General features: G+C 58.9%; 55 protein-coding genes, 1 tRNA gene and 1 pseudogene (1 of these 57 running past the window's edge). 30 read left to right on the forward strand and 27 right to left on the reverse strand.

All coding sequences use genetic code 11. From position 1 onward, the window contains the following. Together AC07UB_RS18935 and AC07UB_RS18940 are read left to right on the forward strand one after the other, a co-directional pair. Positions 1–33: the end of a heavy metal translocating P-type ATPase gene (locus tag AC07UB_RS18935; RefSeq protein ID WP_029659692.1), read on the forward strand. Its footprint begins 2,433 nt before the window's first position; the window shows 33 of its 2,466 coding nt (coding positions 2,434–2,466); the start codon falls outside the window, past its left edge; the stop codon is at positions 31–33. Positions 34–186: 153 nt separating this feature from the next. Further along, complete coding sequence (locus AC07UB_RS18940) at positions 187–432, forward strand: hypothetical protein (protein WP_152528602.1); 246 nt, start codon at positions 187–189, stop codon at positions 430–432. Positions 433–500: 68 nt separating this feature from the next. On the opposite strand, the gene AC07UB_RS18945 is transcribed toward AC07UB_RS18940, so the two are convergent. The 11 genes from AC07UB_RS18945 to AC07UB_RS18995 form a co-directional block, all read right to left on the reverse strand. Beyond that, the gene (locus AC07UB_RS18945) at positions 501–974 is read right to left on the reverse strand and encodes a hypothetical protein (protein WP_157170044.1); all 474 of its coding nucleotides are present in this window, start codon (positions 972–974) and stop codon (positions 501–503) included. Positions 975–1,012: 38 nt separating this feature from the next. Continuing rightward, positions 1,013–1,258 carry a PilZ domain-containing protein gene (locus AC07UB_RS18950; RefSeq protein ID WP_081602424.1) on the reverse strand — a complete coding sequence of 82 codons (246 nt, stop codon included), beginning with the start codon at positions 1,256–1,258 and terminating at the stop codon, positions 1,013–1,015. Between the two features lie 9 nt (positions 1,259–1,267). Continuing rightward, on the reverse strand, positions 1,268–1,582 hold the full coding sequence (locus AC07UB_RS18955) for a ferritin family protein (protein WP_002714842.1): 315 nt from the start codon (positions 1,580–1,582) through the stop codon (positions 1,268–1,270). A gap of 29 nt (positions 1,583–1,611) precedes the next feature. After that, positions 1,612–3,846 carry a heavy metal translocating P-type ATPase gene (locus tag AC07UB_RS18960; protein WP_494654079.1) on the reverse strand — a complete coding sequence of 745 codons (2,235 nt, stop codon included), beginning with the start codon at positions 3,844–3,846 and terminating at the stop codon, positions 1,612–1,614. After that, positions 3,843–4,190 carry a hypothetical protein gene (locus AC07UB_RS18965; RefSeq protein WP_494654077.1) on the reverse strand — a complete coding sequence of 116 codons (348 nt, stop codon included), beginning with the start codon at positions 4,188–4,190 and terminating at the stop codon, positions 3,843–3,845. Before AC07UB_RS18965 ends, AC07UB_RS18960 begins: the two co-directional genes overlap by 4 nt. A gap of 136 nt (positions 4,191–4,326) precedes the next feature. Further along, positions 4,327–4,704 (reverse strand): hypothetical protein, encoded by a 378-nt coding sequence (locus tag AC07UB_RS18970; protein WP_494654075.1) that lies wholly within the window; start codon positions 4,702–4,704, stop codon positions 4,327–4,329. Continuing rightward, positions 4,701–7,916 (reverse strand): efflux RND transporter permease subunit, encoded by a 3,216-nt coding sequence (locus AC07UB_RS18975; RefSeq protein WP_494654074.1) that lies wholly within the window; start codon positions 7,914–7,916, stop codon positions 4,701–4,703. The genes AC07UB_RS18970 and AC07UB_RS18975 overlap by 4 nt, the downstream gene beginning before the upstream one ends. Then, positions 7,909–8,274, reverse strand: a complete 366-nt coding sequence (locus AC07UB_RS18980; RefSeq protein WP_494654073.1) for a P-II family nitrogen regulator — start codon at positions 8,272–8,274, stop codon at positions 7,909–7,911. Before AC07UB_RS18980 ends, AC07UB_RS18975 begins: the two co-directional genes overlap by 8 nt. Further along, positions 8,264–9,214 (reverse strand): divalent metal ion exporter adaptor subunit IhpB, encoded by a 951-nt coding sequence (ihpB, locus tag AC07UB_RS18985; protein ID WP_494654071.1) that lies wholly within the window; start codon positions 9,212–9,214, stop codon positions 8,264–8,266. The genes AC07UB_RS18980 and ihpB overlap by 11 nt, the downstream gene beginning before the upstream one ends. Further along, positions 9,211–10,488, reverse strand: a complete 1,278-nt coding sequence (gene ihpA / locus AC07UB_RS18990; RefSeq protein ID WP_494654069.1) for a divalent metal ion exporter subunit IhpA — start codon at positions 10,486–10,488, stop codon at positions 9,211–9,213. Before ihpA ends, ihpB begins: the two co-directional genes overlap by 4 nt. A gap of 60 nt (positions 10,489–10,548) precedes the next feature. After that, positions 10,549–10,938: a hypothetical protein gene (locus AC07UB_RS18995; RefSeq protein WP_494654068.1), complete on the reverse strand. Its 390-nt coding sequence runs from the start codon at positions 10,936–10,938 to the stop codon at positions 10,549–10,551. Positions 10,939–11,074: 136 nt separating this feature from the next. Here AC07UB_RS18995 and AC07UB_RS19000 point away from each other — a divergent pair, with 136 nt between their 5' ends. After that, positions 11,075–11,986, forward strand: a complete 912-nt coding sequence (locus tag AC07UB_RS19000) for a cation diffusion facilitator family transporter (protein WP_494654066.1) — start codon at positions 11,075–11,077, stop codon at positions 11,984–11,986. A 130-nt stretch (positions 11,987–12,116) separates the two neighbouring features. Here the strand turns inward: AC07UB_RS19000 and AC07UB_RS19005 are convergent, their stop codons facing one another. Next, entirely contained in the window at positions 12,117–12,572 is a 456-nt protein-coding gene (locus AC07UB_RS19005; RefSeq protein WP_494655288.1) for a class I SAM-dependent methyltransferase, read from the reverse strand. A 401-nt stretch (positions 12,573–12,973) separates the two neighbouring features. Next, complete coding sequence (locus AC07UB_RS19010; protein ID WP_494654063.1) at positions 12,974–13,798, reverse strand: hypothetical protein; 825 nt, start codon at positions 13,796–13,798, stop codon at positions 12,974–12,976. Between the two features lie 213 nt (positions 13,799–14,011). On the opposite strand from AC07UB_RS19010, the gene AC07UB_RS19015 reads away from it, so the two are divergent. Then, complete coding sequence (locus AC07UB_RS19015; protein ID WP_494654061.1) at positions 14,012–14,353, forward strand: hypothetical protein; 342 nt, start codon at positions 14,012–14,014, stop codon at positions 14,351–14,353. 111 nt (positions 14,354–14,464) lie between these two features. On the opposite strand, the gene AC07UB_RS19020 is transcribed toward AC07UB_RS19015, so the two are convergent. Continuing rightward, positions 14,465–16,510 (reverse strand): carbohydrate porin, encoded by a 2,046-nt coding sequence (locus AC07UB_RS19020; RefSeq protein ID WP_494654059.1) that lies wholly within the window; start codon positions 16,508–16,510, stop codon positions 14,465–14,467. Positions 16,511–16,937: 427 nt separating this feature from the next. Here AC07UB_RS19020 and AC07UB_RS19025 point away from each other — a divergent pair, with 427 nt between their 5' ends. The 5 genes from AC07UB_RS19025 (at position 16,938) to terL (ending at position 21,678) form a co-directional block, all read left to right on the forward strand. Next, the gene (locus AC07UB_RS19025; RefSeq protein WP_494654057.1) at positions 16,938–17,276 is read left to right on the forward strand and encodes a hypothetical protein; all 339 of its coding nucleotides are present in this window, start codon (positions 16,938–16,940) and stop codon (positions 17,274–17,276) included. Between the two features lie 197 nt (positions 17,277–17,473). Then, a complete protein-coding gene (locus AC07UB_RS19030; protein ID WP_494654055.1) occupies positions 17,474–18,151 on the forward strand; it encodes a hypothetical protein in 678 nt (225 codons plus the stop codon). Between the two features lie 365 nt (positions 18,152–18,516). Further along, the gene (locus AC07UB_RS19035; protein ID WP_494654053.1) at positions 18,517–19,845 is read left to right on the forward strand and encodes a site-specific DNA-methyltransferase; all 1,329 of its coding nucleotides are present in this window, start codon (positions 18,517–18,519) and stop codon (positions 19,843–19,845) included. Between the two features lie 4 nt (positions 19,846–19,849). Beyond that, on the forward strand, positions 19,850–20,284 hold the full coding sequence (locus tag AC07UB_RS19040) for a DUF5681 domain-containing protein (protein ID WP_494654051.1): 435 nt from the start codon (positions 19,850–19,852) through the stop codon (positions 20,282–20,284). After that, entirely contained in the window at positions 20,281–21,678 is a 1,398-nt protein-coding gene (terL, locus tag AC07UB_RS19045) for a phage terminase large subunit (protein ID WP_494654049.1), read from the forward strand. The genes AC07UB_RS19040 and terL overlap by 4 nt, the downstream gene beginning before the upstream one ends. Positions 21,679–21,692: 14 nt before the next feature. Here the strand turns inward: terL and AC07UB_RS19050 are convergent, their stop codons facing one another. Continuing rightward, entirely contained in the window at positions 21,693–22,259 is a 567-nt protein-coding gene (locus AC07UB_RS19050; protein WP_494654047.1) for a hypothetical protein, read from the reverse strand. Between the two features lie 202 nt (positions 22,260–22,461). On the opposite strand from AC07UB_RS19050, the gene AC07UB_RS19055 reads away from it, so the two are divergent. From AC07UB_RS19055 to AC07UB_RS19080, 6 genes are all read left to right on the forward strand, one after another. Next, positions 22,462–22,737, forward strand: a complete 276-nt coding sequence (locus tag AC07UB_RS19055; RefSeq protein WP_494654045.1) for a helix-turn-helix domain-containing protein — start codon at positions 22,462–22,464, stop codon at positions 22,735–22,737. A gap of 131 nt (positions 22,738–22,868) precedes the next feature. Continuing rightward, positions 22,869–23,090 carry a hypothetical protein gene (locus AC07UB_RS19060; protein ID WP_425992939.1) on the forward strand — a complete coding sequence of 74 codons (222 nt, stop codon included), beginning with the start codon at positions 22,869–22,871 and terminating at the stop codon, positions 23,088–23,090. 218 nt (positions 23,091–23,308) lie between these two features. Next, positions 23,309–23,542, forward strand: coding sequence for a DUF3489 domain-containing protein (locus AC07UB_RS19065; RefSeq protein WP_494654043.1), 234 nt, complete (start codon positions 23,309–23,311; stop codon positions 23,540–23,542). After that, on the forward strand, positions 23,539–24,024 hold the full coding sequence (locus tag AC07UB_RS19070; protein ID WP_494654041.1) for a DUF2924 domain-containing protein: 486 nt from the start codon (positions 23,539–23,541) through the stop codon (positions 24,022–24,024). Before AC07UB_RS19065 ends, AC07UB_RS19070 begins: the two co-directional genes overlap by 4 nt. Next, complete coding sequence (locus AC07UB_RS19075) at positions 24,014–25,615, forward strand: recombinase family protein (RefSeq protein WP_494654039.1); 1,602 nt, start codon at positions 24,014–24,016, stop codon at positions 25,613–25,615. The genes AC07UB_RS19070 and AC07UB_RS19075 overlap by 11 nt, the downstream gene beginning before the upstream one ends. 155 nt (positions 25,616–25,770) lie before the next feature. Then, entirely contained in the window at positions 25,771–26,838 is a 1,068-nt protein-coding gene (locus AC07UB_RS19080; protein WP_494654038.1) for a nucleotide kinase domain-containing protein, read from the forward strand. On the opposite strand, the gene AC07UB_RS19085 is transcribed toward AC07UB_RS19080, so the two are convergent. Next, positions 26,830–27,378, reverse strand: a complete 549-nt coding sequence (locus AC07UB_RS19085) for a hypothetical protein (protein WP_494654036.1) — start codon at positions 27,376–27,378, stop codon at positions 26,830–26,832. The two genes, AC07UB_RS19080 and AC07UB_RS19085, sit on opposite strands and share 9 nt — an antisense overlap. Positions 27,379–29,204: 1,826 nt before the next feature. Then, positions 29,205–30,579, reverse strand: a pseudogene (locus AC07UB_RS19090) (transposase). A gap of 280 nt (positions 30,580–30,859) precedes the next feature. On the opposite strand from AC07UB_RS19090, the gene AC07UB_RS19095 reads away from it, so the two are divergent. Continuing rightward, positions 30,860–32,101, forward strand: a complete 1,242-nt coding sequence (locus AC07UB_RS19095; protein ID WP_494654034.1) for a sensor histidine kinase — start codon at positions 30,860–30,862, stop codon at positions 32,099–32,101. 285 nt (positions 32,102–32,386) lie between these two features. Here the strand turns inward: AC07UB_RS19095 and AC07UB_RS19100 are convergent, their stop codons facing one another. Continuing rightward, positions 32,387–32,638: a hypothetical protein gene (locus tag AC07UB_RS19100; RefSeq protein WP_494654033.1), complete on the reverse strand. Its 252-nt coding sequence runs from the start codon at positions 32,636–32,638 to the stop codon at positions 32,387–32,389. 112 nt (positions 32,639–32,750) lie between these two features. On the opposite strand from AC07UB_RS19100, the gene AC07UB_RS19105 reads away from it, so the two are divergent. From AC07UB_RS19105 to arsH, 5 genes are read left to right on the forward strand one after another with little or no spacing between them, the layout of a single operon-like run. Continuing rightward, positions 32,751–33,107 carry an ArsR/SmtB family transcription factor gene (locus tag AC07UB_RS19105; protein ID WP_494654032.1) on the forward strand — a complete coding sequence of 119 codons (357 nt, stop codon included), beginning with the start codon at positions 32,751–32,753 and terminating at the stop codon, positions 33,105–33,107. Next, a complete protein-coding gene (locus tag AC07UB_RS19110) occupies positions 33,097–33,624 on the forward strand; it encodes an arsenate reductase ArsC (RefSeq protein ID WP_494654030.1) in 528 nt (175 codons plus the stop codon). The genes AC07UB_RS19105 and AC07UB_RS19110 overlap by 11 nt, the downstream gene beginning before the upstream one ends. Continuing rightward, positions 33,624–34,322: an aquaporin gene (locus AC07UB_RS19115; RefSeq protein WP_494654028.1), complete on the forward strand. Its 699-nt coding sequence runs from the start codon at positions 33,624–33,626 to the stop codon at positions 34,320–34,322. Before AC07UB_RS19110 ends, AC07UB_RS19115 begins: the two co-directional genes overlap by 1 nt. After that, on the forward strand, positions 34,319–34,723 hold the full coding sequence (gene arsC / locus AC07UB_RS19120; protein WP_494654026.1) for an arsenate reductase (glutaredoxin): 405 nt from the start codon (positions 34,319–34,321) through the stop codon (positions 34,721–34,723). Before AC07UB_RS19115 ends, arsC begins: the two co-directional genes overlap by 4 nt. Beyond that, positions 34,713–35,435, forward strand: coding sequence for an arsenical resistance protein ArsH (gene arsH / locus AC07UB_RS19125; protein ID WP_494654024.1), 723 nt, complete (start codon positions 34,713–34,715; stop codon positions 35,433–35,435). Before arsC ends, arsH begins: the two co-directional genes overlap by 11 nt. A gap of 297 nt (positions 35,436–35,732) precedes the next feature. Here arsH and AC07UB_RS19130 read toward each other — a convergent pair. After that, positions 35,733–35,807: transfer RNA gene (locus AC07UB_RS19130), tRNA-Gln, on the reverse strand. Positions 35,808–36,335: 528 nt separating this feature from the next. Here AC07UB_RS19130 and AC07UB_RS19135 point away from each other — a divergent pair. Then, positions 36,336–38,120 (forward strand): acyl-CoA dehydrogenase family protein, encoded by a 1,785-nt coding sequence (locus AC07UB_RS19135; protein ID WP_494654022.1) that lies wholly within the window; start codon positions 36,336–36,338, stop codon positions 38,118–38,120. A 31-nt stretch (positions 38,121–38,151) separates the two neighbouring features. On the opposite strand, the gene AC07UB_RS19140 is transcribed toward AC07UB_RS19135, so the two are convergent. Further along, positions 38,152–39,114 carry an NAD(P)H-dependent flavin oxidoreductase gene (locus tag AC07UB_RS19140; protein ID WP_492792208.1) on the reverse strand — a complete coding sequence of 321 codons (963 nt, stop codon included), beginning with the start codon at positions 39,112–39,114 and terminating at the stop codon, positions 38,152–38,154. A 77-nt stretch (positions 39,115–39,191) separates the two neighbouring features. Then, positions 39,192–40,139, reverse strand: coding sequence for a ring-cleaving dioxygenase (locus AC07UB_RS19145; protein WP_492792207.1), 948 nt, complete (start codon positions 40,137–40,139; stop codon positions 39,192–39,194). Between the two features lie 146 nt (positions 40,140–40,285). Between AC07UB_RS19145 and AC07UB_RS19150 the strand changes: the two genes are divergently transcribed. The 6 genes from AC07UB_RS19150 (at position 40,286) to AC07UB_RS19175 (ending at position 46,668) form a co-directional block, all read left to right on the forward strand. After that, positions 40,286–41,050 carry a crotonase/enoyl-CoA hydratase family protein gene (locus AC07UB_RS19150; RefSeq protein ID WP_492792206.1) on the forward strand — a complete coding sequence of 255 codons (765 nt, stop codon included), beginning with the start codon at positions 40,286–40,288 and terminating at the stop codon, positions 41,048–41,050. A 41-nt stretch (positions 41,051–41,091) separates the two neighbouring features. Further along, complete coding sequence (locus AC07UB_RS19155) at positions 41,092–42,021, forward strand: histone deacetylase family protein (protein ID WP_492792205.1); 930 nt, start codon at positions 41,092–41,094, stop codon at positions 42,019–42,021. 213 nt (positions 42,022–42,234) lie between these two features. Next, positions 42,235–42,486, forward strand: coding sequence for an exodeoxyribonuclease VII small subunit (locus AC07UB_RS19160; protein WP_492792204.1), 252 nt, complete (start codon positions 42,235–42,237; stop codon positions 42,484–42,486). Positions 42,487–42,751: 265 nt separating this feature from the next. Further along, complete coding sequence (dxs, locus tag AC07UB_RS19165) at positions 42,752–44,686, forward strand: 1-deoxy-D-xylulose-5-phosphate synthase (protein WP_492792203.1); 1,935 nt, start codon at positions 42,752–42,754, stop codon at positions 44,684–44,686. A gap of 12 nt (positions 44,687–44,698) precedes the next feature. Next, a complete protein-coding gene (locus AC07UB_RS19170; RefSeq protein ID WP_494654019.1) occupies positions 44,699–45,430 on the forward strand; it encodes a TlyA family RNA methyltransferase in 732 nt (243 codons plus the stop codon). After that, positions 45,430–46,668 (forward strand): class I SAM-dependent RNA methyltransferase, encoded by a 1,239-nt coding sequence (locus AC07UB_RS19175; protein WP_494654017.1) that lies wholly within the window; start codon positions 45,430–45,432, stop codon positions 46,666–46,668. Before AC07UB_RS19170 ends, AC07UB_RS19175 begins: the two co-directional genes overlap by 1 nt. Here AC07UB_RS19175 and AC07UB_RS19180 read toward each other — a convergent pair whose 3' ends face one another. After that, a complete protein-coding gene (locus tag AC07UB_RS19180; protein WP_492792200.1) occupies positions 46,669–47,508 on the reverse strand; it encodes a DUF1194 domain-containing protein in 840 nt (279 codons plus the stop codon). Positions 47,509–47,851: 343 nt separating this feature from the next. Between AC07UB_RS19180 and AC07UB_RS19185 the strand changes: the two genes are divergently transcribed. Both AC07UB_RS19185 and AC07UB_RS19190 read left to right on the forward strand, forming a co-directional pair. Continuing rightward, on the forward strand, positions 47,852–49,534 hold the full coding sequence (locus AC07UB_RS19185; protein ID WP_494654015.1) for a methyl-accepting chemotaxis protein: 1,683 nt from the start codon (positions 47,852–47,854) through the stop codon (positions 49,532–49,534). Between the two features lie 303 nt (positions 49,535–49,837). Further along, complete coding sequence (locus AC07UB_RS19190) at positions 49,838–51,529, forward strand: methyl-accepting chemotaxis protein (protein ID WP_494654013.1); 1,692 nt, start codon at positions 49,838–49,840, stop codon at positions 51,527–51,529. Between the two features lie 51 nt (positions 51,530–51,580). Here the strand turns inward: AC07UB_RS19190 and AC07UB_RS19195 are convergent, their stop codons facing one another. The 5 genes from AC07UB_RS19195 to AC07UB_RS19215 all read right to left on the reverse strand — a co-directional run bounded on the left by AC07UB_RS19195 (position 51,581) and on the right by AC07UB_RS19215 (position 56,426). Continuing rightward, complete coding sequence (locus AC07UB_RS19195; RefSeq protein ID WP_494654011.1) at positions 51,581–52,786, reverse strand: adenylate/guanylate cyclase domain-containing protein; 1,206 nt, start codon at positions 52,784–52,786, stop codon at positions 51,581–51,583. Positions 52,787–52,841: 55 nt separating this feature from the next. Beyond that, a complete protein-coding gene (locus AC07UB_RS19200) occupies positions 52,842–54,074 on the reverse strand; it encodes a GNAT family N-acetyltransferase (protein ID WP_494654009.1) in 1,233 nt (410 codons plus the stop codon). Further along, positions 54,041–54,502, reverse strand: coding sequence for a hypothetical protein (locus AC07UB_RS19205; RefSeq protein WP_494654007.1), 462 nt, complete (start codon positions 54,500–54,502; stop codon positions 54,041–54,043). The genes AC07UB_RS19200 and AC07UB_RS19205 overlap by 34 nt, the downstream gene beginning before the upstream one ends. Before the next feature lie 153 nt (positions 54,503–54,655). After that, positions 54,656–55,738 carry a chorismate synthase gene (aroC, locus tag AC07UB_RS19210; RefSeq protein WP_492792194.1) on the reverse strand — a complete coding sequence of 361 codons (1,083 nt, stop codon included), beginning with the start codon at positions 55,736–55,738 and terminating at the stop codon, positions 54,656–54,658. An 88-nt stretch (positions 55,739–55,826) separates the two neighbouring features. Then, positions 55,827–56,426: a histidine phosphatase family protein gene (locus AC07UB_RS19215; protein WP_494654005.1), complete on the reverse strand. Its 600-nt coding sequence runs from the start codon at positions 56,424–56,426 to the stop codon at positions 55,827–55,829. Positions 56,427–56,499: the final 73 nt, after the last annotated feature.

Consider the following 56,499-nt stretch of genomic DNA (forward strand, 5'->3'; position numbering starts at 1 on the left):
AACGCGCTGCGGTTGCGGGCCATGCATCTTTGATCTTACTTGATCAAGGAGGCTTTCGCTCCCGGATCGCTTGGTCTGGGAGCTTGATGGTCATGGGGCGCACTTTTTCTGCGCCCACCGCTTCTACCTGAAGACCTAAGATATTCGAGTCCTTCAGTCGGACAAATACAAATCGCTTTACCTGGCTTGCTGCCGTGGCTTGCCCGGGTCTTCGGAGTGCTGGCGGCTTTATATTCGCTACCGGCCCGCTTCTCGTTTCAACATCCCATGTCACGTGACTACCGTCATAACCATCTGGAATTCTTCGAACTGATCCGGATCATTGCGCAAAAGAAAACCATCGATCCGCATTGGTCGATGGGGACGTTACTCGCTTCACATGCGCGCCTGCCCCGAAAAAATTGCGCCAAGTCCGCCTACTCTGCCGGCTAAGCGGTTTGAGAGGCGCGATGCGCAGTAGATGTTCCGCCATTGCTGGCGCCTGTTTGCATCTGGAAACCTCAGCGAAACCGCTTACCATTCCAACGCATCTGATAGCGACAAAACGACCCGTCTCGGCTGCAATCGACATCGATCGACGGCACACCTGAGTCGATCGACATATCGATTTCGAGTACATCTCCTCGCCAAACTTCGCGAAACGTGCCTCCTCTGGAAAGGAAGACACGATGAGGACAACCCTTCGGCGAACAAAGAGCATCTCGATTGGAACAACCAAACTGATCGAAGTGGATTGCGACGAACTCTTCGCCCCTCGAGCCTTTAATGTATCGCAGATATCCCGTTCGAACATTTATCGAGTCGTCCATGCAGCGACGCTGCGCCGCTTTGAATGCCTTGTGAATCGCTGGCGGCAGCTGTTGCAGGCGTTCATCTGAGAGCGGGGAGAATTTGCCCTGTGCCATTCCTGCCGCGCGCGCATTTGCTCCGGTTACGGTCAGACACACCATGAGTACGATGAATAAATGCAGCATTGCATCCTCCTACAGTCTAGCAGAATCGGCCCCCTAAGTCAGATCAGTTCGAACACCACGCCGAGCCTCTTTTCCGTCATCCAAATAACTCGACAAGCTCGCCGAAACTCGTCTGCGGCAATTACAAGAGTAAATTTCTTCGGAACTCCTGCTGGGCCCCTAATTTCCAGCAAGGCTCCAGTGGAACTGAGACTCCGGACTGTGCAGGAGATCGCCGCATCTCCGAAAGAGATTATGCCGGCTCTAAAAACTTTCCTTCGTTCATGATACCCCAAGACCGACACCGCGTTTGTCTAATCGACTTTCTTCTCCGCCTTCTCGCCTAGTTTAACGATGTCGCCCTTCGTGAACAGAATCCCTTGTAGCTCCGCACGCCAGTCCGGCTTTTTTCGGAGAAGAAATTCGAGGTTCATTCCGAAATGTTTGAACTCCTCCTTCTGCGCGTTTGCCATAATCGCCTTGGCGTTCTTGTCTTTTTCGACAGAGATTCTCTGTTCGTACCAACTAATAGCTTCCGCCTCCTCGATTAGAGACGTGATCATCCGCGCGAAAGTACGCGTTTCCTGTGAAAGCTCTTCCGGCGGCTCGTGATACTGATCGAAACCCATCTGCTTTCCTTCCGTTGAAACAAAACTGCTTACAGTTCTTTCACACCATTAAGTTTGGGAGGCGCCAAAAGGCGCAAGGCGTTTATGGTCACCAGGACCGTAGCGCCAGTATCTGCGAGAATGGCCGGCCACAGACCCGTCAAACCGACCACCGTGGTCACGAGGAATACGACCTTCAAACCAAGTGCGACAGCAATGTTCTGCTTGATGTTGATCATAGTGCGCTTTGACAGATCGACCATCGCCGCGACGTCTGCGACGCGACCGTGAAGCACGGCGGCGTCGGCGGTCTCGAGCGCGACGTCGGTGCCTCCGCCCATGGCGATGCCAACATCTGCGGCGGCCAGCGCGGGGGCATCGTTGATGCCGTCTCCAATTTTCGCAACTGACCAGCCCGCTTTCTGAAACTGAGCAACGATCCTCTGCTTGTCCTCAGGCAGCAATTCCGCCTGAACCTCGATTCCAAGACGCTCGCCGATTGCATTTGCCGTTCTGCGATTATCTCCAGTCAGCATGACCGTCTTGATGCCCATCTCGGTCAGTGCCTTCAGGCCTGCTCTTGCGTCCGGTCGGACCTCGTCGCGCATCGCGATTGCGCCAGCCACTTCATGCCCGACCAGAACGATGGAAACCGTCTTTCCTTCATGATTAAGCGCTGAGATCTGCTCCCTTTGCGCTGGCGTCATCGGGGCACGTTCGTCAGCGGCCTTGGGCGATCCGACGAACACCTCAACCCCCTCCGCCATAGCACGAACGCCTACGCCGCCCATCGCGTTGGCGTCGGACGTCGGCGGCAACGATAGCTCCCGCTCGGTTGCTTTCGCTAGAATTGCTGTGGCGAGGGGGTGGCTCGAACCCAACTCGAGCGCGGCGGCAAACCGCAGTACGTCCGTTTCGGTGCGTCCATAGCCGATGATGTCCGTGACCTGGGGCTTACCGGCGGTCAATGTCCCGGTCTTGTCAAAGCACGCGACGGTGATCTTGCCGATCTGCTCGAGGACGGCGCCGCCCTTCATCAGGAGCCCCCGCCGTGCCCCTGCGGATAAGCTTGCGGCAATGGCGGCCGGCGTCGAAATCACTAGCGCGCATGGGCAGCCAATCAGGAGGATGGCAAGCCCCTTATATATCCAGTTGCTCCAGACACCGCCAAACAGGAGTGGCGGAACGACGGCGATCAAGGCCGCAACAACCACCACACCGGGGGTGTAGTACCGGGAAAAGCGATCAATGAAGCGCTCTGTCGGAGCCTTCGATTCTTGAGCTTCCTCGACTAATCGGACCACGCGCGCGATCGTATTGTCGGAAGCTGCGGCCGTGACGCGCACGCGCAGCAAGCCATCACCGTTGACGGTGCCGGCAAACACGATTCCCTCAGGTCCCTTTCGGACCGGCGTGCTTTCGCCGGTCACCGGCGCTTCGTCGATCCCGCTTTCTCCAGAAAGGATGACGCCGTCGGCCGGGATGCGATCGCCGGGTCGGATCTGGATGATCGCTCCGACCGAAAGACTGTCCGCCTGCATCTCACGAACCAACCCATTTTCTTCCAGCCGGGCCGTCTTCGGAACAAGCTTGGTCAAGTCCTGGATGCTGGCACGGGCGCGACTTGCGGCCACGCCTTCCAAGAGCTCGCCAATCAGGAACAGGAAGACAACAGTCGCGGCCTCTTCGGTTGCTCCAATGATCACCGCACCCACGGCGGCGACTGACATCAACATTTCGATCGAGAATGGCGTGCCAGCCCGCGCTGCAGATAGCGCGCGCTTCGCGATTGGAACGAGCCCGACCATCATGGCGAAAAGGAATGCCCAACGCTCTGTAGCAGGAAATAATTTGCCCAGTAGAAAAGCCGAGGCCAAGGCCAAGCCGCACGCAATGGTGAGCATCCCTTTGCGGGTTCGCCACCAAGCCTGGTTGCTCGAACCGGCCCCATCAACGTGCGAATGGAGTTGGTCGTAAGAAGCCGGGAGCGTTTGATCATCCGTCTCATGACCAGCTCCCTTGGCTGCAAGCTCTTCCACGCGCGTGATTCGATAGCCCAAATCCGAGATCTGGTTTTGAATCTTTTCGTTTTCCGCTTTACCGTCATGACTAACTGTCACCGTGCCCCGATGTACTGAGACCGTTACGTCGCCAACACCGGGCATCCGTTGCAGGGCGTTTTCGATCTTCGTGGCGCAAGAGGCACAGTCCATCCCCTCGACTCCGAGGCGCAAACTGCGTGGGGCGCCGGCCATGGGCGGGCTTTTGGTTGTGTGGCTGATCATGTTTTGCCTTCTTTGCGCAGCCTTTTATATAACGCCGCGACGGCGTCGGAAAAATTGATCGCCGAGTTCTGAGCGCAGTGATCTTCGAGGAAATGCAACTGGTTTACGAGATCGAACGTGACCGGATTGAGGTCGAGCTGTTCATCGACAGCGCTGGGTCTGCTCGACAGAATTCCACTCATGAAGCCTTGTGCCCAAGCCAGATAGTCGCGACGAAGGATAGGATTGGATCTAATATCAATGCTGAAACGCTGACACGTCGTTGCGCCCAGCCCGACAATCCTGGCTTGGGAAGATTGCGCCTGAACTGCAGACCATGAACCAGCGGCTGCCAGGAAAAACATTCCCACGGTCCATGGGAAGCACAAACGACAGACGCTTGGGAGAGCGGAGCATCTGGTGCGATGCGCCGGATTCTCTGGGCCGATGGGACGAAAGCCTGACCTTATCGCCATGAACCGCTATCCTCGTTTAATCATCCTATTTCTTGAATTTCGCCTGGCCTGATTTTCCGTCGGCTGTCTTGATGGTCAGCGTGATCGTCGCGCCCGTGGCAATCGGAGCCTTGGCCTCGCCCTTCAACGCGTTCTCTCCCGATGGCGCAAGCGTGACCGTCTCGCGCCCCGCTCCCATGGCAATAAGTGCGGCGCCCGTGAAGCCTTTTGTGGAAACCGGCTTTTTGCTTTCGTCAAAGACGTTGATCATGATTGTGCTTCCGGATGTAACCAGTTCTGCTTCAACTCCTGCGACATCCTCCATCTGCCCGCCATTCGGTCCCTTTTGGCTTCCATGGGAATGTTGCGCGAAAGACGGCACCGACCAGATGAGGGACAGCACAATGATTGCAATGTATTTCATGTTGTAACTCCATTGGTTGTGGGTTGAGGTCCTTCGCCCCTCTCGCCGTTCTCACGCCTGAAAAGAACGTAGAGCGCCGGCAGGACAAGAAGCGTGAGAAGTGTCGATGAAATAATTCCGCCGATTACGACGGTCGCCAGCGGCCTTTGAACTTCTGCTCCGGCGCCGGTGGCAACCGCCATCGGCACGAAGCCGAGCGACGCAACAAGCGCCGTCATGAGGACGGGCCGCAGCCTCGTCAATGCGCCCTCTCTAACAGCATCTATGATCGCGTGACCTTCGGAGCGCAGCTTTTCGATGAAGGTGATAATCACCAGCCCGTTAAGCACGGCGACACCGGACAGCGCGATAAATCCAATGCCTGCGCTGATCGAAAGAGGAATGCCCCTAAGCAAGAGCGCAAGTATGCCGCCGGTCAATGCGAGCGGAACGCCGCTGAACACCAAAAGCGCGTCAGGCATCGAACCCAAGCTCATGAATAGCAGCAGAAAGATCAGAAGTAGCGCGATTGGCACAACGATGGTCAATCGCTGCGTTGCGGAGACCAGTTGCTCAAACTGACCGCCCCACCCGATCCAATAGCCTGCCGGAATCTTCACTTTCTCGGCGATCTGGCTTTGCGCATCGGCAACGAACGATCCCAGGTCCCGTCCCCGCACGTTCGCGGAAACAACGATTCGGCGCTTGCCGTCCTCGCGACTGATCTGATTGGGGCCCGGCGCGACATCGATCTGGGCAAGTTCGGACAACGGGGCGTATCTGATCTGGGCGAGCGGAGAATTTCCCCAAACTGCGCGCGTCGTCATCGCCTTCGCCTGCCCGTCGAGCGGAGGCAGCGGTATCGGAAGCGACCTGATAGCTTCCAAATTTGTGCGCAAGCGCTCCGGAAGCCGCACAACCAGTTCGAAGCGCCGATCGCCCTCGAAAACCAGACCAGCACTCTTACCGCCGACTGCTATCTCGACGAGATTTTGAACGTCCGCGACGCTGATGCCGTAGCGCGACAACGCCGCACGATTGAGCTTGACAGTCAGTACCGGCAGCCCCGAAATCTGCTCGGTCTTGACATCGGCCGCGCCCGGGACATTCTGTATGACAGCTTGAACCTGTGCAGCAACTTGAGCCAGAACCTCCAGATCGTCGCCGAAGATCTTGACGCCGACGTCACTGCGAACGCCCGAAATCAATTCGTTGAAGCGCAACTGAATCGGCTGCGAGAGTTCGTAACTGCTGCCCGCGATTTCTTCGGCAGCTTCCTCGATGGCTGTGACGACCTCACTCTTTGGCTTCTTCGGATCCGGCCACTGGTCACGCGGCTTGAGCATCACGTAGCCATCGGAGATCGAAGGCGGCATCGGATCGGTTGCAACTTCTGCAACGCCAGTACGGGCGAAAGTTTCCTTCACCTCAGGTATCTTGAGAAGGCGCTTCTCGAGCATTTGTTGCATCTCGAGCGATTGCGTTAGGCTTGTGCCTGGAATACGAATCGCCTGCAGGGCGACATCTCCCTCGTCCAGGCTCGGGATGAACTCGCCGCCCATTTTGGACGCTGCGAAGCCGCTTATAATGATCAGGAACGCGGCCAGGAACGCAATCATGCCGCGATGCTGGATTGACTTCGATAACAGGGGAACATAGATGCGGCGCGAGCCGCGCATGAACCAGTTCTCTTTCTCCGACACTCGGCCAGTTACCAGCAGCGCGACCGCGGCAGGTACGAACGTCATCGACAGGATGCTGGCGCCAAGCAACGCCATCAGCACCGTGAGAGCCATCGGCGTGAACATCTTGCCCTCGACGCCGGTCAGCGTGAGGACGGGCAGGTAGACGACCGCGATGATGAGAGTGCCGAACAGGCTTGGACGGATAACTTCGCGTGATCCCTCCAGAATCGTCGCGAAACGCTCTTCACGCTTGAGAACGCGGCCCAATTTTTGCTGCTCATGCGCCAGCAAGCGCAGACAGTTTTCGACGATGATGACGGCGCCATCGATGATGATACCGAAATCGATTGCACCCAAGCTCATCAGGTTGGCACTGACCTTGTTTTCGAACATTCCCGTGACGGTGAACAGCATGGACAACGGGATCACGAACGCCGTTGCGATCGCCGCCTTGAAGTTCCCGAGGATCAAAAACAGAATGACGATGACGAGAAGCGCACCTTCCACGAGATTCTTTTCCACGGTTGCGATCGTGGCTTCAACGAGATGGGTACGGTCGTAGATCGCGCGGGCCGTCACGCCTTCCGGAAGCGATCGGCCGATCTGTTCGAGCTTCGCGGCAACGCGCTGCGCAACCGTACGACTGTTCTCGCCGATCAGAAGCATCGCGGTGCCCAGCACCATTTCTTTGCCGTTCAGCGTGGCCGCACCGGTTCGAAGATCCTTGCCCTCTTTCACGTCGGCAACGTCGGAAATACGAACGGGCACGCCATTGCGCGACCCGATGACCACCTCCTTGATCTCTTCGATGTTGGCGACTTGTCCGGGCGTGCGCACCAGATATTGCTCGCCGTTGCGCTCGATATATCCGGCGCCGACATTGGCATTATTGGCAGCAAGCGCAGACATGATGTCGCGAAAGCTGAGCTTGTAGGCCATCAATTGCGTCGGATCGGGGAGCACATGAAACTGCTTCTCGAAGCCGCCGATGGTGTTAACTTCGATCACGCCCGAAGTGTTTCGCAGTTGCGGTTTGATGATCCAGTCCTGAATCGTCCGCAGATCCGTCGGGGTGAATTCCTCGCCGCTGGGTTTGAGCGCTCCTGGCTTGGCCTCAACCGTATACAGATAGATTTCTCCGAGACCGGTCGAAATCGGGCCCATCGCGGTTTCGACACCCGTGGGCAGGCTGTCCTTGACCTGCTGAATGCGCTCATTGACGAGTTGTCGCGCGAAATAAATGTCGGTGCCGTCTTTAAAGACGACGGTTACCTGGCTCAACCCGTATCGTGACAGCGACCGAGTGTTAAGCAGGTTAGGAAGACCGCCCATACCGGTTTCGATCGGAAACGTGATCCGCTGTTCCACCTCAAGCGGTGAGTAGCCCGGGGCGCTGGTATTGATCTGAACCTGAACGTTGGTGATGTCTGGCACCGCATCGATCGGCAGGCGCGTGAAATTCCACGCTCCGAACGCTGCCATGAGCAGAGCACCGATCATCACCAGCCACCTCTGGCGGATGGAAAACGAAAGGATACCGTCAATCATTGGACTTCTCCGGACGTTTGCCGATTTCCCGGATGCGAGCGAAAGAATGGATGGGCGTTATGAACACGACGCCATCTCCCTTTCTGCCGGTCCAGGCTGCAGACGCGATGCGGTCACGAATCTCATCGGCCAGTTCGGATCGGCACACCAGTCTGAGTTCGAGAAAATTATGATATGTGAGATCGAATTCAGACGAGACATAGGCACCGCCTTGCCCTCGTCCTCGCCCCTGACCGCGGGTTTCGGTGAATGTGAAACCCGGAAAATCAGGCAGGTCGTGAAGCATGCGCACCACGTGCCCTTCCATGTGCGGCCTAATCAGCGCTGTTACCAGCATCATGTCGCGATCAGTGTTCATGCGAAGCCGATCCTTTCGCCATCTCTGCCTTGACGATAAAACTGTTCTGGGCGGCATAGACGTCGCCCTCCACAAGGCCGAATGCTATTTCGACGATTTCCGGGTCGCGCCCGCCGAGTTCGACATCGCGGACTTCAAACTTGTCGCCGTTGCGGACGAACACAACGGTTCGATTTTCCACTGTCTGCAGCGCGGACGATTTCACCGCGACATTCACCTTCTTCGCCGACAACGACAGCCGACCAGTAATGAATAGGCCCGGACGCAGCCGTTGATCTAAATTTGGCACGATGGCTCTCGCGATTGCGCTCTGGGTGTCGCTGCTTCCGATTGGAGCCAGATAGGCAATCTTCGTTTCGATCGGCGGACCACCATCGGCAGGATCGACAAAAACCTGGTCGCCGACGCTGACGCGGTTCAGATCGCGGCGGTAGACAGAAAGATCCACCCAGACGGTCGACAGATCCGCGATAACAAACGCCGGCTTTTGCTCGGAAACGTATTCGCCCAGTGTGGTCTGGCGATCGATCACCGTACCCGCGAGAGACGCCTTCAGTTCATAAGGCGTAAGGCTCTGGTTGCTCTCGACGATCGCAAGAACATCGCCCTTTTGGACGCGATCGCCGACCCGCTTGCGGGTTTCGCGCACGATTCCGGGAAATCTTGGCGTGACCTGCACCAGCGATTCCTGGTTTGGCTGGACAACGCCGTTCAACAGCAGGCTATCGCGCAAGACGCCGGGTGATGCCTTGGCAAGTTCGATACCGGCTGCGGCCACTTTGGCGTCGCTCATTTCGACCCCTTCGGAATGTTCTTCCTTTTCCACCTTTTCCGTCGAGCCTGGTTTGGGAGTTGCCGGCGCCAGCAACCGATAGCCGCCATAAGCAAGCGTCCCGACAACTAGCAAAAACACCGAGTACCGAATTAGTCCTTTGATCATCTTGAACTCTCGCGGGTTAGCGAAAACGGGTTACCGACGAGACCTTCGATCGTCGCGATGGCGATATGGAAATTCTGCAAGGCCTCCTGCTCGCGAAGGAGCGCCTGCAAAACCGAGCCCCGGACGTCGAGCAGCTCGAGCAAGGTGAACCTGCCTTGCGTGTAGCCGCTCAGGATAGTCTCAGAAGCGCTGCGCGCCTTCGGGATGACCGAAGACCGCAGCAGCTTGAGTTCCGCAAGCGCTCCAGTCAGCGTGTCGTAGGCACGGCCCGCGATGCTGATGAGGACGAGCTTGTTGATGGCGCGCTCGGCATTGGTCTTTGCCAACGACTCCTGGGCCGCGATGATATTGCCGGTGTTCTGGTCGAATATTGGCAACGGAATCGAGACGCCCAAGCGCACGGCGTTGTCGTTGGTGTCCTGATAATGCCGCCAACCGGCCGAAATGCGCGGGTCAGGGATCGCTTTCAGGCGCGCGATGAGCAGTTCGGCATTGCGCTGGGCAGTGACGGCAGTCCACCGCATGAGCTGGGGATTGGCTTCGATGGCGTTGACGACCGCCTGAAACGAAGGCGGCTGGCCAATATTCGCAAGCCGCCCGACCGCGGTTCCGAAACGCGGACTGCTGTCGCCCATCAGGATGGCCAAATCACGCCGCGCGGTCGCCAGGAGCGTTTTCGACCGCTCGCGTTCGACTCGAAACAGATCGGCCGCGACCTGGGCACGCAGGGTCTCGGCGGGCGACGATGCGCCCTCCTGGACGCGTTTTTGAAGCAGAGGAATGAGCGTATCGAAGCTTGCAATCTGCTCGTCGAAGATCTCGATCCGGCGTTGGGCGCTGATAATCGTGATGAACGCGATCGCGGTTTCCGAGAGGACTTCGAGACGCGTCGCGCGCCTTTGCCAGACCGCGCTTCCTACGCCGGCTTCGCCGGCGGCAAGACGAGCTTCGCGCTTCCCTCCAAGCTCGACGAGTTGGCTGAGCTGTAAAGTTGTCTCGGCAGATCGCGTTCCCTTGTAGGGACCCGAGCCAAGGGCACTATCCAGTTCAAAGGAAACGTCAGGATTAGGCAACGCTCCAGCCTGAATGCGAAGCCCCCCTGCTATCCCGATATCGCGTTCAGCGGCTGTTAAGCGCGGATTAGCCGACAGCGCCCGCTGCAGGGCCTGCGGCAGCGAAATGGAGCGCGTGGGACGCGGTTCGATGGCTGCAGCGGGAATTGTTATCATAAGCAATGCGCAAATCACGCGCAAAGCCGTTCGGACGAAAGACATAATACTGACCTGAAAACGGAGAAACGGCGACGCGAGAGAGCCGCGTCGCTACGACAACGTTCAGATCAGATTTTTGGGGGGTGGCGTGTCGAGCCGGGGGGGGTCTTCGACCAGGAGCGTCGGTTCCCTGAATCGTGGCCCAATAAGCTGAGCCGAAGGAGTCGCAACCCGGGCCAGGACCGGCACTAAAATCGGTGCATAGACTTGACAATACTCACCGCCGGCGGACAATTTTTCGGAGTTTCCGTCGTCGCGACCGTCCGTTGCCAAACTCGCTTCAAGCGCAATCGTTGTTGGAATGACCTTGAAACCTGTGATCGTTTCGTTCACATGCGCGGTCGCATGGGCCAGTCCAACAAAAAGATAAACGAACGCCAGGAACATCACCAGCGCCGGGCGAATGCGCAGCGCTCGTTGATCAAATAGATTCCGGCTGGCCCGATGTTCCATATGGTCCGAATAGCAAATTCCGTTACTGAACACTATCACAAATTGCCTGAAATCAGCTTGCCCGGAGTTTGATTTTCACCCGAAATTACCCTAGCGGTGGATCAGTCGGTCGATTGCGACACTTTGAGGCACATACATGGGTGAAGGTCATTCGCACGGAGGAACTATCCCATCGGCGGCTGGCCGACACCGGAAACCTCTCTATATCGCGCTCGCGCTGACCTTGACTTACATGACCGCCGAAATCGTCGGCGGGATTTGGACCGGAAGCCTTGCGCTGATCGCCGACGCCGCGCACATGGGAACCGACGCCGGCGGCTTAGCTCTGGCGTTGTTTGCAATTTACTTCGCCCAGAAGGCAGCAACTTCACAAAAGACGTATGGCTATCTGCGCACTGAAATCCTCGCCGCATTGACCAATGCCGTGGTGCTGTTGCTGCTGACGGTTTACATTCTTTATGAGGCTTACAAACGATTTCTGTCGCCGCCCGAAATTCTCAGCGGACCGATGCTGGCCGTCGCGGCGGTCGGCCTTGTCGTCAATCTCATCAGCATGAAGCTGCTTTCGGCGGGGTCGTCGGAAAGCCTCAACGTCCAGGGTGCCTATTTCGAGGTGCTCAGCGATATGCTCGGTTCGCTGGGGGTGATCGCCGCCGCCCTGATCATCATGTATACCGGCTGGACCTTGGCTGATCCTCTCATCGGCGCCGGCATCGGCCTGTTTATCGTGCCCCGAACCTGGACGCTGTTGAAGCAGGCCGTCCATATCCTAATGGAGGGGGTTCCGGTCGAAGTTGATGTGCCTTCACTTGAAAAGGCATTGCTGGAAATTCCCGGTGTGACCGCCGTTCATGATTTGCACGTCTGGACCATTACATCCGGAACGGATTCATTGACCGGCCACGTGGTTGTCACCGACATGAAAGACGCACGGGCAATCCTGATGAACGCAAAGGCCGTTCTCGAGGAGAAATTCAAGATCGATCATGTGACGATTCAGATTGAGGACGAGGAAATGCGAACGGCCGAGCCTGTGCTGCGCATCTGAAGCTGTCCTGTCGGTCCCCGACCTACACGAAGTTGCCTGCCGCCGGGTCAGCCATTGCATCAGTCTGATTCCGGAATGCTGGCGAAAATTTGAACCAAATAGAGAGTTAAAAATATTCGCCAGCACCGGCTCAGCTGCGGCGTGCGCGGATTATGGCGATGCGGCCGACCATCTCGGAAACGGTGTTCACGCGACGCACACCATCAAACCCTGTCTTCTTGATTAAGTTCAACCAGCTGCCGTCGAGATGGGGCTTCGCGGTCTCAGCGCCGAACAAGTAGCCGGTGCCGCGAAGTGCGTGGATCTCTCGCGGGTGCAGCGGTTGGTCGAAGTCGGCAATGTGCAGTGTACCGCCGTGCCGCAATACTCGCCTCATTTCCTTGAGGAGGGCAACCTTATCACTCAGCCGTAAAGGATGCAGCGCGAGCGATAAGATCACCTTGTCGAATGATGCAGCATGGCAATCGATGCAGTACTGATCCCCGTGCAAAAGCTCGAGATTGCTTAAGGGGTCGCGGACGCTCGTGTTTGATCCCGCAGGCTGTACGGCAGAAAAATGTACGGCGGGATACTGACGTGCAAGCACCTCGCACAAGCTGCACCCCTCCGCGCTCACCTCCAAAACTCGCTCGCCTGAACGTAGCGCGGCGTCCTGTATCAGTGGCTCCCGCCAGTTTTGCGCCCGAATCGTTAACCGGTAGCCCCATTTACGTACGAACATGAGCAAGCGAACGCGCACCGAACTCATTGTGATGAACGGCAAGTTATAGGCAAATGGATCCGCAATCCTTTGTTCAAAATCGCGGTGCGACAATTGAGCGTAATGCAGGCGCGCGGCTCACCATAAAATGGTCCTACCATTCTGACTATGGTTGAAGCGCCGACTTGGCGCCAGGTTACGGCGGGGTCGGTTCTGCGCATCTGAAACTAGCCAGCCGGCCCCCGACCTGCACGAAGTCGCCTGCCGCCGGATCGGCCATTGCGATATCACGGGCCGGCGACGGGCCGGTTGGCAATATTCTCATCTTTACATCCGTCCAATTTATCTCCGAACTCGCGTAGCAGGAACAGACTGACATCGTCGAGCGAGTCATGATCTTTGCGGAACGGCTGCTCAAGCGTCTCGATGAGATAAAGCGCATATACAAACATATAGGATATAAAGCCAAAAATCAGCGCCGTACCGGGCGAGCCTTCAGTCTCCAAGAACAGCAAAAGCAGCACGATAGCTGCAACCAACGTCTTCACCAAAATGTACACGGAAGGCACGAATTGCATGCTTTGAATGTGATAGATCCGGAAGACGCATCTGCGCAGTTGATCCTGCTGGCCGCGCAGCCGCACGATGAAATTCGCCGGCATGCCCAACACATCCATTTGCGTAACCATCGGAGTGAGCTTGTCGATTTCGAGGATGACTGGTCGTAGATCCTTGTGGGCCCCCTCGTGTCCAAGTCCCCTCTGCAAAACGGTCAGGATGTTCCCCAGTATCGTTCGCAGCGGACCGACTTTGAAATCCGGGCACTTCTCGGCGAAACAGACAGCGTCGTCATGGATTGCCTCCAATGCCACGCGAATGTCGGCCGGCAACCGCTCAGATTCTTTGTAGTCAGAAAGAACGCCCGACAGCAGAAAGCCGATGATGAAAATCGCTCCACCGATTGCGCTGGTCAACAGCGTGCTCAGCGTCACGAATTCGAACTGCATCCAGTGAACAAACACCTTGATGGCGCTGATCGCGACGACCAATCCCGCCACAAGGAAGAATAACTTAAGCTTCTTCAACTCGTGATGCTCGTTGATCCATTTCATAAAGCGGACTTTTGCGATCGAATGAGACTTTATAACGGCTAATCTCTTCGAGCAAAGAGGGGGACCTTGTGTGGCATACGTTCGGCCATACATAGGCATTGATGGAGTGATCACCATACTACCGTACGGGAATTGATTTGGCACGCAGGAAGTGACAGAGTTTATGTCTCTTGCGGGATGCATGATTGCTTTCGACCGAAAGGGAACGTTGCCATGAAAACCATCATCACGATCGCGGCCGGCGTTATTCTTTTGAGTGGCGTCGCAGCCGTAACTCCCGCAGCAGCCTTACCGGCCTCCGGGACCGCCATAGATGCGCGAAGTATTGCTGCGAGCGAGCAAGTGCAGCCGGTTCACATGCGCCGGCATCGCCATCATAGGCACTACGCGCATCGACGTTATCGTGTTAGTCCCTATTACGGCTATGGATACGGATACGCACCACCAGTATTCCTACCGTTTGGCTTTGGTCATCACGGCGGACACCACTTCGGGGGGCACCATTTCGGTGGCCATCATTTCGGTGGCCATGGCGGACACCACGGCCATCACTGAGTTCGCAGAGCGGTTCCCGATTAAATGGCCTGAATTAGCTTGGGCCGGCTACTTTGACGACGCACACAACGGTGCTGAACTTGTGTGCTTCTTCGTCGGGGCACGACGACGTCAAAATTCTCCGCGCAGGCGGCCTGAGAACACCGATACCGGGCCGCGGTCCGCATTGTACGCCGGATTAGTGATGGACTGATAGTCGGCGGTCAGCGTGATCTGCTTGTTGAGGGCCAACGCATAATAAACCTCAAGGATTTTCTCTTGCCGGTAATTGATCTGCCCGTCGCCGATCAGCACGCCAAGGCCGCCGGCCGCGACAAAGTCGCGATGGTCCTTCGATAGGGCATTGAACGCGCCGCCGATCCCGATGACGTCGTCCGGCCTTCCCCATGAGGTTCCCTTGATCGACGCGCCGAACGACAGGCTGGCGTCGATGTCGGTGAAGACCATAATCTCGGTCTTGCCGTCGTTCCAGCTCCACCGGCCGAATACGCCGATATCGCTAGTGATCGCCTGCTCGACGTTGAACACGTAGCCATATTTAATCCGCCCGCGGCGCGTCTGGCTGATGTCGAGATTGAGTACCGGATCGTTCAAGGTGTCCCGGTAACCGCCGGAATAAGCACTGTTGAGCCAGGCGATGGTGCGGAATTTCCCCGGCTGCGAAAACAGCGAATAGCGCGTTTCGAGCTCGAGGATGTAGTTGCCACGCTGAAACACCTTCATGTCGAAATTGCCTGAGTTCGATTCCGAAACCATCAGGAAGTAACCCGCGCGCAGCGCCCAGTATCTCTGGTTCAGTTCGGCCGTCACGCCATATGTCAGGCCGACCTTGTCGGCGGAATAGTCGAACGCGCCCGGCGCCCATATCGACCAGTTCATGAAGTCCTTGCGGGGATCCTTGGCGTAGGCATTGCCGTCGAACACATCGGGGACAGCGAACTTTCCGGCCTGTACTGTCAGCCGTGAGACGTCCGCTTTCCCCGCGAGTTGACCGGGGCCGCTGGGCAACTCTTCCTGCTTGCCGCCGAAGCCGAATGTCTGGCGCAGGTAAAATCGCGACGGGTTGAAGCGCGGATAAGGGAAGTTCGATTTTTGCGCCTCGCCGCTGGTAAAGCCGGCGACGCCGACGGTATTGCTGAGGCCGAAGCCCTGAAGCAATTCAGGGTTGAAGTAGACTTCGCCGCCGTCCCACAGCCGGGCATTCAGATAGAGGCTGTTGCTCCATGTCGCCTGCGACTGGCGGCTGGGCGTCAGGCTGTTCGTGCCCGTGTAGGGCGCATGAAATCCGGGATAGCCCTGCGACAGGTAGGTGGTCTGTCCGTGGATTTCCCAAATGTCCGATGACGGCGCGGTCCTTGCCGCTACAGGCTGCGATCCCGTGCTCCCCGGCCAATCGATCTTGCGGTTCAGGCCGATGCGAAGCGTCTGGAAATCCAGTGCCGAGGCATAGCGCGCTCCCGACGGCAACCGGACGTCGGCCGGTCCGAAATCGTAATAGAGATACTCCAGCCGCGCCGACCAGAGCGGATCGATGGCATATTCGAATCCGGCCCCGGCAGCCCAGCCGGTGCGACGCTGGATACTTTTCTCTTCCAGTCCGCCCGATAGGTCACTGGCAAACCGTGTGCCCTGCCAAGCGAATCCACCAGTCGCATAGACCATCCATGAAGGTCGGGCATAACCGAGGCGCGCGCGCACGGAGCCGACGTAATCCATTTTCTCGGTCAGGCCAGCCTCCGCAGATCTTGGGGACGACACCACCGCGTTAGAGTTGATGTAGTTTGGAAACGTGATGTCGGCCTCGACGCCGAGCAAAATCCGCGAGGGCAAGACGACATTATACCCGGCCTGCACGCCGCCGTTGATGCCGTTATAGGAGTGGGAGAGTGCCGACGGCAGCGGATCGAACCGCGTCGCGTTGGAGCGACCCCAGCCGTACCCCATGTGAGCGCCGATATAGAGGCCGCTCCAATCGAAATATGTCCCAGCGCGCTGCTCCTTGAGCGGCATCGCAATGGGCTTGTCGGCCGCCAGGCCGGCGTCGAACAACAGCGCCCCGAGCGCGATCCCGGCGAACAGGCTTTTCAAGATATTCGCGCCGCGACGCGGCTCGCGGATGACGTTTTGGCCTCGCAGCGTCATAAAAAATGTCGCCATTCTAAGTTGTCAGAGCTACTTGCGAATGACTATCAAATACTTGTTGCGAATAACTTGCAACAAGATTTTTGCGAAATGGATAGCAACGAGCTCAGGCATGTACCCGGCCACCGGAAGCCGCGCGTAGCGTCGGCTCGTCCGAAACTAGTAGGCGTCAACGGCCTAGGGGTTGTTGGTTCTAAGCGGCACGGAGAGCGTCTCAAAATCTGAGAAGTCTATACCGGTCCCTTTATCGGAGGCTGACGGGCTTTTAGAAAAAGACACAAGGGGCAACATCATCGCAGTTAACCTCGTCAACCCAGCGATGGGTTCATCGATATGAATGAATGTTCAAGGGCTTATCGCAAATTTAATCTGGAGAGCTGGAACGGATATCTCCCATCGTAATTATTGCTCCACATGACATGTATTTGGAGTCAGGAAAGAAATGAAAAAACTAGCTATCGCATTTGCCGTCGGTGCAGCGGCGCTCCTCGGCGGTTCCGCCGCCAATGCAGCAAACAACTCGGTGAAGGCGCAGGCTGCAACCCACACTGCGCAAATTAATGAGTTCAGTTCGCAGCATCGGCGTCATCGTCATCACTCACGCCATAGACACGTTCGCCCTTACGGTGGGGGCTACGGCTACTATGCTCCGCAGGCTTACTATGCCCCACAGCCTTATTATTATGGCGGTGGACCGAGCATCGGATTTGGTTTCGGAGGCGGACATTTTGGCGGACACCATGGTGGTCATCACGGCGGACACCACTGGGGCCACCACTGAAAACTGGAGAAGCAAAAAGCCCGCAGAAGTGCGGGCTTTTTAGTGCAGGTTTCATCCCCTAAAACACTCATCCATCATTACGCGAAAAAACCCACGGATCGGATCTGATTGCAGCCGCACCGGAACGGGTCACTCTGCACTTGACATAGATACTCCGAGCTCTCCAACCTGAGAATCTTGGGTACGCGAGGCTCGACATGACAGTCCACATCAATCTTAGCGACCGGAAACCTTACATGCTTTCTGTTGCGGACGCGGTCGCGGCGCTCAGCGACGAAGCAGGCTTTCAATCCGGCGATCAAGCTAGGATAACATGTGGCGATTTAACGCTGCCATCGGGCGAGGCTGTCACTCTCACTGGACTTCTATTTGAGCGCGGTAATCGCCACGTTTACACAGTTTGGTTGCGCAGCTCAAAAATATGCCGTGCCAGATATCGGTCGGAGTCGATTGATTTCGAAACCGTTAAGTTGGCGGACGCCTTGGTTGACAGCGATGTTAATGTGACCCTAATCGACGGCAGGGTTCTCCGAGCAGTTCAAATTACTCCGGCGAAGTTGCCGTACAAAACCACCGAACGTGATTGGCAGATCGTCCATCAGACGATTTCATCGGCGGAAGCGGAGGATCGGTGTTACGCTCTTCCGGCCGGTTCTCAAGGGCCTGACTTCATTGCGATGGCGCGCGAATTGAACCTTCTCAATTACAGTGCTCTTCGAGACCTGGATAATGTTCCGTATCTGAAGGTAATACAGGGCGACCTGCTCAAGCATAATCCGAACAGCAAGGTTGTATCGGAGCAAAAGATCTCCGACACCTTGAGCAAGTTCGGAATTCGTCACAAAAGGGCGCGCCCCCGCCGTGCCACAATTTGAGTTTGATCAGCGCGGCTGACAACGACATCCCGTGTGACATCATTAGCTTCCATGCAATGGAGGCATACAATGTCCACGATTTTTGTCACAGTTTCTAAGCGTGCGATTGAGGGTATGAAACGTCGGGCGCGCGAAGCGGCCGATCGCGGGCCGATGAAGGGAATCCTTGACGGTCCGCAGCGGCTCAGTGTGTTGAAGCGCTTTTTGGCCAAACCAAAGGCGAATAGGCAGGCCCGCCGCCGTTGTACAAAAAGCCCCCGAATGCGATCTTAAATCTTGCCACAATCTCACATTGATCGCGATTGATGCGTTCAGCAAAAAAATGATGGATGTAAGAGCTCCCTTCGAAATGAAAGGAGCTCACTGTGACCCACGACCGCGTCGTCATGACGCTTGTACGCTCATTGCGAGCGCCCAAACGTAAGACAAGAACACACTCTAAGAAACAAATTCGGCAGATCGCGAACTTGGTCCTTTGTTACGGCTGGACCTATCCGATCCTGATCGACGAAGACGGCGTTATCATTTGCGGCTATGGCCGCTATCTCGCCGCGCTTGAGCTTGGGCTGAAGGAAGTGCCGACAATCGTCATGTCGGGCCTAAGCGATGCCAAGAAACGCCTCCTTACTATAGCGGACAACAAAATCCCGACGAACGCGGGATGGGATTATCCCGTTCTCGCAGCGGAGCTTGGCGAACTCGCGGTTCTGCTCCCCGAATGCCAGCTCAATATCGAACTCTCCGGCTTTGAAGCTGCCGAGATCGACAGCCTGATGAGCGATCACCTCGACTCTGAGCGTCAACCTGGCGATGTCGTACCCGAGGTAGAAGCCAAGGCCATCAGTCGAACTGGCGATATATGGACGCTGTCGAAACATCGGCTGTTGTGCGGGGATTCGAAAGAACCCGGGGATATCAAAAAGCTGATGGGCACCGCCCGCGCCGCCATGGCTTTTACGGACCCGCCCTACAATGTCAAAATCAGCTCCGTTCAAGGTCGCGGAAAAACCAAGCATCGCGAGTTTGCCTCCGCCTCCGGCGAGATGTCGCGCGCCGAGTTCACCGAATTCCTTGCCAGCTGGATGCACTTGGTGGCTCGGTATTTAGAAGACGGTTCAATCGTCTTCTGCTGCATGGATTGGCGGCACCTTGGTGAGTGCCTTGCAGCCGGCGAAGAAGCTTTCACTGAGCTCAAAAACATAATCGCTTGGGTCAAAACCAATGCCGGGCAAGGCAGCTTTTACCGCTCCCAGCATGAGCTAATCCTTGTGTTCAAGAATGGCACCGGCCGCCACCAGAACAATATCGAACTTGGCAAGTTTGGCCGCTCCCGATCGAATGTCTGGGAGTACGCCGGCGTCAATACGTTCCGCAAAGATCGCCTCGCCGAGCTGACCGTTCACCCAACGGTCAAACCCGTTGCCCTGGTGGCCGACGCCATGCGGGACTGTTCGCGTCGTGGCGACATTGTGCTCGATCCTTTTATGGGATCCGGCACCACCATTCTTGCTGCCGAAAAGGTCGGTCGGCGCGGCTACGGCATCGAAATCGACCCTTTGTACATCGATGTTGCGATCCGCCGTTGGCAGGAATTCACCAAACGCGACGCAATCCTAGAGGCCACCGGCCAAACCTTCGGCGAGGTGGCCGCAGAGCGGTCCGCCTCCCCTGCTCTCAAACGCGTAAGGATCTAACACAATGGCATCGATCCCAAAAATTGAGCGTGTCTTCCGGAAGCGGGTACGGCTGGAGCCGAGCGACGATGACGTTGGCTATGGGAAGCCGCCTCGTTCTCGACAATTCAAGCCAGGCCAAAGCGGCAATCCAAAAGGTCGTCCGAAGGGGGCTAAAAGCGAGGCGACTATCCTTATGGAGCTCCTGAATCGTAAAATCGAAATCCGACAGAACGGGCGGATTCGAAAGATCACTATTCTGGAGGGAATCTTTCACAAGCTCGCGGAGGACTCGCTCAAGGGCAACACCAAGAGCGCAGCGTTCGTGCTGAACCGGCTGGCCGCGATTGCCTCTACAGCGAGCGCCGAGTCGGAGGTCAATCCTGACGATAAGGCCGTTCTTGATGCCTATCTGCGGAATTTCCAATCCACACTTGGTGGAAAGGAGAAATTGCCGTGAAGGATCAAGATCTGCTGTACTCCATCCTGCGCAACGATTTCGAGAGCTTCCTTCATCGCTGCTTTCTAATGCTCAATCCGGGAGCTGAATACCTCCCGAATTGGCACATCAAGGCGATTTCGCACCAGCTCCAACGCATTCGGGACGGCAAGGTCAACCGTCTGATCCTCAACATGCCGCCGCGATACCTGAAGTCTTTGACGGTGTCTGTGATTCTGCCGGCGTTCTTGCTCGGGCATAATCCTCGAATGAAGATTTTTGGTGTGAGCTACAGCAACGACCTTTCGGCCAAACATGCAGCCGACTTTCGAGCGATCGTTCAGTCCGATTGGTATCGAAAAACATTTCCGAGCATGCGCGTCGCTCGGATCGCCGATTCCGATGTCTTCACCACCAGACGCGGCTTTCGCCGATCGACTTCCGTTTCGGCAACTTTGACGGGCCTCGGCGGCGATATGATCATTCTGGATGACCCGCAAAAGCCAGTGGATGCGCAATCCGACACTCTTCGTAACTCCCTGAACCAGTGGTTCACAAACACTTTGCTCTCGCGCCTCGACAACAAAGCCACGGGTGTCATCATTCTGGTCATGCAGCGGGTTCATCTTAATGATCTGACGGGTTTCCTCGCCGAAAATTCCAACGATTGGACCATACTGAGCTTGCCCGCCATTGCCGAGGTGGAGGAAAAAATCGCCATCGGTGACGGCGAGTTTCACATGCGCCGGGCTGGCGAAGCCCTTCACCCCCAATACGAGACTCTCTCAACCTTGGAGAAGCTTCGCTCAGAAATGGGTTCCGCTATCTTCAGTGCTCAGTATCAACAATCCCCGGTACCTGACGGTGGCGCGATGATCCACCGCCAATGGCTACAGTATTACGATCAATTGCCTGAGCGCACCTACAAGGCCAAAGTGGTCCAGTCTTGGGATACGGCTGCCAAGGACGGCGCTCAGAATGACTGGAGCGTCTGCACCACGTGGATGGTGGTCGATAAGCGATATTACCTGATGGATGTCACGCGTGGTCGCTACGAATATCCCCGCCTTAAACAAACCGTCATCGCCCTCGCCGACCGCTTTAAGCCTGACCGGATTCTGATCGAGGATGCCTCGACCGGCATCGCGTTGGCCCAAGAACTCAAGCAACTTGGCAGCTACCCAGTAAAGGCCGTGGCAATTGAACGTGACAAGATCGGTCGCCTTTACGTCCAGCAGGCGAAGTTCGAAGCCGGCATGGTATTATTCCCCCGCACGGCGAACTTCCTCGCGGAAGTCGAATCCGAGCTCCTTAGGTTCCCGCAGGGCAAGACTGATGACATCGTCGATAGCATCAGCCAGGCGCTTGCGTTCAAGACCTGGGGATATGATACGACCCTTTCCTGGGTCGGATGATGGCGAGCCGCCGTCTATCGATCGATTTCGACAGTCTCTTCATAACGCAGGATCTTGATCCGATCGGAACGCATCAGATCGCATAATATTTCCGCGCCCGCGATTTGCCGACGAACTAGCGCGACAAGATCGGTTTGGATTGTAGCGCTATCGGGAAGTGCCATTGCGAAGTCAAACCCTTCGTTGTGGGTCACGAACCGACGGCCAAGACCGTCCAATCCGACGACGACAAAACCGTACCGGAGATAGGGATAAATCTGCTTATGCCGCGCCGCCTTGAAGCTATAAGTAATGACGTCATGAGATGTGAAAGATCCAGATTTTAGTTCGATAACGACCAGCGGAATCGCATCCTTGGTAATCAGAATGTCCGTCTGAAAAGCGTTTTGCCCACGCATAGGGCTTGCAGCGTTCTCATGGCTCAGCTGGCCGGACGGATCGACCTCGATCTTGTAGAGCAGGCTTTTTCCGGTTTCGACGATGTAATCGGGAAAGTGCGCGGCCAGGATCTCTCGAACCTGAACAGCGACCTGATGCTCACTCTGCTTCGGAGTGGATAACGTTGTTGCACTGTTTTCCATTTGCGTCTCTTTCCGTCTCTCATTGCCGCGCTCACACCGCGTAAAGCGCCAATCCGCTAGTCGCTTCGTTGCGCATCAACATCCAGTCCGAAGGCCGATTAGGAGGGAAAGAAGCAGGTCAGAGTTAATTTTTGATCCTATTTTGGGATAATCCGTTTCTGGGATCAAATTGTGCGCCGCCGATTCACGGCCCAGGCGGCGCATGCAGAAGACCCTCAAATCCGCGGACTATGCCCGACTGATCGACCTGCTTGTCGCAGTGCGGAAAGCTGCGGATGTTCGACAGCAGGCCTTGGCCAAGAAACTCGGGCGACCTCAATCTTTTGTTGCCAAGTATGAAAACGGGGAGCGCCGCCTCGATATCATCGAGTTCACGGCCATTGCGCGCGCTCTTGGCGCAGATCCCGTGAAGTTGTTTAAGGATTACCTTGGCGGAAAAGGCTCGCCCAAGGCCGCTGCAAAGCGCCCGATCAAATAGCCGTACAGCTTAGGCTTCTTGTCGGATCATTTTATGATTCGGACCTGCTGATAAGAGCCACTAGATTGCTGCCTTTCCACTCGACTTTCCCTGCACGTGGAGCGTCACTGTCGCCGTAAACGGAGGCGATGATGGACCGCAAAATCACGGAACAGGCGATAGGTTTGATCCTTACCGAGATCGGCATTCGCCTTGGCGAGGCCGCACGGATTGCCAAGGCCGCCGAGGCCTGTGCGCTGGCCGGCAGTGTCGCCGAAGGCGTAAGAGTTTCGATGGATCTCGAACAGATATTCTATGAGACCGGCCGTTTGCAGGATGCGGCTTCGCTGCTCAACCGGTTGTCGAGCGAGTAAAGCTCTTTCTCCAACCGAAAGGTTCTCGGCCCGTCTGCGAACGATGGGCTTGCGGCAGTGGCAGCACATGATGCTGTCGTTGAAGCAGGAGAACCGAAATGCCCACCAGCAAACGAAAGCCGCCTCGCAAGACCGGGCGTAAATCTACACCGTCAGCAAAGCGACCGACAAAATCCGCCGGGAAGGTTCTGCCCTCCGTCGCGCCGAAGAAGCCGGTCATGCTGAAGACGCCGAACGTGGCCGTGTCCAAACAGGACAAGGTCCTCGATATGCTCCGCGCGCCGTCCGGTACAACCATCGCCGCCATCATGAAGGCAACCGACTGGCAGCAACATTCGGTGCGCGGCTTCTTCGCTGGTACCGTGCGCAAAAAGCTCAAGCTGAACCTAACCTCGGTCAAGACCGCTGGACAGCGCGTCTACCGGATCGCGAAACCGGGTACTGCGAAATGATCCGTGCCCCCTCCTCCATGAAGCCAGCCGATCCAGCCGTAGAAGCAGAGCTCGGTCGGCTGGCAACCGCCCCTATCGTCGAACTGCGCAAACGTTACCGGGAGGTGCTTCGAACGGATCCGCCGAAAGCATTCGGTCCAGATCTGCTGCGCCGGAGCATTGCCCATCGGATTCAGGAAAAGGCCTATGGTGGGTTGTCCGGTCCGACCAAGCGCCTGCTCGATCAGCTTGTGAAAGTGATGGCCACCAAGCCCAACGGACAGCTGGAGCTTCCGCGCCGGATCAAGCCTGGCTCGGAGCTGGTTCGGACATGGAAGGGGAAGACCTACCGCGTCGTGGTCCGGCCGGACGGGTTTGCCTATGATGGCAAGACTTATGCGGGCCTCTCCGAGATCGCATCGCTGATTGCTGGCACCAACTGGAATGGACCGCGGTTTTTCGGGCTGCGGTCAAAGTCTCAGGGGGCGCCCGATGGCAAGTAACAGTCCCAAACCCCTGCGCTGCGCCATCTACACCCGCAAATCGACTGAACATGGCCTTGAGCTGGAATTCAACTCGCTCGATGCCCAACGGGAAGCTTGCGAGGCTTATATCAAAAGCCAGGCATCACTCGGGTGGAAGGTAATCACGCAGCCCTATGACGACCCAGCCTTCTCCGGTGGAAACCTTGAGCGCCCTGCCCTCAAGCATCTTCTCAAGGATATCGACGCCGGTAAGGTCGATGTCGTCGTGGTCTACAAGATTGACCGCCTCACCCGCTCGTTGGCCGACTTTGCCAAACTGGTCGAGGCGTTCGACGCCAGATCAATCTCGTTCGTCGCTGTCACCCAGCAGTTCAATACGACCACATCAATGGGACGGCTGACGCTCAACGTCCTGCTCTCCTTTGCCCAGTTCGAACGCGAGCTATCATCCGAGCGCGTCCGGGACAAGGTGGCGGCCTCCCGCCGCAAAGGAATGTGGACCGGTGGCACGGTGCCACTGGGTTATGAGGCTCGGGACAAGAAACTCGTCATCAATCCCACGGAAGCCGAAACCGTCCGCATCATCTTCCGACGGTATATCGAGCTGCAATCCTTCGGCCGCCTTGTTACCGATCTCGATAAGCGTGGCATCGTCACCAAACGGCGGAACACCAAGGTCAAGAAGTTCAACGGCGGGATCCCGTTCACCTATGGACCCCTCGCTCATTTCCTGAAGAACCGGATTTACATTGGCGAAACCGGTCACGGCGGCAAATGGTATCCCGGAGAGCATAGGGCCATTGTGGAACGAAAGACCTTCGACAAAGTGCAGGCACTGCTGGCGGCGAGCACCAGCAAACGAAAAATCAAACGGTCTGAAAGCGCTGCGCTCCTGATGGGCAAGCTGTTCGATGATCGCGGCAACGCAATGAGCCCTAGCTTTTCAAGCAAGAACGGCGCCCGCTATCGCTTCTATGTCAGCTCAGCCGTCCTGCGTGGCCGCAAATTGGAAGCAGGATCGGTCACACGCGTCTCCGCGATCAACATCGAGCAGACCGTGATCAACGCCCTGCGAGATCGGCTGAAGATCGACAACGCTACGCTGGATACCAATGTTATCGGTACCTACATCGCGCGTGCCGAATTGAGCAGCCGCGCCGTCAAAATCACCACCACACCGGGAGCAAAAATTCGATCGAACAAATTCGCGATCCCTTGGCAGGTCCGCCAACCGGACTCGGCAACTATCCTTGAGGCGGACGGCGAACGCCAGCCTGATGCAAAACTGGTTCAGGCCACTGTTCGGGCTCATGCTTGGCTGCGCGCTCTGCAAAGCAACAAGTTTGACACTGTCGAGGCGCTCGCCGCGTCGGTCAAACTGCATCCAAAGCTGGTGCGGCAGGAGCTGCGTTATGCGTTTTTAGCATCAGCCATTACGGAGGCAATTTTGACAGGCGGCCAACCGTCGGCGCTCTCGCTCGCACAGATTCCGAAGACCTTGCCGCTGACATGGTTGGAGCAATGTCACGCTCTCCGTTTCTCAAGGCTCGAAATGACAAATCCAGCCATGAAATCTGTGCGCCCGCTTTGCACCAAGAGCGGGCGGTGACTTTCAAATGGATGCTAACGAAGCGCTGACGGAAACTCTCCGGTCCTTTCGTGAGTCTTTTTTGACACAGGGTAGATGTATCCCAAAGGCGAACCTTGAAGCAAGGTAGTCAAATCAGCCAAGCTGTGCAAAAACGTTTACGCTGGAGAAATCCGATGACATATGTCGACCATTTCCTTTCCTTTCCGTTCGCGGATAGCCGCGAAGCGGCGTCATCGCGGCCCCGGCTATCGGTAAAGATTCGCGGTAAAACCGTTACGACGACGCCAGTCTTCGCTGCGTACTGGTATTTCGCTGCTGAGCGACAACGCATCTTCTTTCGACGCCTGCAGGGTTCGCTTACTCAAACGACGAGCGATCCGGTGTTGAGCGTTTACAAATTTACGAATGCGTACCGCGCCTCGGACAGAGTCAGCCAATACCTGATCCGCAACGTCATCTACCGCGACGATTTGCCGAATGACACAACAAACGTCTTCTTTCGCACGCTACTTTTCAAGTTATTTAACAAGATCGAGACTTGGGAAACGCTTGAAAGGACGGTCGGCCCCATCGTTTGGGAGACGTTCAGTTACGAACGCTATAACCGCGTTCTCGCGCAATGCATGAAGGCCGGCAAGCGTATCTATTCGGCTGCTTATATCATGCCGTCAGCTGGTAGCTTTTTCGGACACAGCGCCAAGCACCAAAACCATCTCAAGATGCTTGCATATCTTGTGAAGGAAGAATTCCCTGCGCGGTATGTCGCAACAGAGAAAATGGCGGATGCGTTCGCCCTTCTTCGCTCAATACCTTCGGTAGGCCCTTTCCTTGCGTACCAGTATGCAATTGATCTCAATTACAGTCGGCTGACCAGCTTCTCGGAGGACGACTTCGTCGTCGCGGGTCCCGGCGCACTCGATGGCATTCATAAATGTTTCGTCGGCGTAGATGGTATCAGCGCCGAAGACATCATCCGCTATATGTGGGAAACCCAGCAAGAGCATTTCGCCGCCCACGATATCGACTTCAAGTCGCTATGGGGACGGCCGCTGCAGCTGATCGATTGCCAGAACTTGTTTTGCGAAATCTCCAAATATGCACGCGTCGCGTTCCCGGAATATTCCGGGGTCGCCGGCCGCACGCGGATCAAGCAAAAATTTCAGCCCGGCAGGACGGCGCCGGCACCCTGGTATCCGCCGAAATGGGACCTCAACGCGCGGATTCCCGACTGTCTATTTTGATATATCGTCCACGTCGGCAACATCGGCGATCGCCGTGGCGGTACAGAGAACACTGCCAGCCGACTCGATGAACGCGGCCTTGTAATCAATGGCCCGTAATGCCCATGCCCGGTCGAGGGCCTTTTCTCTGGCCTTCACATAGAGCGTATTCATGGCGTCGAGGCGGACTTCGATCTGCGACCAATAAGCCTCACTGGCCACCTCCAGTCCGAGAGCGCCCAACAGCGCCCGCTTCGCGGCGAGCACGTAAGCCAGACGCGGCGGCGCTGTCGCCGCCGCCCGCTCCTGCGTCGATAACATCTTCTTCACCTCGCAGTCGGATGGCGCAAGAGCCGCCGCCCCCATGCCGAGGCCGACGGTAATCCCCTGCACGTTGGGCGACACGGTGGGCTCGAAAGTGAGACGGCGGTTCGCAAGATCGACGTGCACGGTCCCTTGCATCTCTTGGCACAACTGATGAAACATTTCGCAACCGGCGAAGATCGCATCTTCCCATTCCCAATAGGTGTTATGCCAGACCTCCAAGCCTTCGACATACATGCGCAGCAGGCCTGCTCGTACTTGTGAAGAACACGTCGCTGTGTCCTAGTTATTTCAACAGACAGTTGATGCCATGATCAGTCAAATAAACGGCCGGGGGGCGACGTGAGAATAAGCAAGATATCGATACAGAATTTCAGAGGGATACTGCTCGTGACCTGCTCCCCAACTTAAACTTGACAAACGTTCCGCGCTGTATCGCAGTGCGCCATTGGCTCGCGCCATTCAACTTTGCGGTAAACCGGCAACCAACGCCGCTCTTCCACTCATTAACTCTGGTGCGAAACTCTTCTACGATGTCACGAGCTTCCAGCCCGGCTGCCCCTTAAGTGCCTGATTCAGTCTTACGCTCACAATCAATTCGCATACTCGGACCATGCGGGGTTGACCGTGATCAGGACAGCGTGGCTTGCGGTTGTTTGTTTGAGTGGCGTGGCTGCAATGGTCGCTAACATTGACGCCGGAACGCCGACGCCTCCACCGACCGTGGGAGCTCCTCCGGAGCAAGCGACTGTCGGTAGAACCTTTTCACAGGATACGTTGAACAAGGCAGACAAGCTGGAAATTGCATACGTTCGTGACGCCGCTGTCGTAGAGCCGGCCACGCTGGCTACGAAGGCGCCAAGCGAAATTTCACCACGACCTCCTCGTTCAACAGCAATCCCTAAGATTGTGAGCCGGCATTGGCGCGATCCCAGCGCCAAGAAGTCCGCGGCCGTGTCGCAAGGCCGACGCATCAAGAGCCAAGAGGCGAAGAAGAGTAAGAATTTCGACCGTGGGAAAGCCACCGTCGATCTCAGGGCCTGTCGACGCCTAGAGGGCTTTGCGGGGTTGTTAAGGGCGCTGAACCTCACGCCAGGATGCGAAACGTAGATGGCGTTGTCCGACCTCCACTTCAATCACCAACAGCGGCAGTCGTGCGGGTAGCCTGGCCACTACCACCAACTGGTCCACAAGGAGAGGCTTCAATGCAGGTTGAACAGGTTTCTCACTAGCTGCCCAGAAATGATACTCGTGAAGGACAATTTGGTCAGCGGAACGGCCGTCGCCGAGCTGCCACTCGCAACCACCGGGGTGCTCGCCAGTTGCGGTTGGTTGGCCACAACCTTAGGCCCCTGCCGTTTAATGACCGTCCGCCTTTTTTTATCAACGCCAACTATTGGCGGAGGCGGAGGTGCTGACGCGTACGATTGCAGTAGGGATGGCTCGCTTGTGATTGTGGGTTCGACCGGCGTTGGTGGCGGGACGATGGTGGGCTGACTGGTGTCAATAACGATGCGCTCGGGAGGATGCTGAAGTGAGGCTATCCGAATGACCGGTCTGTTGATTGGGTCACTAGCTAGTTTCGGGAAAGATTTGGGAAGGCACCAATCCACCACGAGCAGCAACACAAATAGCGATGCGCCAACCCAGGCTATGTATCGTCCAATCGGCATAACCATGTCTCGCCGCTTTAGGAGCGTGACAAAGAGCAAACGCCGTAATTCCTGACACTTCGTAACTGAACGTGGTTACTCATGAAATCGATGGCTGCCAACGTTCGATCGCCATTGCGCGGCAGCGCTGGTCCATGCTGCGCTTCCCCTTCTGATGCTTGAGGCCGTAACCATGGACCTCGTTTCACCATTAGCCTGAACCCCCATCCTTGGGTCAAACTGAGAAGAACTCAGTGTGAGCAAAGGTTTTCCGCTTTGCCCTCAAACTCCGACATTTCCCGATGCAGTCGGCATGTCTCAAAGGTGCCGATTTTGTTGTAGAAGTCGCGTCTGCTGATTAGGCCGTTGTGCCGCCCTGTTGGGCCCTGACGCTGTTAGGCAATATCTCCTCTACGCGAGGCACTGGACCGCATAGGGGGGCGGCCGGGCGCCCAATTTGGCGAGCCGTCTCAGGTTCTGGGCGATGGCGGCGAGCGTGAATTCGTCTTGTGCACCCCGCGGGCCGCGCAGAGTCGAAGTCGACCAAGCCTCAGGATTCGCTTCAGGTGTGCGAACCGCATCTCGATCTTCTTACGCTCATGCCGTGACTGCTCGAAGCCCTCGGTGCCAGCGAGGGCACGAGCAACATCGCGAGCGGCTTCGTGTTGATTGCGTGGAATTTTGCGAAATGGATTCTTGGGACAGCACATTGCTTTGAGTTCGCAGCCGTCGCAGTCATGCTTTCTCGCTAGATAGAGTAGTGTCGTTCCATCATTCACAAGCGTCCCGGTCGTCGTGAGGGTCTTTCCTGCGGGACAGTGATAGGCATCGTTTGCTGCGTCGTAGTCGAAGTCACTGCGTGAGAAGGTGCCATCATCTCGCTTCGACTTGTCGATCACCGGAATATGTGGCGCGATGCCCTTCTCCTCGACCAGCCAGTTCAGCATCGGAGCCGACCCGTAAGCGGTATCGGCCGCGAGCCGCTCTGGCTTGAGACCAAAACGCTCCTCCGTTCGCTCAATCATGGTCCTGGCCGCGCCTACTTCGGCTTGGCGAATGGCGCGGGAGGCCTCGACGTCAACGATGACGCCGAACTTCACGTCGATGAGATAGTTGTCAGAGTAAGCGAAGAATGCCGGTCCCTTGTTAGCCCCGGTCCACTGGGCCGCAGGATCGGATGGCGAGACAAACTTCGGGACCACGTCGGTAGCCGCCCCCAGGCTGTGTCGTCAAGGGTCGCCATGTACTCCTTCACCGCGCGGCTGGCAGTCTCCGGATCGCGATCCTTGTGCCAGTCCTGACCCGCGATCGAGCGCTGCTTGTTGGCGTCGGCCTGGATCAGGCTTGCATCGACTGCAAAGCCTTCACCGCCAACGAGACCAGCCGCGATGCATGCCTCGACGACGCGCTCGAATACGCGGCGAAAAACATTGCCCTTGCGGAAACGCTCATTGCGGGCGCGCGAAAATGCCGAGTGATCCGGGATAGCGTCCTCGATGCCGAGCTTGCAGAACCACTGATAGGCGAGGTTCACCTGCACTTCACGACAGATCAATCGCTCCGAACGGATCGCAAAGACATACCCCACCACGAGCATCCGGATCATCAGCTCCGGGTCGATCGATGGGCGGCCCGTGGACGAGTAATGAGGTGCGAGTTCGCTGCGAAGCCAGGACAGATCGAGAGCAGCATCGATCTTCCGCACTAGATGATCTTCAGGAACCGCGTCGTCGAGCTGAAACTGGTAGAAAAGCTGCGCTTGTTCGCTCTTCAGCCGGCCCATCATGGCTTGCCCCCACCAAGATTCGCGTCAGCAGGATGGAATCACGGTTCGCCGCATGCCTCAACGGGCTTCTGCAACAAAATCTGCCAGAAGCGGAAGGCCTCAGATCGAGCATAAAACGTCGGTGCCCCCGGAAAGCGGACATGCTATGATGTCCGCTTCGCGCCAGAGCGCGCCCGGAACAAATTCAGGATCGAGCGCGTTGTTAGTGCGTTTGGGATCATTTTGAGCATCTGGCACGGGATAAACCGTTTAGCTCCAATTCTGAAAGAGCCAGATTTTCATGACTTTCATCCCTGATCCACCTTTAGCATCACCGTCCACTTTGACCCCACCCCTAGCTTTGCCAACCGTTCTCATCGTTGAAGATGAGTTGATATTGCGAATGCGCGCGGTGGATATTGTCGAAGACGCCGGGTTCAATGCGGTCGAAGCGGTGAACGCTGACGAAGCACTTGCCATTCTCGAAGCGCGCTCCGATATCGCATTGCTTTTTACCGACATTCAAATGCCGGGCAGCATGGACGGCCTGAAACTCGCTCACGCTGTCGCCGATCGTTGGCCTCCCATAAAAATTATACTTGTGTCAGGTCAATTGAAGCTCACCGAAAGTGAAGCACCGATCAACAGCCGGTTTTTCGGAAAGCCGCTGGAGGCGGCGCAGATGATTGCCCAGCTTCAGGACATGATCGGCAAAGGGTCATTGGGACTTCTCGCCGTCAATATCGGGGCGTTAAAGACCGAGCCGGTAAAGGTTGACCTTATCGCCGAATCCAAGAAAGCGCGGTTGATCTTGCCCTCGCAAGAAGTTTTGACAGCAGAAAACGACAGTCTTAGGGTCCTGCTTCTGCAAGCAGGAATCGATGCGAAAGTATTGCTTGCGCAGGCCGGCATCGACGCCAAGGAGCGTGAAGCCGCCGACAAGCTGCAAAAGCTCATTCTGGACGAGTTGCACCATCGCATCAAAAATACGCTTGCAACCGTGAGTGCTATCGCATCGCAAAGCCTGCGTACGGCGACAAGCATTGAACACGGACAGCATGCCATCGAAGGACGGCTGCTCGCACTTGGGCGGGCTCACGATCTTCTTATGCAAGCAAGTTGGGTCAGCGCCAGTCTCGCCAACATTGTTCGAGGCGCGACCGAGCCATATGACAGCGAGGCTGCGGGGAAGTTTTCGATACAGGGCCCCGACATCAAGATCACGTCCGCTGCGGTCATTGCGCTGGCCATGACTCTCAACGAACTCTGCACCAACACCACAAAATTCGGGGCGCTATCGACGCCTAGAGGTCGCATCGAAATTTCCTGGACGATCGATGCGGAGAAAAAGCGACTGCATCTGTCGTGGGCCGAAAAAGACGGACCGCCCGTGAGTACTCCCACTCGGCGAAGCTTTGGAACGCGGTTGATCGAAACCCTTGGTAAGCAGCTCAGCGGCGAAGTTCACCTGGTCTATGAGACAACGGGTTTCGTTTACGCGCTCGATGTTCCGCTCGGCTCACTGGAACCACCGGCCGGTTAATCTGATCAAGAGACCTAAGGCCGTGCTCGACGGGTGCTCCCTGGATGGTGGCGCTCTATAGGCGCTCGGCAACGCGGTGCTTTTCTGCGGATTTGTTTTCCCGGCTTCAATGTCCGCTGCGGTGAGACGAGACAACTTTCGCAGAAGGTTTCCGCTGTGCGCTCGATATCAGACATCAGTTGGGACGTTGATTTCGCGGAGCTCCAACTGAAACCGACAAAACGAGGACTCGAACTCGCTCAGTCTGGATCGAACCTGTCTCTGTTCATGAAAGTCCGCGGTAGGTCAATTTGCAAGGCGGCTTGTTGCCATCAGGTCTCCGGCGCGATCTGACTGGTTCCTAACCACGCAGTGGTTTTCTTCTCCGGTCTCTGCGGCGAGTCTCCAGAAAACGGGAGTTTTATTTGATAACGGAGGATGCGGAGACTGAGAGCGATTCAAAAAGCCCGCAATTGGCGGGGCTTTCTCTGCAAAAAGAATAAAATTCTCCAAAACGCGCACTGGCTGGCTGAAGTGAGAGGATTCAAACTCACGCATTCCTGATCGAACTCCGTCTCTACAGCGGCACCTGCAAATTCGGGAATGTTTCGGTCAGAGTTGCAGTTTACCGCACCATTGACCGCTTCAATATATCTGTTATTCTGGATATATGGAAAATTTAGTTGCAATCGATGCCTTGGCTGCGCTGGCCCAATCAACGCGCCTCGATACCTTCCGCATTCTCGTGAAACATGAACCTGACGGCGTGCCAGCCGGCCAGCTGGCGCGTCTTGTTGGTGTTCCGCAGAATACTCTCTCATCGCATCTCTCAATTTTGTCCCGCGCGGGTCTTGTGACTGGAGAGCGCCATAGCCGCTCGATCATCTACCGCGCCAATTTATCCGTACTTCAAGAGGTCACGCTGTTTTTGGTCAAGGACTGCTGCGGGGGTCGCCCCGAGGTGTGCGCGCCCTTGATTGAAAGCCTGTCGTCTTGCTCACCGAAAGGAAAGCTCAATGTCCGATAGAATCTTCAATGTCTTGTTTCTCTGCACCGGTAATTCCGCACGTTCGATCCTCGCTGAGTCGATTTTGCGAAAGGATGGACGCGGTCGCTTTCAATCGTTCTCGGCAGGAAGTGAGCCGAAGGGCGAAGTGAATCCATTCGCGTTGAAGATTCTTGAAAGTTTGGATTATCCAGCTCAAGGCATGCGCTCAAAAAGCTGGATGGAATTTGCCGCAGCGGATGCGCCGGTGATGGATTTTGTGTTCACTGTTTGCGACAACGCAGCCGGTGAATCATGCCCGATCTGGCCGGGTCAACCAATGACCGCGCATTGGGGCATTGAGGATCCAGCTGCCGTGGAGGGTACAGACCTCCAGAAGCACGCCGCATTCCTTACAGCGTTTCGTTATCTGAAAAATAGGCTGGCCGCGTTTGCCAGTTTGCCACTTTCTGAAATCGATAAGCTGTCGCTCGGTACTCAACTGCGCGAAATCGGTCGCCTTGACGGATCGACTTCGGGTCAGGAGAAAGCCGGCTGATGCGTGCTTTCGATCTGCCACGTCGACTGGTCGCCGAAGGACTGGGAACAGCGTTGCTCGTGGCGACAGTTGTGGGTTCTGGCATCATGGCCGAAACGCTCACGAAAGATGTTGCCTTAGCTCTGCTCGGCAATACCTTACCAACCGGCGCCATTCTCGTCGTACTGATCACAATCCTCGGTCCAATTTCCGGCGCCCACTTTAATCCAGCCGTGACACTGGTATTTGCGCTTAAGCGAGAGTTGTCAGTCGGCACTGGTCTGCTTTACGTCCTGGCCCAGATCGCCGGCGGACTCGTCGGCGCAATCACGGCGCATTTGATGTTCGCTCTGCCCATGCTCGATGCTTCTCTAAAAGTACGAACGGGCGGAGCACAATGGTTCTCCGAAGGTATTGCGGCCTTCGGCCTCGTTGCAACAATTCTGGCTGGCATTCGGTTTCAAAAAGAAGCTGTACCTTGGTTAGTCGGCCTCTACATCACAGCTGCTTACTGGTTCACAGCATCAACCTCATTTGCAAATCCGGCCGTAGCGATCGCACGCTCATTTACAAATACGTTCTCTGGCATTCGACCAAACGATTTACCGGGATTCATCGCATCGGAAATCTGCGGCGCTATTGTCGGTCTCGTTGTTATGTCGTGGCTATTCCGACCGGAACAAAATGCTCCCGCTCTAAACTCGAAGGCGCAATTATGAGTGTCACGATCTATCACAACCCAGACTGCGCTACTTCACGCAACACACTGGCCATGATTAGGCAAAGCGGTGTCGAGCCAATCGTAATTGAGTATCTCAAGACGCCGCCCGCACGTGAAAGGCTGATTGAGTTGATTGAGAAAATGCGAATGCCGGTGCGGTCTTTGCTCCGTGAGAAGGGCACGCCTTACGCTGAGCTTGGGTTGGCCGATTCCAAGTGGAGCAATAATGATCTCATCGACTTCATGCTGGCGAATCCGATTCTGATCAATCGGCCAATTGTAGTTACCGCAAAGGGCGTAAAGCTCTGTCGTCCATCCGAGGCGGTGCTTGAAATACTACCGAATCCACATATCGGTCGGTTTGTGAAAGAGGATGGCGAGGTTGTCGATGCCGCCTGACCTGCTTGGCCTTCCCAATATCGATAGGGAAGCTTTTGAAGTGCCAAGGATTGACTTAGGTCAGCCAACGCGAGCGATCCATCGGCCGCGAATTTTGTTGCTGTACGGCTCATTGCGGGAGCGGTCTTTTAGCCGCTTTGCAACAATGGAAGCCGCGCGCCTGCTTGAAGCGTTTGGTGCGGAAACCCGCGTCTTTAATCCCGCTGGTTTGCCGCTGCCCGATGACGCTCCAGCTGACCACCCAAAAGTCAAAGAGCTGCGTGACCTCTCGACTTGGTCGGAGGGCCAGGTTTGGTGCAGTCCTGAGCGCCACGGTGCGATGACCGGCATTATGAAAACTCAAATCGACTGGATACCGCTCTCGATTGGGGCTGTTCGGCCCACGCAAGGAAAAACGCTAGCCGTGATGCAAGTCAGTGGTGGCTCGCAATCATTTAACGCGGTCAATCAGCTTCGCGTTCTTGGCCGCTGGATGCGGATGATCACAATTCCAAATCAATCCTCAGTAGCGAAAGCATACGAACAATTTGACGATTGCGGCCGTATGAAACCATCGCCGTACTACGACCGCATCGTCGACGTGATGGAAGAACTCGTAAAATTCACACTGCTGACGCGAAATGAATCGGCATATCTCACAAACCGATACAGCGAGCGAAAAGAAAGCCGGGAAGCGCTCTCAAAGCGAGTTCAACTAAGCAAGGCTCTATAAAAGCTTCGATGGGCTTGCCGGTGTCACCCCGAATTTGTCCAATGCAGTCCCTACTGCTCGCCGCCAAAGGTTGCGATTACCACTGCCGCCCCACCGCGCAGTGGTTTTCTTCTCCGGTCTCCAAAGCGAGTCTCCAGAAAACGGGAATTTCCCAATGGATACATGGAGACTTTCAGGAATTTTCGGAGGATTTGGTGCGAACATCGGTCTCCACAGAGACTCTTTACCCATGAAAAGCCCGCTATTTGCGGGCCTTTCTGCACTAAAAAAATAATATTCTATGAAAGCCGGACTGGTTGGCTGGGGCGGGAGGATTCGAACCTCCGCATGGGGGAATCAAAATCCCCTGCCTTACCACTTGGCGACGCCCCAATAGCGCCGAACGGTTTTGCGGCGGGGTCGAACCCGGCCGCTGCGCGCCGCTCGTTGTCGAAAAAGGTGCGGCGGATTTGCGGCTGGAAGCCATGAACCGCGCCGATTCACCGTGGCAGCGCAGGTCTTAGAGCATTTTCCGGCAAAGTGGAAACCCGGTTTTCAGCGGTAAACAGGCTGCCAAACCATGGGAATTCATGCGGATTCCCGCCGCAACGGCAGCAGGCGGCGTCTGCGAAACAGGGTGCATGGCGCTCGCCGCGGTTGACGCCCCGAGGCCGAAGTTCCGCATGGCGAATGGGTCCCTTGCGGCCCCGAAATCGGCCTGCGCGGCAGTTGAGGGCGCGCCTTTTTCATGGGAAGACAAGAGACGCTCAAACGGCCGCGACAAGAGCCGGGGCGCGAGGAAAAACACCGCAGAACAACGACTTATTGCAACACAACGTGCGCGCGTATCTTGCCCGGCCAGCCGGCCGTCTTGTGAGACCAGCGCCACCGAGGCCCCGCCCGAACAGCGAGATCATGCTCATGACCTACCGCGCGCCGATCACCGACATGCTCCTATCCCTCAACCACGGCGCGGGCCTTTTGGCCGCCGTCGAGGCGGGACATTATAATGGCTACGAAGCGGAGTTCTCAGCTGCGGTCATCGAGGAAGCCGGCAAGTTCGCGACCGACGTTCTGGAGCCGCTCAACCAGGTGGGCGACCGCGAGGGCATCAAGCTCACCGACAAGGGCGTAATCACCGCGACAGGCTGGCCCGATGCCTACAAGCGCTGGTGCGACGGCGGTTGGAACGCGGTGTCGGGCTCCGAGGATTTCGGCGGACAGGGTTTGCCGCTCGCAGTGCATTCCGCCGTCAATGAAATCTGGAGCGCGTCGAACCTGGCGTTCGGCCTGTGTCCGCTGCTGACGCTGAGCGCGATTGATGCGCTCGATGCCCACGGCAGCGAGGACCTGAAAAAAATCTATCTCGAAAAACTCATCTCCGGCGTGTGGCCCGGCACCATGCAGCTCACCGAGCCGCAGGCCGGCACCGACGTCGGCGCGCTGCGCACGCGCGCGGAAAAGAAGGACGACGGCAGCTACCGGCTGTTCGGCACCAAGATCTTCATCACCTACGGCGACCACGACATGAGCGACAACATCGTTCATTTCATTCTGGCGCGCCTGCCCGGTTCGCCTCCCGGCACCAAGGGCATCACGCTGTTTCTTGCGCCGAAATATCTGGTCAACGCCGACGGCTCGCTCGGCGCGCGCAACGATATTTACGCCAGCGGCATCGAGCACAAGCTCGGCATTCATGCCTCGCCCACCTGCACCATGACCATGGGCGACAAGGGCGGCGCGGTCGCCTATGTCGTCGGCAAGGAAAACGGCGGCATGCAGGCGATGTTCACCATGATGAATCAGGCGCGGCTCGGCGTCGGCCTGCAGGGCGTCGGCATCGCCGACCGCGCCTATCAGCGCGCGCTGGCCTATGCGCAGGAGCGCAAGCAGGGCAAGGCGCTCGGCCACAAGGGCGACGGCTCCGATCCGATCATCATGTATCCCGACGTGAAGCGGAATTTGATGCTGATGCGCGGCCTGACTGCCGCGGCGCGGACCATCTGCTACGCCACGGCGGTCGCCATCGATGTGTCGCATCGCGCGACCGACCCGAAGGTGCGCGAGAAGGCTGCCGCGCGCGGAGCGCTGCTGACGCCGATGGCGAAGGCATTCTCCACCGACATCGGCAACGAGGTCGCGGCCATCGGCGTGCAGATCCACGGCGGCATGGGCTTCATGGAAGAAACCGGTGCTGCGCAATACGTCCGCGACGCGCGCATTCTCACCATCTATGAAGGCACCAACGGCATTCAGGCCAACGACCTGCTGATGCGCAAACTGCAAATGTCCGGCGGCGAAGCGGTGTGGGATCTGCTGGGCGAACTCTCCGCCATCGTCTCCAAGGTGGAGGCCTCGAACGATCCGGCCTTCGGCACCACGGGCGCAAAGCTGCGCGACGCCGTGGCGTCCGTGGAGCGCACCAGCAAGTGGCTCCTGGAAAAGATCGCGACATCGCCGGCTGAAGCACTGGCGGGCGCGTCACCTTACTTGCGGATGTTCTCGACCACGCTCGGCGGCTGCGCGCTGGCGAACGAGGCGCTCGCCGCGCGCAACGACGACAACATTCAGGGTGACACCAGCCGTTATGTCACGCTGGCGCGGTTTTTCGCGGAGAACATCACCGTGCAGTCCGGCGCGCTCGAGCGCGCGGTGGTGGACAGCGCGACGTCGGTCACCGACTCGGACGCCGTGCTGGCGGAGTAAGCTTTCCCTTGCGGGAAACAGAAAACCCGCATCACGCCAGAAAAGCAGGTCCGCGCCGCAACAGGTTTTCCGCCTGCGCGACCATCCCGTTCAGGATGTCCGCGGCCGGTTGCTGCGCATGGACGAGATCCACCGCCTCCCCCGCAATGACGGCCGCGACGCTTACATCGCCGACGTCACGCGCGGCGGCGTAATGTGCTTTCTGCCGCTCCAGGTCATGCTGCAATCCGTCGCTGTCGGATTCCCAGCGGCGCGAAAAATCATTGACCAGTGTGCGGATGTTCCATGGCTTGGGCCAGTCGTATCCGCGGATCGTGTCGAAGACCTTGCCACGCGCCGTCGAGTCACCTGATGCAGAGACCACCGCGCCCTTGACGCTCGGATGGGCCAGGGCTTCATCGGCCGCCAGAAACGCGGTGCCGCACAGCACGCCGGACGCCCCGAGCATGAGCGCCGCAGCGAGCCCCCGGCCATCGGCAATTCCTCCCGCCGCAACCACGGGCACGTCGCCGACCGCGTCCACCACCGCCGGCACCAAAGGCAGAGTCGAACGCACGCTGCCATGGCCGCCGGCTTCCGTTCCTTGTGCAACGATAATGTCTGCGCCTTCTTCGACTGCAATACGGGCCTGCTCGACCGACTGGATCTGCGCGATCAACGGGAGACCAGCCTGCTTGACGAGCGCAACGAAACTCCCGAGTTGCCCGAATGACAGGAAAATCGCCTTCGGCCTTTGCTCGATTACGATATTCAGCAGATAGGGATTTCGCTCCAGCGCCCATGTAATGAATCCGACACCGACCTGGATATTACCCGCTTCCTTGATTTCCTTCCTGACCCATTCGCTGTCGCAGTAACCACCACCGATCATGCCTAACCCTCCGGCGCTGGTGACGGCAGCGGCAAGTTTGCCGCCGCTCACCATGCCCATCGGAGCCAGCAGGACGGGCGCGGAAATCCCGAGCTTCGCGGTCAGAGTTGTTTCGATGGCCATATACGCTCCCCGTTCTGCGCGGCTGATACTGGCGCAGCACCCCACGTCTTTCCAGCGCTCATTCGCGACTATCGCGATCACACCAGCGGCTTCAGCCCCGCCTCGATCTCCTTGCGGCGCGCTTCGAGAAACGGCGGCAGCGCAAGTTTTTCGCCGAGCGTCTCCATTGCTTCGTCGGTGGCAAAACCGGGGCCGTCGGTGGCGATTTCGAACAGGATGCCGTTCGGTTCGCGGAAGTAGAGACTGCGGAAATAGAAGCGATCGATCTCTCCGCTCGAGTGGACGGCGAATTCGGCAAGCCGCGCGGTCCACGCATGATACTGCGTCTCGTCCGGCGTGCGGAACGCGACGTGGTGCACACCGCCCGCGCCCTGACGCGCGTCCGGCAAATCCTTCTGTCCCAGCACATGCAGCTCCGCGGCGGGACCACCCTCGCCCATCGAAAACACATCGATGCGGTGTTCGCCGTCAGGCGATGCGTAATCGCGGACGCGCGTCATGTTCATCACGTCGGTCAATATCCGCGCGGTGCGCGAGAGGTCGGGCACGGTCAGCACGATCGGCCCGAGCCCGCGAATCTGATGTTCCGCCGGCACCGGGCTCTTCTCCCACGGATGCGCGTCACCCCGGCCGCCATCATCCACCAGCACAAGCCGTTGACCCTCGGGGTCCTCGAACGGAAGGGTCAGCCGGCTGTCGATCTCTGTCACCTTGCCGACATGCGCGCCGAGCTTGATCAGCCGGTCCTGCCAGAAGGCGAGCGTCTTCTCGCCATTGACCCGCAGGCCGGTGCGGGACACGCTGCGGGTGCCGCGCTGCTCCCGCGCCGCCGGCCAGTCGAAGAAGGTGAGATCGGTCCCCGGATTGGCCTTCCCGTCGGCATAAAACAGGTGATATGCGCTGACATCGTCCTGATTGACCGTCTTTTTGACCAGCCGCATGCCCAGCACGCCGGTATAAAATGCCAGATTTCCCTTGGCGTTCGCGGAAATCGCCGTCAGATGATGGATACCGGTGAGTTGCATGGCAGTTTCCCTTCACGAACGAGTGCGGAAATCGATTGGCCACTCTTGCCGTTCTGGCCAATGATGTAGGATGAACTCACAAACGGCGCCAGTCACCTCAATGTTCCAGCGCCCTCTCGCATTCAGAAAACACCCGGGAAACGCCTATGACCGACCACGTGATTGTCACCGATGAAGACGCGGCGCGCATCATCACCATGCGGCGGCCGGACAAGAAAAACGCGCTGACGCAGAGCATGTATCTCGCGATGGCCGAGGCCATCAAATCCGCGCAGTCCGATCCGGACATCCGCAGCATCGTGATTTCCGGCGGCTCAGGCGTCTTCACGGCCGGCAACGATCTTGAGGATTTCGCGAAGGCGAATACCGCGCACGACGACAGCGCCCGGCCGCTCGCGGCGACCCAGTTCCTCAAGGCGCTTGCCTATAACGAGAAGCCGCTGATCGGCGCGGTGGATGGCATCGCCGTCGGCGTCGGCACCACCATGCTGTTTCATTGCGACTACGTTCTCGCCAGCACCACGGCGACGTTCTCGACGCCGTTCATCCATCTGGGTCTGGTTCCGGAGGCCGCGTCCAGCCTGCTCGCGCCGCGCACCATGGGACATCACCGCGCCTTCTCGATGCTGGTCATGGGCCGCACTGTCAGCGCGGAGGAAGCGCGCGAGGCCGGTTTCGTCAACGTTGTGGTCGCGCCCGGACACACCGAGGTCGAGGCGCGCAAGGTCGCGCGCGAAATCGGCGCGCTGCCGAAGGACGCGGTCGCGCTGACCCGCAAGCTGCTCAAGCCGCCGCGCGAGGACGTGCTGCGCAGGATGGACGAGGAGTCGCATCATTTCGGCGAGCGGCTGAAATCCGACGAGGCGCGGAACGCATTCAGCGCATTTTTCGCGCGCAAAAAGAAAGCCTGATCTGATATATCCATATCAGACACAGGAAGATCGGGTTTGAAATGCCGACACTTTACTATCACACCTCTGCTGGCCTGAATCATGTAACCGCCCCCGGCCATCCCGAACGGCCGGATCGCCTGCGCGCCATCGCGGAAGGTCTCGCGAACGAGAAGTTCGATGCACTGGTCCGGCATGAAGCCCCCCTGGCCGACCTCGACACTGTCGCGCTGTGCCATAGCAACGAGTACATCGACGAACTGCGGCACATCTCGCCGAAAGAGGGAATGATCTATCTCGACGGCGATACCTCAATGTCGCCGGGCACGCTGGAAGCCGCGTTGCGCGCCACCGGCGGCGCTGTCGCCGCCGTCGATGCCGTGATGACCAACACCCGCACCAACGCCTTTGTCGGCACGCGCCCGCCGGGACACCATGCCGAAACATCGAAGCCGATGGGCTTCTGTTTCTTCGACAGCGCCGCGATCGCCGCGCGCTACGCGCAGCGCAAGTACGGCATCTCACGCGCGGCGGTGGTGGATTTCGACGTCCATCACGGCAACGGCAGCCAGGAAATCTTCTGGTCGGACCCGAGTGTCATGTATGCCTCGACGCATCAGATGCCGCTGTTTCCGGGCACCGGTGCCACACAGGAGCGCGGCGAGGACGACAATGTCGTCAACGCGCCGCTGCGCGCCGGCAACGGCGGGCGCGAATTCCGCGAAGCGTTCGATCTCGCGATCCTGCCGCGGCTGGAAGCCTTCGCGCCCGAACTGATCGTGATCTCCGCCGGCTTCGATGCGCACTGGCGCGATCCGCTCGGCAGCCTCGAACTGCGTGAGGAAGACTATGCGTGGGTGACGCGCAAACTAATGGAAATCGCCGACACATCGGCGCAGGGACGCATCGTCTCCGTGCTGGAAGGCGGCTACGATCTGCAAGGCTTGCGGGATTCGGTTGCGGTTCACGTCGCGGCGCTGATGAACAACTAACATTTCATTTCGTCATTGCGGGGAGCTCTTGCGACAAAGCAATCCAGCTTTTCCTTCCTCAGACTGGATTGCTTCGCTTCGCTCGCAATGACGGCAGAATCTCTTCCCCCACCGCAATAAATCGCGCTACATTGCCGCCACATTGCGCCCGCAAATCGTTTCTAGATTCCGCGGGCTCTGTCAATTTCAGGACTCGTAACTCGGAAACCGACCATGGCCGAAACCGCACACGCCGACGTCAAGAAGCTGAGTTTCGAACGCGCGATCGAGGAACTGGAATCGATCGTGAAGCGCCTCGAGGACGGCAAGGTGCCGCTCGAAGAGTCCGTCGCGATCTATGAGCGCGGCGAGAGCCTGAAGCGGCGCTGCGAGGAACTGCTGCGTCAGGCGGAATCCCGCGTCGACAAGATCACCACCGACGCATCCGGCCACGCCGCCGGCACCGAGCCGCTCGACGTCCAGTAAACCTGCGCAACCGGCAGCATCGCTTCGGACAATCTCACTTCAGCGGTTCCCGCGCAGATATGGCGGATGTGGAACCATCGGCCGCTCAATTTCGAGCCCTAACAGCCATTTTCCGGCCTCCAATGCCCAAAAGGTGAGGCTCATCGCCACCCCCTAACGGATTGGCATTGTTCTGGAATTGGTATAAGCCACGGGACCGCTTCGGACCTTTCATGGCGCTTTTTGTGCCGGCCGGGCGCTCCCAAACTCATTGCGGATCATTGACGTGTCAAATTCGAGCAAGACTCCTCTCCTCGACGCTGCGCCGACGCCGGACCTGCTCCGCAAGCTCAAACCCGAGCAGCTGCGCCAGTTCGCGGACGAATTGCGGATCGAGACCATCGACACGGTGTCGGTGACCGGCGGCCATTTCGGCGCGGGCCTTGGCGTTGTCGAACTGACCACCGCGCTTCACTACGTGTTCAATACGCCGGACGACCGTATCATCTGGGACGTCGGCCATCAGGCCTATCCGCACAAGATTCTCACCGGCCGCCGCGACCGCATCCGCACGCTGCGTACCGCCAACGGATTGTCCGGCTTCACCAAGCGCGCCGAGAGCGAATACGATCCGTTCGGCGCGGCGCATTCCTCGACATCGATCTCGGCAGGCCTCGGCATGGCCGTCGCACGCGACCTCACCGGCGGCAAGAACAACGTCATCGCCGTGATCGGCGACGGTTCGATGTCCGCCGGCATGGCCTATGAGGCGATGAACAACGCCGGCGCGATGCATTCGCGGCTGATCGTGATCCTCAACGACAACGACATGTCGATCGCGACGCCGGTCGGCGCAATGTCGGCCTATCTCGCGCGCCTGCTTTCCGGAAAGACCTATGGGTCGGCCCGCGAGGCGCTGAAGAACCTCGCACACAAGCTGCCGAAATTCTTCGAGGACCGTGCGCTGCGCGCCGAGGAATACGCGCGCGGCATGGTGACGGGCGGCACGCTGTTTGAAGAACTCGGCTTCTTCTATGTCGGCCCGATCGACGGTCACAACCTCGATCACCTGCTGCCGGTGCTCACGAACGTGCGCGACGCCGCGACCGGCCCGGTCCTGATTCATGTCGTGACGCAGAAGGGCAAGGGCTACGCGCCCGCCGAAGCGGCTGCCGACAAATATCACGCCGTTGCGAAATTCGATGTCGCCACCGGCGCGCAGGCCAAGGCGAAATCCAACGCGCCGTCCTATACGGCCGTGTTCGGCCAGAGCCTCGTCAAGGAAGCGCAGAAGGACGACAAGATCGTTGCCATCACCGCAGCGATGCCCGGCGGTACAGGCGTCGATATCTTCGCCAAGGCATTTCCGGCGCGCACCTTCGATGTCGGCATCGCCGAACAACACGCGGTGACGTTCGCAGCGGGCCTCGCCACCGAAGGCTTCAAGCCGTTCTGCGCGATCTATTCGACATTCCTGCAGCGCGGCTACGACCAGGTCGTGCATGACGTCGCGATCCAGCGCCTTCCGGTGCGCTTTGCCATCGACCGCGCCGGTCTCGTCGGCCAGGACGGCCCGACCCACGCCGGTTCGTTCGACAATGTCTATCTGGGCGTGCTTCCCGGCTTCGTCATCATGGCGGCGGCCGATGAGGCCGATCTCGTTCACATGGTCGCGACGCAGGTCGCCATCGACGACGCGCCGAGCGCATTGCGTTATCCGCGCGGCGAAGGCCGCGGCGTCGAAATGCCGGAAGTTGGCGTGCCGCTTCCGATCGGCAAGGGCCGCATCATGCGCGAAGCTGCCGGGAAAAAATCGAAGGTTGCGCTGCTGTCGTTCGGCGCGCGGCTCGGCGAATGCCTGAAGGCCGCCGACGAACTCGAAACGCTTGGCTTGCCCACCACCGTCGCCGACGCCCGCTTCATGAAGCCGCTCGATCTCAACATGGTTCTCAAACTTGCACGCGAGAACGATGTGCTGATCACCGTGGAGGAAGGCGCTATCGGCGGTTTCGGTACCCATGTGCTGCAGGCGCTGGCCGACAACGGCGCGCTCGACGGCCATGTCCGTGTGCGAAACATGGTGCTGCCGGACACGTTCATCGATCACGATTCACCGGCCGCGATGTACGCGCAGGCGGGTCTCGACGCCAAGGGCATCGTCGCCAAGGTGTACGAGGCGCTCGGCAAGGACATGAAGTCCGAGACGGTGAAGCTGGCCTGAGGGGCAAGGCATATGGCCGAACGCAAGCGCGCGGACCTTTTGCTGGTTGAGCGCGGCTTGTTCGAAAGCCGTGCCCGCGCGCAGGCGGCAATCGAAGCCGGCGGCGTCATCGCCAACGGCAAGCAGATCCTGAAGCCTTCGGAAACCGTTCCTGTGGATGCCGAGATCGCAGCCGAACCCGCGCATCCCTGGGTGTCGCGCGGCGGCGTCAAACTCAGCGGCGCGCTGGAGCAGTATCCCATCGACGTCGAGGACCACGTTTGCGTCGATGTCGGCGCATCGACCGGCGGCTTCACCGAAGTGCTGCTCGCCAACGGCGCGAGCCTTGTCTATGCCATCGATGTCGGGCGCGGCCAGTTGCATCCAAGCCTGCACGGCAATCCGAAAATCGTTTCGATGGAGGAGACCGACATTCGCTCGCTCGCCGGCAAGCGTCTGGAGATCCGGCCCGATGTCGTGGTGATCGATGTCAGCTTCATTTCACTGAAACTCGTGCTGCCGGCGGTGCTGCCGCTGGCGGCCGCGCCGACCCATCTGCTGGCGCTGATCAAGCCGCAGTTCGAGGCCGAGCGGAAGCATTCCAAAAAGGGCATCGTCCGGGATGCGACCGTGCATCAGGCCGTGTGCGATGATATCGCCGCCTTCGCGGCGCAGTTGGGCTGCACCAACATCAAGATATTCCCCTCGTCCATCGCAGGCGGTGACGGCAACGCGGAATTCTTTCTCGGCGCGCGGCGCGGCTGATGACCGAACGCTTCACCATCGATCATGTCGGCCATTTCGGCGACGGCGTTGCCATCGCGAACGGCGCGAGAATCTACGTGCCCTATGCGCTCGGCGGCGAGACCGTCGATGTTCTCCCCTCGCCCGGACACCCGGACCGGCGCGCACTCGCGCATGTCGTGACTGCAAGCCCGGAACGGATCGATCCGTTCTGCCCGCATTTCGGCACCTGCGGCGGCTGCGCCATCCAGCACTGGCAGCCGGAGGCTTACCGGGCATGGAAGCGGCAGCTTGTGGTCGAGACGCTCGATCACGCCGGCATCTCCTGCGAGGTCGAAGGGTTGATCGACGCGCATGGCACCGGACGTCGCCGCATGACGCTGCACGCGCGGCAGAGCCAGCAGGATATCCTGCGCGTCGGATTTGCAGCCGCCGGGCGGCACGAGATCATCGCCATCGACCGCTGCCCGATCCTCGACCCGGCCATGAACGGCGCCATCGAGGCGGCGAACGAGATCGCGGAATTGCTGAAACCTGTCAGCAAGCCGCTCGATATTCAGGTGACGGCGGCGGATAACGGCCTCGACGTCGATGTGCGCGGCTCGGGTCCGCTCAACACTGCAATGCTGTCGGCGCTGTCGAAACTCGCCGAGAAGCACAATCTCGCGCGGCTGACGCGACACGGCGAGCTGGTCATCATGCGCGCGCCGCCGGTGGTGCGCGTCGGCAAGGCGCAGGTCACGTTGCCGCCGGGCTCGTTCATGCAGCCGACCGCCGCAGGCGAGGAAACGCTGGCCGCGCTGGCCTTCGCGCGAGCCAAGGGCGCCAAACATGTGGCGGATCTGTTTTGCGGTTTCGGTCCGTTCGCATTCCGGCTTGCGGAGAAGTTCAAGGTGTCGGCCTTCGACAGCGATGCGGTCGCGGTGACGGCGCTGCAAAACGCCGTGAAACTCACGCAGGGCCTCAAGCCGATCAGGGCCGAGGCGCGCGACCTGTTCCGCCGGCCGCTGATGCCGCAAGAGCTGCGCGACTACGATGCCGTGGTATTCGATCCGCCGCGTCAGGGCGCGCAGGCGCAATCGCAGCAACTCGCGGCCAGCAAGATCGCGCTGGTGGTCGCGGTGTCGTGCAATCCGGCGACCTTCGCGCGCGATGCGCGGATTCTGATCGACGGCGGCTTCAAGCTCGACAGCGTCGCGCCGGTGGACCAGTTCCGCCACACGCCGCATGTGGAGCTGGTGGCGCGGTTTCGGCGCTGACTACCTTCCCCACCGTTCCTGCCAGATCTTCTCGCCGACCAGACACGACACCCGCGGCTCGCGGGTCGCGGCCGGAACGACGGACAATTCGGGCACGCGATGCGCGACTTCCATCACCAGCTTGGTGCGGATCGCCTCCTTGAACTTTTCCCGCGTCTTGATCGGCACCACGAACGATCCCGCGCCGCCGATCACGCAGTCCTCGTAATAGATATCGAGATTTTCGATATCCATGGTGGCGTAATTGGTTTCCTTCGACATGATCGGCAGGCCGTTGATGGTGACGCCCTTGGCGAGCGCCGCGTCGCGCGCAATCGTGACCGGCTCGCCGTTGTTGTTCGGCCCGTCGCCCGAAATATCGATCACCCGGCGGATGCCGCGATAATCGTTTGCCTCGAACAGCGGCATGGCGAAATTGATCGCGCCGGAGATCGAGGTGCGCGAGGCGCGGCGCAGCGGCGCTTTCAGGATTTCGTCGGCGACGGCGCCTGCCGATTCCGGACCGTCGATCACGCGCCACGGGATCACGATCTTCTGGTCGGTGGACGCGGCCCACTCGAAATAGGTCACCGCGACCTTGCCGGTCGGGCCGGTCTTCAGCGCCTGCAGGAATTCTTTCGAGGTGAGGGCGAGCGCGTAGCCTTCGCGCTGCAAGGCCAGTTCGTCCATATCCATGGAATAGGAGACGTCGACCGCGAGGATCAGTTCGACATCGACCCGCTTGGCCTCGTCGGCCTGCGTGGGCAAAGACGGTGTGGCCGGCGCCGCGAGGCCGGGGACGTCCCCGCCGGCGATCACCCCCGCCGCAATCACGGCTCCGATCGAGACACACCAGCGCATGGCGAACCTCCCGTCGTCCAGATCAGGATGGTGACACGCCGCGCCCAGCCCCGAAAGCCGGAACCGGGGTCCGCATCCGCTTCGTACACAGCAACCGGAATTCCGGTCCTTTTTCGGGCGGACTGCCTCATGGGGAGGCATTTACCAACATTTCACGGAATTTGTTTACGTTTAGCGGTGCGGACGTCCTCCCAACGCCGGGAATGACCCTCCGACTGGAAATTGCCACACAGTGCCAAGCCTTCCCGGGCGTCGAACTTGCGTTCGACCGTCAGGTCCTCCTGTCGCCCAAAGGCATCGTTGATCGCAGACCGGGGGTCAGAAGACCCTAAAGGACATTTCAATGCTCTCCAGGTTCTCCATTCGCACCAAACTCGTTGCCCTCGTTTCATTCCTGCTGATTTCCCTCACCGCCATGGGCGCCTTCGCGATCATCGAGATGCGCGCCATCAATGCGTCCGCGCAGGACATCAAGACAAGCTGGCTGCCGAGCGTTCGCCTGGTCGGCGAATTGCGCACCCAGTCGGCGCGCTACCGCGCCGTGCTGCGCGATTACCTGACCGAACCGGACGAGGCCTTCATGGCCGATATCCAGCGCAATCTCGATGCGCGCGCCAAGGACTACGACACCGCGAACAAGGCCTATGAGCCGCTGATCTCCTCCCCGCAGGAAGCGGCTCTTTACAAGGAACTGTCAGCGACCTGGAAAACCTTCCGCGAGGCCTCCGACGAGGTGATCGCCCACGCCCGCAAGCGCGAAACGGCGCAGGCCCGCGCCGTCAACGCCCAGCGCGCGACGGTGGCCGGCCGCAGCATGGACGCGGTGCTGACGAAGCTGGTCGATCTGAACGACAAGGGCGCGGCCGCATCCGGGCTGAAAGCCGAGAAAGACTACGAACTTGCATTTGCAATCGTCCTGGGCGCGCTGGCCGCGATGGCGCTGGCCGGGTTGACCGCAGCCATCCTCATCGTCCGCGACATCGCCCGTGGCATCGGTTCGGTACTGACCCCGATGCGCGCCCTCGCCGCCGGAAACCTCGACGCCCAGGTCCCGCATCAGGGCGAGAACACCGAGATCGGCCAGATCGCCGACACGGTGCAGGTGTTCAAGGATGCCATGATCGCCAAGAAAGCCGCCGATGAAGCCGCTGCGGTCGAGGCCGGCGTCAAGATGCGCCGGGCGGAAACGCTGGACAAGGTCACGCGCAATTTCGAAGGCATGATCGGCGAACTGATCGGCTCACTGTCGTCGGCCTCCACCGAAATGGAAGCGACCGCCAGCACCCTGACCAACGCCGCCGACGTCACACGGCAGCTATCCAGCGAAGCCGCCAATACCTCGCGCGACGTTTCGGAAAGCATCCAGTCCACCGCCACGGCGACCGAGGAGATCACCTCCTCGGTGAACGAGATCGGCCGTCAGGTGCTGGAGTCCAGCCGGGTCGCCCAGGTCGCGGTCAAGCAGGCTGAAAAAACCGATGCCAGCATCACCGAATTGTCGAAGGCCGCGGCCCGCATCGGCGATGTGGTGAAGCTCATTACAGCGATTGCCGAGCAGACCAACCTGCTGGCGCTGAACGCCACCATCGAGGCGGCCCGTGCCGGTGAGGCCGGACGCGGCTTCGCCGTGGTCGCGTCCGAGGTCAAGGCGCTGGCCTCGCAAACCGCGAAAGCCACCGACGAAATCACCACGCAGATCGCGGGAATGCAGGCGGCAACCGGCGACTCGGTCGCGACCATCAAGGAGATCAGCACCACCATCGACCTGATGTCCGAGATTTCCTCGACCATCGCGGCCGCCGTGGAAGAACAGGGCGCCGCAACCCAGGAAATCGCCCGCAACGTGCAGCAGGCGGCCGAACTCTCGGCGCGCGTGGCCGCGAACATCTCGGATGTCGACCGCGGCAACAGCGAAACCGGCGCTGCTTCGGCGCAGGTGCTCTCGGCGGCGCAGTCGTTGTCGAAGGAAAGCAACCACCTGCAAACGGAAGTGCAGAACTTCCTCTCGACGATCCGCGCCGCATAACCCGATTCGCCTGGCGAACGATTCAAAACGGCAGCTCTCGGGCTGCCGTTTGTCTATGCATCGGATTGCAAAACCGATTCATGCGTTTGGCGCATTGGGCCTCAGCGCAAATGCCGCACGAAATGGAGTGCTTTCGTGGCCGGCGCGCCGATGCCTTTACGAACATTTCACCCAACATCGCGAAAGTCGAAATCGCGAATCTGGTCCTGAAAGCGGCCCGGATTCGGCCAATCATCTCATCTCCGCACTCTTCCGGCGATGCCAACGCCCACCAACGGGTCAGAAAGACCCAAGGACCCCATCATGCTGTCCAGGCTTTCCATTCGTACCAAGCTCACCGCCGTCATCGCCTTCCTGCTCATCGCCATGACCGCGATGGGACTTCTGGCCATCAGGCAGATGCAGGACATCAACACCAGCGCCTCCGAAATCCAGAAGAGCTGGCTGCCCAGCGTCCGGGTGCTCGGTGAATTGCGCGCGGGCGTCATCACCTACCGCAACGTGATCCGCGAACACATGCTGTCAGAGCTTCTCGATGAAAAGCTGGCCCAGGAAAAAACGCTGGATCTGGTCGTCGAAGGCAACACGAAAATCCGCCAGACCTACGAGACGCTGATTACGTCACCGGAAGAACGGGCGCTGTACAACGAATGGGCCGCGGTCTGGGAAGAGTACAAGAAGGGCGCTGCAGCGGTGATGAAGCTATCGCGTGAAAGCGCGGGCAAGAAACCAACCGAAGCGCATGACCTGAATACGATCACCGTCAACCTGATCGGGATCAAGGCCGACGGCATTCTGAAAAAGAGCATCGAACTCAACAACAAGGGCGCCGATGCGGCTGGCCTGGAAGCCAGCAACAGTTATGCGACGGCGTTCAAGATGGTCGTCGGGGCGCTCGCTTTCGCGATCATCTCGGGCATCGCGATCGGCTTCTACCTGATCCGCGACGTCTCGCGCGGCATCACCTCGATCGTGACGCCGATGAAGGCGCTTGGAAGCGGTGATCTCACGGCCATCGTGCCGCATCAGGGCGAAAAGACCGAAATCGGAACGATGGCGGACACCCTGCAGGTCTTCAAGCAGGCGCTGATCGACAAGAAGGCCGCCGACGAGACCGCGGCGATCGAGGCCGATGCCAAGATCCAGCGCGGCCAGCGGGTCGATGCCATCACGCGGGATTTCGAATCGCTGATCGGCGAACTGGTCGAGTCGCTGTCGTCGTCCTCGACCGAACTGGAAGCAGCGGCCAATACGCTGACCAGCACCGCCGAGACCACCGGCAAGACCTCGGGTGCTGCCGCCAGCGCCTCGCAGGAAGTGTCGAGCAACGTGCAGTCCGTCGCGGTGGCGACCGAGGAAATCACCTCGTCGGTCGGCGAGATCGGCCGTCAGGTGCAGGAGTCCAGCCGCATTGCCAACGAGGCCGTGCGTCAGGCGCAGAAGACCGACACCAGCATTACCGAACTCTCCCAGGCTGCAAACCGCATCGGCGATGTGGTGAAACTGATCACGGCGGTTGCCGAACAGACCAACCTGCTCGCGCTCAACGCCACCATCGAGGCCGCCCGCGCCGGCGATGCCGGCCGCGGCTTCGCCGTGGTCGCCTCCGAGGTCAAGGCGCTCGCCGCGCAGACCGCCAAGGCGACCGATGAAATCAGCGCGCAGATCGCCAACATGCAGACGGCGACGCGGGAGTCGGTGACCACGATCAAGGAAATCGGCACGACCATCACCCTGATCTCCGAAATTTCCGCGGCCATTGCCGCGGCTGTGGAAGAACAGGGCGCCGCGACCCAGGAAATTTCCCGTAGCGTTCAGCAGGCGGCGGAATTGAGCGGCGAAGTCGCCAACAGCATCACCGATGTCAGCCGGGGTGCGGGCGAAACCGGTGCCGCATCCGGCCAGGTGTTGTCGTCGGCGCAGATGCTGTCGAGCGACAGCGCCCGCCTGAAGATGGAAGTGCAGAAATTCCTCACCACGGTTCGCGCGGCGTAAGCTTCGTCGCATCGCCCAAGAGCAAAACGGCGGCCTTAAAGGCCGCCGTTTTTATTTGGCCTGGTCCCCGTCTGTGGGCGGCATGTCGTCCGGCAAGCCGTAGACGCGCTGCGGGGCGGCAAATCCCGCCACCGAGAACAGGCCGAGATCGGTCCAGTCCGCATCAGCATGGCCCGCGAACTCGGTGGAGGCGAGGACCGTGCGGTTGAGCCGCCCGGTCATCTTCTCGATGCGCGCGGCGAGATTGACCGCCGGGCCGATGCAGGTGAAATCGAGCCGGTCGCCGCCGCCGATATTGCCGTAGAGCACCTTGCCGACGTGCAGCGCCAGACCGAAGCGGAAGTTGGCGAGCGTCTCGCCGCCGTCGTCATAGGTCATCGCCGCGACGCTGGCGCGACAGGCCCGGGCCGCGTCCAGAACGCGCTGACACACGGCCTTTTCGTCGCCCTCGGTTTCGCTGATCGGAAACACCGCCAGCAACCCGTCGCCCATGAATTTCAGGACTTCGCCGCCGTGATCGAGAATCGACGGCACCTGACAGTCGAAGTAACGGTTGAGAATATCGACCACCGCTTCGGACGACAGACGGTCCGACAGCGGCGTGAAACCGCGCAGATCGGACAGCCAGATCGCGGCATGCATGGATTCGGTATGGCCGCGACGGATTTGCCCCGCAAGGATTCTGGCGCCCGCGCGCCCGCCGACATAGTTGTTCAGCAGCCCGGCGGCGGTGCGCCGCAGCAGCCAAATTTCGATCATGCGCGTCAGGGACGGCATCAGCGCATTCAGGCCGTCGATCTGTGCGTCCGTGAAGCCGCCCGGCTCTTGCGTGATCCAGCTCGAAGCGTGGACTTCGCCATCTGACATGACGAGAGGGAGCGCGAGATAGTCCGTCGCGCCCTCGGCGCGCATCTCGGAAAAGAACGGCGAGTTGCCGATGTTGCTGTCGGACAGCCGCCGCCGCACCTCCCGCCCCTGTTCGAACACCGTCGCCAGCGGACTTGAGAGATAGTCATCCTGCAATTCCGAACCATAGGCCATGGTGCCCAAGGTCACGCCGGAGCCGCGCCGCCAGACAAAGCTGCGGCCGATCAGGCTCGGGTGAAGCATACTGACGAAGATGCCGACGCGCCACAGCGGAAGACCGCCCGCGACCAGCCGCTCGCACGCTTCGGCTGCAAACAGTTCAACCTGCGGCGCCGACTGCGCGCCGTTCGCCAGCCAGTTCGCAACGCTCTCAAGGTTTACAGCCTGCATGGTTCCGTTTTGCGACGACAGGCGGCATCGGGTCAAGACCGGTGGCCGGGTGCGCTCACCACAGATCGCGATAGTTCGGGAATTTCTTCAGCATCGCGTCATAACGGACCGGCTGCAGCCACCTCAGGGCCACCTTCATGACCGGATTCAGCATCGGCGAGACGTGACGCACGTAGAGATCGATCGGGTCAAGGCGATGTCCGAGATGCAGCTTCGGTTCGTAATTGAGGCCGCTGCTGCGAATCCACTTGAATCCGCGCCCGATCGCCCAGGTCGTCATGTCCCGCACGATGTAGTGATAGAGGTGCAGATCGAGTGCGATGGCATAATCGAAGCCCACGTATTCGAAGAACAACTCGTCGCCCTGAATCATGAACATGCCGAAGGCGGCCAGCCTGTTGCCCCTGTGCCAGAGCAGGAAAAAAACCTTGTCCTTCATTCGCACGCTTAACTGGCGGAAGTAGTCCTTGGTGAGTTTCTCAAAATGAAGCTTCGAGCGTTCGTAGACTTGCAGATAGAGCGGGTAGATTTCATCGACCAGACCGGTGATGTCATCGGTGGCGCTCATGCGAATGCGCTCGTCCGCCGTCGCCTTGAGATTCTTGCGGAAGTGCCTGCGCGAGTTGCAGCTCATGGCCCTGGAAATGTACGTGTCGAAGCCGTCATAATCGATGTTGAGCTTTGTCATCGGCATGCTCGGGACGCGGGAGAATCCGGCTTTCACAAAGCACGCGAGAGCGTCACGGTACCGCGCCGGAAATTCCTTCAGGACGATGAGATCCGCGCCGAGCATTCGCGCATGTTTGACGATATCGCGCGACAGCAATTCCGCGATGGCGGTGGCCGGCAGATCGTCGGCGCAGGCCAGATGTCCTTCACCTGCGGAACAGCCGACCATCAGGGTTCGCAACTTGAGAAAGCGCGGGTTCACGCGGCGCACGGACGAAACCCAGCGCACATAGGCAGGTTTGACGCCTTCGACGATATCCTGATCGAGCAGGAAGAACGGCTGGACCGCCCGGATACGGCCGGCATCGTCGCGGACCGCAAAATAGCGATACTCGAAATTGTCCGGAAGCGTATCTTCGATGATCTCGTAGTAGCGATAGTCCTTCCTCTCTCCGGCGAACATCGATCGCCAGGCCGCGCAGGAGTCCAGCTCGGCGCGAGTCACGACCTCAACCGAGAACGAGACTTGCGACGAGCCGGTTCTGCCCGCAGCGTGTCCGGATTCAGACCCGGTCACTGTCGGCGTCAGCCGCAGACATACACTTGCCGCCAGCGCCATCCGTAGCGGGTAGGAACCCGCATGGTCTGGTAGCAGTCGTCATACGGATAACCGGCGTAATAGTAGTCGTTGTAATAGTAGGGCACGCCGAATCCGATCGCGAACGGAGCGAAATTCCGGAAGTGCCGGTGATGACGGAAGTGTCCACCGTGACGGAATCCCACGCCGCTCACGTTGGCAAAGCGGGCACCGCCTGACGGCACGGCAAAGCGGGATCCGCTGAATCCACCACCGTGCATGGCAAAACTGCCGCTCCGAAATCCGCCGCCGGATATCGCTGCGCCGCGGAATCCGCCGCCGCCACCACCGTGGAAGCCGCCGCCGCCGTGACCGCCTCCTCCGTGACCGCCGCGTGCGAACGCGTCAACTGGCGAGTACGCAGCGATTGCCGCAACCGTGGCAACGCCGATCATGAGTTTTCTGAACATGGCTCACCTCCAACCGAGATGTGGCCCCTAAATCATAACGCGGCGTGCGAGATTATATTTCCGCGCCTCGTCAAATTTAATTGAGATGAACGCTTCATAACAGCGATCAGCCGCCAGCTGGCTCTCGGTGGCCGCGCGCTGACACTGCGGAATTTATGTCCCGACCTGCCCGCGATGGCGCAGCAGATGATCCGCGATCACGCAGGCCATCATGGCTTCACCGACCGGAACGGCGCGAATGCCGACGCAAGGGTCATGGCGGCCCTTGGTCATGATGTCGGTGTCCGCGCCGGATTTGTCGATGGTGCGCCGTGGCGTCAGGATCGAGGACGTCGGCTTCACCGCAAAGCGCGCAACGACGGCCTGCCCGGTCGAGATGCCGCCGAGAATGCCGCCGGCGTGATTCGACAGGAACGTCGGGCCGTTATTGCCCATGCGCATTTCGTCGGCGTTTTCCTCGCCGTGCAGTTCGGCGGCGCCAAAGCCCGCGCCGATCTCGACGCCCTTCACCGCATTGATGCTCATCAGCGCGGCGGCAAGATCGCCGTCGAGCTTGCCGTAAATGGGCGCGCCCAATCCAGCAGGCACGCCTTCGGCGACAACCTCGATCACAGCACCAATGGACGAACCCTTCTTGCGGATGTCATCGAGATATTCCGCGAAGAACGCGGCCTTGGCCTTGTCCGGGCAGAAGAACGGATTGCGGGCGACCTCGTCCCAGTCCCATGCCGCCCGGTCGATCTTGTGCGGACCCATCTGGACCAATGCGCCGCGCACGCGCACGTCTGGAATGATCTTGCGCGCGACAGCACCCGCCGCGACACGCGCAGCCGTCTCGCGCGCGGAGGAGCGCCCGCCGCCGCGGTAATCGCGCAGGCCGTATTTCGCCTCATAGGTGAAGTCGGCGTGACCGGGACGAAACTTGTCCTTGATCTCGGAATAGTCCTTCGAGCGCTGGTCGGTGTTCTCGATCATCAGCGCGATCGGCGTGCCGGTGGTGACCTGCCCCTTGTCCGTGTCCATCACGCCGGACAGGATTTTCACCTGATCGGCTTCCTGCCGCTGCGTCGTGAAACGCGATTGCCCCGGACGGCGGCGGTCGAGATCGAGCTGGATCTCCTCCACGGTCAGCGGGATTTGCGGCGGGCAGCCATCGACCACGCAGCCGAGCGCCGGCCCGTGGCTCTCGCCGAAGGTCGTGACGCGAAACATATGGCCGAAGGTGTTGAAGGACATGGTTCGTACCGAAAGTAGCGGAAATCGCTACATTTCGTACCGCTAGGAGCCGTCAGGGTCAAATACGCGAGCGCATAAAGCGTCCGCCTTAACTATGTTTCGTGACCTGCCCGTCGGCAAAGACGTAAACCACGCCCTGCTCCACCGTGAGATCCGACGCACCGACCGGCGTTTCGACATCCAGCGCCACCAGCAACGCGCGCATCGAGCCGCCATGCGACACCGCGACGGTGTCCTGCAGCAGCGAGTCGTACCAGTCGCGCATCCGGATGGTGACGGACGCATAGCTCTCGCCGCCCGGCGGCGGCACGCCCCACTTGTCGATCTGACGTTCGGCGAAAATCTCGGGATGCGACAATTCCATCTGCGGCAGCGTCGAGCCCTCCCAGTGACCGTAGCCGATCTCGCGCAGCCGGTCGTCGAGCTGATAGTCATACGGCGGCACGCCAAGTACTCCGCGCAGCAACTCCATGGTGTTGCGCGCGCGTCCGAGCGGCGACGACACGAACGGCACCTTTGCAGGGTTGTGTTCGTCGCGCGCCAGAATATCGACCAGCAATTCACCGGAGCGGATCGCCTGTTCCTTGCCGATGTCGTTCAGCGGAATGTCCTGCGTGCCCTGAAAGCGGCCCGCGGCGTTCCATTCGGTCTGGCCGTGGCGGATGAAGTAAACGGTGGGAGATGGCATGGAATTACTCGGTTTTTTTCTCTTGGTCGTCATCCTGAGGTGCGAGCCGTTCTTGCGGCGAGCCTCGAAGGAT

The sequence above is a fragment of the Afipia sp. GW821-FHT04G03 genome (assembly GCF_059419985.1).

Excerpts from the sequence above, each read along its gene's own strand:
- AC07UB_RS19175 (WP_494654017.1), top strand. The coding sequence starts at position 45,430 with ATGACCGAACGCTTCACCATCGATCATGTCGGCCATTTCGGCGACGGC.
- AC07UB_RS18970 (WP_494654075.1), bottom strand. The coding sequence starts at position 4,704 with ATGAAATACATTGCAATCATTGTGCTGTCCCTCATCTGGTCGGTGCCG.
- AC07UB_RS19060 (WP_425992939.1), top strand. The coding sequence starts at position 22,869 with ATGGACCGCAAAATCACGGAACAGGCGATAGGTTTGATCCTTACCGAG.
- AC07UB_RS19180 (WP_492792200.1), bottom strand. The coding sequence starts at position 47,508 with ATGCGCTGGTGTGTCTCGATCGGAGCCGTGATTGCGGCGGGGGTGATC.
- AC07UB_RS19150 (WP_492792206.1), top strand. The coding sequence starts at position 40,286 with ATGACCGACCACGTGATTGTCACCGATGAAGACGCGGCGCGCATCATC.
- AC07UB_RS19055 (WP_494654045.1), top strand. The coding sequence starts at position 22,462 with ATGCAGAAGACCCTCAAATCCGCGGACTATGCCCGACTGATCGACCTG.
- ihpA (WP_494654069.1), bottom strand. The coding sequence starts at position 10,488 with ATGTCTTTCGTCCGAACGGCTTTGCGCGTGATTTGCGCATTGCTTATG.
- AC07UB_RS19010 (WP_494654063.1), bottom strand. The coding sequence starts at position 13,798 with ATGAAATGGATCAACGAGCATCACGAGTTGAAGAAGCTTAAGTTATTC.
- AC07UB_RS18975 (WP_494654074.1), bottom strand. The coding sequence starts at position 7,916 with ATGATTGACGGTATCCTTTCGTTTTCCATCCGCCAGAGGTGGCTGGTG.
- aroC (WP_492792194.1), bottom strand. The coding sequence starts at position 55,738 with ATGTCCTTCAACACCTTCGGCCATATGTTTCGCGTCACGACCTTCGGC.
- AC07UB_RS19080 (WP_494654038.1), top strand. The coding sequence starts at position 25,771 with ATGACATATGTCGACCATTTCCTTTCCTTTCCGTTCGCGGATAGCCGC.
- AC07UB_RS19095 (WP_494654034.1), top strand. The coding sequence starts at position 30,860 with ATGACTTTCATCCCTGATCCACCTTTAGCATCACCGTCCACTTTGACC.
- arsH (WP_494654024.1), top strand. The coding sequence starts at position 34,713 with ATGCCGCCTGACCTGCTTGGCCTTCCCAATATCGATAGGGAAGCTTTT.
- AC07UB_RS19195 (WP_494654011.1), bottom strand. The coding sequence starts at position 52,786 with ATGCAGGCTGTAAACCTTGAGAGCGTTGCGAACTGGCTGGCGAACGGC.
- AC07UB_RS19190 (WP_494654013.1), top strand. The coding sequence starts at position 49,838 with ATGCTGTCCAGGCTTTCCATTCGTACCAAGCTCACCGCCGTCATCGCC.
- AC07UB_RS18960 (WP_494654079.1), bottom strand. The coding sequence starts at position 3,846 with ATGATCAGCCACACAACCAAAAGCCCGCCCATGGCCGGCGCCCCACGC.
- AC07UB_RS19025 (WP_494654057.1), top strand. The coding sequence starts at position 16,938 with ATGAAAAAACTAGCTATCGCATTTGCCGTCGGTGCAGCGGCGCTCCTC.
- AC07UB_RS19030 (WP_494654055.1), top strand. The coding sequence starts at position 17,474 with ATGACAGTCCACATCAATCTTAGCGACCGGAAACCTTACATGCTTTCT.
- AC07UB_RS19185 (WP_494654015.1), top strand. The coding sequence starts at position 47,852 with ATGCTCTCCAGGTTCTCCATTCGCACCAAACTCGTTGCCCTCGTTTCA.
- AC07UB_RS19070 (WP_494654041.1), top strand. The coding sequence starts at position 23,539 with ATGATCCGTGCCCCCTCCTCCATGAAGCCAGCCGATCCAGCCGTAGAA.
- AC07UB_RS19115 (WP_494654028.1), top strand. The coding sequence starts at position 33,624 with ATGCGTGCTTTCGATCTGCCACGTCGACTGGTCGCCGAAGGACTGGGA.
- AC07UB_RS18955 (WP_002714842.1), bottom strand. The coding sequence starts at position 1,582 with ATGGGTTTCGATCAGTATCACGAGCCGCCGGAAGAGCTTTCACAGGAA.
- AC07UB_RS19015 (WP_494654061.1), top strand. The coding sequence starts at position 14,012 with ATGAAAACCATCATCACGATCGCGGCCGGCGTTATTCTTTTGAGTGGC.
- arsC (WP_494654026.1), top strand. The coding sequence starts at position 34,319 with ATGAGTGTCACGATCTATCACAACCCAGACTGCGCTACTTCACGCAAC.
- AC07UB_RS19215 (WP_494654005.1), bottom strand. The coding sequence starts at position 56,426 with ATGCCATCTCCCACCGTTTACTTCATCCGCCACGGCCAGACCGAATGG.
- AC07UB_RS18945 (WP_157170044.1), bottom strand. The coding sequence starts at position 974 with ATGCTGCATTTATTCATCGTACTCATGGTGTGTCTGACCGTAACCGGA.
- AC07UB_RS19020 (WP_494654059.1), bottom strand. The coding sequence starts at position 16,510 with ATGGCGACATTTTTTATGACGCTGCGAGGCCAAAACGTCATCCGCGAG.
- AC07UB_RS19135 (WP_494654022.1), top strand. The coding sequence starts at position 36,336 with ATGACCTACCGCGCGCCGATCACCGACATGCTCCTATCCCTCAACCAC.
- AC07UB_RS19075 (WP_494654039.1), top strand. The coding sequence starts at position 24,014 with ATGGCAAGTAACAGTCCCAAACCCCTGCGCTGCGCCATCTACACCCGC.
- AC07UB_RS19205 (WP_494654007.1), bottom strand. The coding sequence starts at position 54,502 with ATGTTCAGAAAACTCATGATCGGCGTTGCCACGGTTGCGGCAATCGCT.
- AC07UB_RS19000 (WP_494654066.1), top strand. The coding sequence starts at position 11,075 with ATGGGTGAAGGTCATTCGCACGGAGGAACTATCCCATCGGCGGCTGGC.
- AC07UB_RS19040 (WP_494654051.1), top strand. The coding sequence starts at position 19,850 with ATGGCATCGATCCCAAAAATTGAGCGTGTCTTCCGGAAGCGGGTACGG.
- AC07UB_RS19200 (WP_494654009.1), bottom strand. The coding sequence starts at position 54,074 with ATGGCGCTGGCGGCAAGTGTATGTCTGCGGCTGACGCCGACAGTGACC.
- AC07UB_RS19160 (WP_492792204.1), top strand. The coding sequence starts at position 42,235 with ATGGCCGAAACCGCACACGCCGACGTCAAGAAGCTGAGTTTCGAACGC.
- AC07UB_RS19085 (WP_494654036.1), bottom strand. The coding sequence starts at position 27,378 with ATGTATGTCGAAGGCTTGGAGGTCTGGCATAACACCTATTGGGAATGG.
- AC07UB_RS18965 (WP_494654077.1), bottom strand. The coding sequence starts at position 4,190 with ATGTTTTTCCTGGCAGCCGCTGGTTCATGGTCTGCAGTTCAGGCGCAA.
- AC07UB_RS19140 (WP_492792208.1), bottom strand. The coding sequence starts at position 39,114 with ATGGCCATCGAAACAACTCTGACCGCGAAGCTCGGGATTTCCGCGCCC.
- AC07UB_RS19050 (WP_494654047.1), bottom strand. The coding sequence starts at position 22,259 with ATGGAAAACAGTGCAACAACGTTATCCACTCCGAAGCAGAGTGAGCAT.
- AC07UB_RS18995 (WP_494654068.1), bottom strand. The coding sequence starts at position 10,938 with ATGGAACATCGGGCCAGCCGGAATCTATTTGATCAACGAGCGCTGCGC.
- AC07UB_RS18980 (WP_494654073.1), bottom strand. The coding sequence starts at position 8,274 with ATGAACACTGATCGCGACATGATGCTGGTAACAGCGCTGATTAGGCCG.
- AC07UB_RS19155 (WP_492792205.1), top strand. The coding sequence starts at position 41,092 with ATGCCGACACTTTACTATCACACCTCTGCTGGCCTGAATCATGTAACC.
- ihpB (WP_494654071.1), bottom strand. The coding sequence starts at position 9,214 with ATGATCAAAGGACTAATTCGGTACTCGGTGTTTTTGCTAGTTGTCGGG.
- AC07UB_RS19145 (WP_492792207.1), bottom strand. The coding sequence starts at position 40,139 with ATGCAACTCACCGGTATCCATCATCTGACGGCGATTTCCGCGAACGCC.
- AC07UB_RS19110 (WP_494654030.1), top strand. The coding sequence starts at position 33,097 with ATGTCCGATAGAATCTTCAATGTCTTGTTTCTCTGCACCGGTAATTCC.
- AC07UB_RS19170 (WP_494654019.1), top strand. The coding sequence starts at position 44,699 with ATGGCCGAACGCAAGCGCGCGGACCTTTTGCTGGTTGAGCGCGGCTTG.
- AC07UB_RS19100 (WP_494654033.1), bottom strand. The coding sequence starts at position 32,638 with ATGCGTGAGTTTGAATCCTCTCACTTCAGCCAGCCAGTGCGCGTTTTG.
- AC07UB_RS19065 (WP_494654043.1), top strand. The coding sequence starts at position 23,309 with ATGCTGAAGACGCCGAACGTGGCCGTGTCCAAACAGGACAAGGTCCTC.
- AC07UB_RS19105 (WP_494654032.1), top strand. The coding sequence starts at position 32,751 with ATGGAAAATTTAGTTGCAATCGATGCCTTGGCTGCGCTGGCCCAATCA.